At 70.2% G+C, this 56,570-nt stretch carries 50 protein-coding genes (1 of these 50 running past the window's edge); 22 read left to right on the top strand and 28 right to left on the bottom strand.

Annotation, left to right across the window (positions count from 1 at the left end):
- On the bottom strand, nt 1-113 hold part of the coding region annotated (locus K206_RS0111720; RefSeq protein WP_043366344.1) for an alpha/beta fold hydrolase (this coding region is incomplete at its 3' end). Its footprint begins 295 nt before the window's first position; 113 of 408 annotated nt are visible.
- A 250-nt stretch (nt 114-363) separates the two neighbouring features.
- On the opposite strand from K206_RS0111720, the gene K206_RS0111715 reads away from it, so the two are divergent.
- Nucleotides 364-831 (top strand): DUF411 domain-containing protein, encoded by a 468-nt coding sequence (locus K206_RS0111715; protein ID WP_020202604.1) that lies wholly within the window; start codon nt 364-366, stop codon nt 829-831.
- Between the two features lie 155 nt (nt 832-986).
- Here K206_RS0111715 and K206_RS38060 read toward each other — a convergent pair whose 3' ends face one another.
- Together K206_RS38060 and K206_RS0111705 are read right to left on the bottom strand one after the other, a co-directional pair.
- Nucleotides 987-1,625 carry a CoA transferase subunit B gene (locus K206_RS38060; RefSeq protein ID WP_043366320.1) on the bottom strand — a complete coding sequence of 213 codons (639 nt, stop codon included), beginning with the start codon at nt 1,623-1,625 and terminating at the stop codon, nt 987-989.
- 11 nt (nt 1,626-1,636) lie between these two features.
- A complete protein-coding gene (locus K206_RS0111705) occupies nt 1,637-2,350 on the bottom strand; it encodes a CoA transferase subunit A (protein ID WP_020202602.1) in 714 nt (237 codons plus the stop codon).
- A gap of 178 nt (nt 2,351-2,528) precedes the next feature.
- Between K206_RS0111705 and K206_RS0111700 the strand changes: the two genes are divergently transcribed.
- Nucleotides 2,529-3,074, top strand: a complete 546-nt coding sequence (locus tag K206_RS0111700) for a PAS and helix-turn-helix domain-containing protein (protein WP_020202601.1) — start codon at nt 2,529-2,531, stop codon at nt 3,072-3,074.
- A gap of 22 nt (nt 3,075-3,096) precedes the next feature.
- Here K206_RS0111700 and K206_RS0111695 read toward each other — a convergent pair whose 3' ends face one another.
- From K206_RS0111695 to K206_RS0111665, 7 genes are all read right to left on the bottom strand, one after another.
- Nucleotides 3,097-3,495, bottom strand: coding sequence for a thioesterase family protein (locus K206_RS0111695; protein WP_029043515.1), 399 nt, complete (start codon nt 3,493-3,495; stop codon nt 3,097-3,099).
- Nucleotides 3,496-3,576: 81 nt separating this feature from the next.
- Nucleotides 3,577-4,353, bottom strand: a complete 777-nt coding sequence (locus K206_RS0111690; protein WP_029043514.1) for a hypothetical protein — start codon at nt 4,351-4,353, stop codon at nt 3,577-3,579.
- A gap of 290 nt (nt 4,354-4,643) precedes the next feature.
- Nucleotides 4,644-5,342: a DUF2968 domain-containing protein gene (locus tag K206_RS0111685; RefSeq protein ID WP_020202599.1), complete on the bottom strand. Its 699-nt coding sequence runs from the start codon at nt 5,340-5,342 to the stop codon at nt 4,644-4,646.
- Nucleotides 5,343-5,615: 273 nt separating this feature from the next.
- On the bottom strand, nt 5,616-6,644 hold the full coding sequence (locus tag K206_RS0111680; protein ID WP_029043513.1) for a DctP family TRAP transporter solute-binding subunit: 1,029 nt from the start codon (nt 6,642-6,644) through the stop codon (nt 5,616-5,618).
- A gap of 121 nt (nt 6,645-6,765) precedes the next feature.
- Nucleotides 6,766-8,070: a TRAP transporter large permease gene (locus K206_RS0111675; protein WP_020202597.1), complete on the bottom strand. Its 1,305-nt coding sequence runs from the start codon at nt 8,068-8,070 to the stop codon at nt 6,766-6,768.
- A complete protein-coding gene (locus tag K206_RS0111670) occupies nt 8,067-8,690 on the bottom strand; it encodes a TRAP transporter small permease (RefSeq protein ID WP_020202596.1) in 624 nt (207 codons plus the stop codon). The genes K206_RS0111675 and K206_RS0111670 overlap by 4 nt, the downstream gene beginning before the upstream one ends.
- Nucleotides 8,691-8,992: 302 nt before the next feature.
- Nucleotides 8,993-9,778, bottom strand: a complete 786-nt coding sequence (locus K206_RS0111665) for an SDR family oxidoreductase (protein WP_029043511.1) — start codon at nt 9,776-9,778, stop codon at nt 8,993-8,995.
- Nucleotides 9,779-10,170: 392 nt separating this feature from the next.
- On the opposite strand from K206_RS0111665, the gene K206_RS0111660 reads away from it, so the two are divergent.
- Nucleotides 10,171-11,850: an electron transfer flavoprotein-ubiquinone oxidoreductase gene (locus K206_RS0111660; protein WP_020202594.1), complete on the top strand. Its 1,680-nt coding sequence runs from the start codon at nt 10,171-10,173 to the stop codon at nt 11,848-11,850.
- Nucleotides 11,851-11,914: 64 nt separating this feature from the next.
- Here the strand turns inward: K206_RS0111660 and K206_RS0111655 are convergent, their stop codons facing one another.
- Together K206_RS0111655 and K206_RS0111650 are read right to left on the bottom strand one after the other, a co-directional pair.
- Nucleotides 11,915-12,901: a tripartite tricarboxylate transporter substrate binding protein gene (locus K206_RS0111655; RefSeq protein ID WP_020202593.1), complete on the bottom strand. Its 987-nt coding sequence runs from the start codon at nt 12,899-12,901 to the stop codon at nt 11,915-11,917.
- 61 nt (nt 12,902-12,962) lie between these two features.
- A complete protein-coding gene (locus K206_RS0111650; RefSeq protein ID WP_020202592.1) occupies nt 12,963-14,006 on the bottom strand; it encodes a cyclase family protein in 1,044 nt (347 codons plus the stop codon).
- Between the two features lie 157 nt (nt 14,007-14,163).
- On the opposite strand from K206_RS0111650, the gene K206_RS38055 reads away from it, so the two are divergent.
- Complete coding sequence (locus K206_RS38055; protein ID WP_156173896.1) at nt 14,164-15,660, top strand: class I adenylate-forming enzyme family protein; 1,497 nt, start codon at nt 14,164-14,166, stop codon at nt 15,658-15,660.
- Between the two features lie 84 nt (nt 15,661-15,744).
- Complete coding sequence (locus tag K206_RS38050) at nt 15,745-16,494, top strand: IclR family transcriptional regulator (protein ID WP_020202590.1); 750 nt, start codon at nt 15,745-15,747, stop codon at nt 16,492-16,494.
- A 77-nt stretch (nt 16,495-16,571) separates the two neighbouring features.
- Here K206_RS38050 and K206_RS38045 read toward each other — a convergent pair whose 3' ends face one another.
- Entirely contained in the window at nt 16,572-17,834 is a 1,263-nt protein-coding gene (locus K206_RS38045; RefSeq protein WP_020202589.1) for an MFS transporter, read from the bottom strand.
- Nucleotides 17,835-17,995: 161 nt separating this feature from the next.
- On the opposite strand from K206_RS38045, the gene K206_RS0111630 reads away from it, so the two are divergent.
- Nucleotides 17,996-19,135 (top strand): acyl-CoA dehydrogenase family protein, encoded by a 1,140-nt coding sequence (locus tag K206_RS0111630; RefSeq protein ID WP_020202588.1) that lies wholly within the window; start codon nt 17,996-17,998, stop codon nt 19,133-19,135.
- A gap of 46 nt (nt 19,136-19,181) precedes the next feature.
- Here the strand turns inward: K206_RS0111630 and K206_RS0111625 are convergent, their stop codons facing one another.
- The 3 genes from K206_RS0111625 to K206_RS0111615 form a co-directional block, all read right to left on the bottom strand.
- Complete coding sequence (locus K206_RS0111625) at nt 19,182-20,273, bottom strand: lipase secretion chaperone (protein ID WP_231401596.1); 1,092 nt, start codon at nt 20,271-20,273, stop codon at nt 19,182-19,184.
- Complete coding sequence (locus K206_RS0111620; RefSeq protein ID WP_155888039.1) at nt 20,260-21,372, bottom strand: triacylglycerol lipase; 1,113 nt, start codon at nt 21,370-21,372, stop codon at nt 20,260-20,262. Before K206_RS0111620 ends, K206_RS0111625 begins: the two co-directional genes overlap by 14 nt.
- 143 nt (nt 21,373-21,515) lie before the next feature.
- A complete protein-coding gene (locus K206_RS0111615; RefSeq protein ID WP_029043510.1) occupies nt 21,516-22,439 on the bottom strand; it encodes a flagellar brake protein in 924 nt (307 codons plus the stop codon).
- Nucleotides 22,440-22,745: 306 nt separating this feature from the next.
- On the opposite strand from K206_RS0111615, the gene K206_RS0111610 reads away from it, so the two are divergent.
- Together K206_RS0111610 and K206_RS0111605 are read left to right on the top strand one after the other, a co-directional pair.
- Nucleotides 22,746-23,450, top strand: coding sequence for a FadR/GntR family transcriptional regulator (locus K206_RS0111610; RefSeq protein WP_020202584.1), 705 nt, complete (start codon nt 22,746-22,748; stop codon nt 23,448-23,450).
- A gap of 85 nt (nt 23,451-23,535) precedes the next feature.
- On the top strand, nt 23,536-24,645 hold the full coding sequence (locus tag K206_RS0111605) for an NAD(P)/FAD-dependent oxidoreductase (protein ID WP_020202583.1): 1,110 nt from the start codon (nt 23,536-23,538) through the stop codon (nt 24,643-24,645).
- Between the two features lie 12 nt (nt 24,646-24,657).
- Here the strand turns inward: K206_RS0111605 and K206_RS0111600 are convergent, their stop codons facing one another.
- The 4 genes from K206_RS0111600 to K206_RS0111585 all read right to left on the bottom strand — a co-directional run bounded on the left by K206_RS0111600 (nt 24,658) and on the right by K206_RS0111585 (nt 29,677).
- Nucleotides 24,658-25,890 carry an MFS transporter gene (locus tag K206_RS0111600; protein ID WP_020202582.1) on the bottom strand — a complete coding sequence of 411 codons (1,233 nt, stop codon included), beginning with the start codon at nt 25,888-25,890 and terminating at the stop codon, nt 24,658-24,660.
- 1 nt (nt 25,891) lies between these two features.
- Nucleotides 25,892-27,010: a chorismate synthase gene (gene aroC / locus K206_RS0111595; RefSeq protein WP_020202581.1), complete on the bottom strand. Its 1,119-nt coding sequence runs from the start codon at nt 27,008-27,010 to the stop codon at nt 25,892-25,894.
- 121 nt (nt 27,011-27,131) lie between these two features.
- Nucleotides 27,132-29,030 carry an MFS transporter gene (locus K206_RS0111590; protein ID WP_020202580.1) on the bottom strand — a complete coding sequence of 633 codons (1,899 nt, stop codon included), beginning with the start codon at nt 29,028-29,030 and terminating at the stop codon, nt 27,132-27,134.
- Nucleotides 29,031-29,230: 200 nt separating this feature from the next.
- A complete protein-coding gene (locus K206_RS0111585) occupies nt 29,231-29,677 on the bottom strand; it encodes a CBS domain-containing protein (protein ID WP_020202579.1) in 447 nt (148 codons plus the stop codon).
- 271 nt (nt 29,678-29,948) lie between these two features.
- Here K206_RS0111585 and K206_RS0111580 point away from each other — a divergent pair, with 271 nt between their 5' ends.
- The 3 genes from K206_RS0111580 (at nt 29,949) to K206_RS0111570 (ending at nt 32,709) form a co-directional block, all read left to right on the top strand.
- Nucleotides 29,949-31,259 (top strand): O-acetylhomoserine aminocarboxypropyltransferase, encoded by a 1,311-nt coding sequence (locus tag K206_RS0111580; protein WP_020202578.1) that lies wholly within the window; start codon nt 29,949-29,951, stop codon nt 31,257-31,259.
- Nucleotides 31,259-32,083, top strand: coding sequence for an alpha/beta fold hydrolase (locus tag K206_RS0111575; RefSeq protein WP_020202577.1), 825 nt, complete (start codon nt 31,259-31,261; stop codon nt 32,081-32,083). The genes K206_RS0111580 and K206_RS0111575 overlap by 1 nt, the downstream gene beginning before the upstream one ends.
- A gap of 308 nt (nt 32,084-32,391) precedes the next feature.
- Nucleotides 32,392-32,709, top strand: coding sequence for an Mpo1-like protein (locus K206_RS0111570; protein ID WP_020202576.1), 318 nt, complete (start codon nt 32,392-32,394; stop codon nt 32,707-32,709).
- Between the two features lie 13 nt (nt 32,710-32,722).
- On the opposite strand, the gene K206_RS0111565 is transcribed toward K206_RS0111570, so the two are convergent.
- Nucleotides 32,723-34,087: a YihY family inner membrane protein gene (locus K206_RS0111565; RefSeq protein WP_020202575.1), complete on the bottom strand. Its 1,365-nt coding sequence runs from the start codon at nt 34,085-34,087 to the stop codon at nt 32,723-32,725.
- Nucleotides 34,088-34,325: 238 nt separating this feature from the next.
- On the opposite strand from K206_RS0111565, the gene wrbA reads away from it, so the two are divergent.
- Genes wrbA through K206_RS0111550 form a run of 3 tightly spaced genes read left to right on the top strand, consistent with a single transcriptional unit; the run spans nt 34,326 to nt 36,808 of the window.
- Nucleotides 34,326-34,931, top strand: a complete 606-nt coding sequence (wrbA, locus tag K206_RS0111560; protein ID WP_020202574.1) for an NAD(P)H:quinone oxidoreductase — start codon at nt 34,326-34,328, stop codon at nt 34,929-34,931.
- Nucleotides 34,928-35,350 (top strand): DUF2069 domain-containing protein, encoded by a 423-nt coding sequence (locus K206_RS0111555; RefSeq protein ID WP_020202573.1) that lies wholly within the window; start codon nt 34,928-34,930, stop codon nt 35,348-35,350. Before wrbA ends, K206_RS0111555 begins: the two co-directional genes overlap by 4 nt.
- 36 nt (nt 35,351-35,386) lie before the next feature.
- Nucleotides 35,387-36,808, top strand: coding sequence for an FAD-binding oxidoreductase (locus K206_RS0111550; RefSeq protein WP_020202572.1), 1,422 nt, complete (start codon nt 35,387-35,389; stop codon nt 36,806-36,808).
- On the opposite strand, the gene K206_RS38040 is transcribed toward K206_RS0111550, so the two are convergent.
- The 4 genes from K206_RS38040 to K206_RS0111530 all read right to left on the bottom strand — a co-directional run bounded on the left by K206_RS38040 (nt 36,805) and on the right by K206_RS0111530 (nt 41,390).
- Nucleotides 36,805-37,719: a TetR/AcrR family transcriptional regulator gene (locus K206_RS38040; protein WP_020202571.1), complete on the bottom strand. Its 915-nt coding sequence runs from the start codon at nt 37,717-37,719 to the stop codon at nt 36,805-36,807. The genes K206_RS0111550 and K206_RS38040 overlap by 4 nt on opposite strands.
- A 66-nt stretch (nt 37,720-37,785) precedes the next feature.
- Nucleotides 37,786-38,847, bottom strand: coding sequence for a phosphotriesterase (locus tag K206_RS0111540; RefSeq protein WP_020202570.1), 1,062 nt, complete (start codon nt 38,845-38,847; stop codon nt 37,786-37,788).
- An 85-nt stretch (nt 38,848-38,932) separates the two neighbouring features.
- A complete protein-coding gene (locus K206_RS0111535; RefSeq protein WP_020202569.1) occupies nt 38,933-40,240 on the bottom strand; it encodes an MFS transporter in 1,308 nt (435 codons plus the stop codon).
- Nucleotides 40,241-40,295: 55 nt separating this feature from the next.
- Complete coding sequence (locus K206_RS0111530) at nt 40,296-41,390, bottom strand: porin (RefSeq protein ID WP_231401595.1); 1,095 nt, start codon at nt 41,388-41,390, stop codon at nt 40,296-40,298.
- A 443-nt stretch (nt 41,391-41,833) separates the two neighbouring features.
- On the opposite strand from K206_RS0111530, the gene K206_RS0111525 reads away from it, so the two are divergent.
- The 4 genes from K206_RS0111525 to K206_RS0111510 all read left to right on the top strand — a co-directional run bounded on the left by K206_RS0111525 (nt 41,834) and on the right by K206_RS0111510 (nt 46,945).
- The gene (locus K206_RS0111525; protein ID WP_020423751.1) at nt 41,834-42,790 is read left to right on the top strand and encodes a tripartite tricarboxylate transporter substrate binding protein; all 957 of its coding nucleotides are present in this window, start codon (nt 41,834-41,836) and stop codon (nt 42,788-42,790) included.
- Between the two features lie 61 nt (nt 42,791-42,851).
- The gene (locus tag K206_RS0111520; protein ID WP_020202566.1) at nt 42,852-44,378 is read left to right on the top strand and encodes an amidase; all 1,527 of its coding nucleotides are present in this window, start codon (nt 42,852-42,854) and stop codon (nt 44,376-44,378) included.
- Nucleotides 44,379-44,539: 161 nt separating this feature from the next.
- Complete coding sequence (locus tag K206_RS0111515) at nt 44,540-45,862, top strand: aspartate aminotransferase family protein (protein ID WP_020202565.1); 1,323 nt, start codon at nt 44,540-44,542, stop codon at nt 45,860-45,862.
- A gap of 147 nt (nt 45,863-46,009) precedes the next feature.
- The gene (locus K206_RS0111510) at nt 46,010-46,945 is read left to right on the top strand and encodes a 3-keto-5-aminohexanoate cleavage protein (RefSeq protein ID WP_020202564.1); all 936 of its coding nucleotides are present in this window, start codon (nt 46,010-46,012) and stop codon (nt 46,943-46,945) included.
- 18 nt (nt 46,946-46,963) lie between these two features.
- Here the strand turns inward: K206_RS0111510 and K206_RS0111505 are convergent, their stop codons facing one another.
- Nucleotides 46,964-47,506 carry a gamma carbonic anhydrase family protein gene (locus tag K206_RS0111505; RefSeq protein WP_029043507.1) on the bottom strand — a complete coding sequence of 181 codons (543 nt, stop codon included), beginning with the start codon at nt 47,504-47,506 and terminating at the stop codon, nt 46,964-46,966.
- A 62-nt stretch (nt 47,507-47,568) separates the two neighbouring features.
- Nucleotides 47,569-50,838, bottom strand: coding sequence for a transporter substrate-binding domain-containing protein (locus K206_RS0111500; RefSeq protein WP_155888038.1), 3,270 nt, complete (start codon nt 50,836-50,838; stop codon nt 47,569-47,571).
- A gap of 606 nt (nt 50,839-51,444) precedes the next feature.
- Between K206_RS0111500 and K206_RS0111495 the strand changes: the two genes are divergently transcribed.
- Nucleotides 51,445-51,783: a YqjD family protein gene (locus K206_RS0111495; protein WP_020202561.1), complete on the top strand. Its 339-nt coding sequence runs from the start codon at nt 51,445-51,447 to the stop codon at nt 51,781-51,783.
- 4 nt (nt 51,784-51,787) lie between these two features.
- Here the strand turns inward: K206_RS0111495 and K206_RS0111490 are convergent, their stop codons facing one another.
- Nucleotides 51,788-53,035: a DUF4010 domain-containing protein gene (locus K206_RS0111490; RefSeq protein WP_020202560.1), complete on the bottom strand. Its 1,248-nt coding sequence runs from the start codon at nt 53,033-53,035 to the stop codon at nt 51,788-51,790.
- Between the two features lie 386 nt (nt 53,036-53,421).
- Here K206_RS0111490 and K206_RS0111485 point away from each other — a divergent pair, with 386 nt between their 5' ends.
- From K206_RS0111485 to K206_RS0111475, 3 genes are read left to right on the top strand one after another with little or no spacing between them, the layout of a single operon-like run.
- A complete protein-coding gene (locus tag K206_RS0111485; RefSeq protein WP_020202559.1) occupies nt 53,422-53,913 on the top strand; it encodes a phasin family protein in 492 nt (163 codons plus the stop codon).
- Nucleotides 53,903-54,649, top strand: coding sequence for an acetoacetyl-CoA reductase (gene phbB / locus K206_RS0111480; RefSeq protein WP_020202558.1), 747 nt, complete (start codon nt 53,903-53,905; stop codon nt 54,647-54,649). Before K206_RS0111485 ends, phbB begins: the two co-directional genes overlap by 11 nt.
- The gene (locus K206_RS0111475) at nt 54,646-56,529 is read left to right on the top strand and encodes an alpha/beta hydrolase (protein WP_020202557.1); all 1,884 of its coding nucleotides are present in this window, start codon (nt 54,646-54,648) and stop codon (nt 56,527-56,529) included. The genes phbB and K206_RS0111475 overlap by 4 nt, the downstream gene beginning before the upstream one ends.
- Nucleotides 56,530-56,570 lie beyond the last annotated feature (41 nt).

Below are 56,570 nucleotides of genomic sequence, written 5' to 3'. Positions count from 1 at the left end.
ACGCACATCAGGACACGGGGATTGGCGGGGTCGCCCCACTCGTGATACGCCATGCGGTGGAGCCCCGCCGGGCTGATGCACTGGACGAAGCCGAGGCGCGGACTGACTGACATCTGAACTCCCTGGCAAAGCGTTATCGAAGCGGCGCCGCCGGCTGGGCGGCACGCGGCTGGGCAAAGCTGGATTGTACGCCGCAGCAGTTACAATGCCACAGCATCCGGCCGCCATCGCCACACGCGCGCCATATGCGCGCCATACGCGCGCCGCGCACCCGCCACGCACGCGCCGCCAGGCGCGCGATCGCGCAAACCCGCGCGGGCACAGGCGGCCGCGCCACGAAGACCCGAACGCAAGGAACCGGTCATGCAAAGACGCATCTTCATCCAGACCCTGGCGGCCGGCGCCGCCGCCGCGCTCGCGCTCGGGCGCGCCCAGGCCGCGCCGGCGGCGGCCATCGAAGTCTTCAAGACGCCGACCTGCGGCTGCTGCGAAGGCTGGGTCGAGCACCTGCGCGCCAACGGCTTCGCCGTGACGGTGCGCAATGTGGACGATACGGGGCCGTACCGGGCGCGTGCCGGCATTCCGGAGCGCTTCGGCTCCTGCCACACCGGCATGATCGCGGGCTACGGCATCGAGGGACACGTGCCGGCCGCCGACATCAGGCGGCTGGTTGCCACCAGGCCCGCCGCCGCGGGGCTGGCGGTGCCGGGCATGACGGTCGGCTCGCCGGGCATGGAGCAGGGTTCGCGCAAGGACCCGTTCGACGTCTTCCTGATCCGCCGGGACGGCGCGGCCTCGGTCTTCGCCAGCTACAACAAGCGCGGCGCATGAAGCGGAAATGGCCGCGATGCGGCCATTTCGGGTAGCGGGCGATCCTGGAACGGCGACGGCTGCCGATCTCCCCCGGCCCTCTCCCGCGTCGAAGAGGAGAGACGACCGGCGGCATTGCCGCCGCCCGCAGTCCGGGCGTTCAGGCGGTCAGGCGGTCACAGCAGCGGCGCGCCGGTCTTGCTCTGGACCTCTTCGCGGCTCACGCCGGGCGCGGTCTCGACCAGCTTGAGGCCGGCCTCGGTCACGTCGAGCACGCCGAGGTCGGTGATGATGCGGTTGACCACGCCCACGCCGGTCAGCGGCAGGTTGCAGGCCTTGAGGATCTTGATGTCCTCGCTGCCGTCCTTCTTCTTGGCGGTGTGTTCCATCAGCACCACCACGCGGCCGACGCCGGCGACGAGGTCCATCGCGCCGCCCATGCCCTTGACCATCTTGCCGGGGATCATCCAGTTGGCCAGGTCGCCGCGCTCGCTGACCTGCATCGCGCCCAGGATGGCCAGGTTGATGTGGCCGCCGCGGATCATCGCGAACGAGTCCGCCGACGAGAAGATCGACGAGCCCGGCAGCGTGGTCACGGTCTGCTTGCCGGCGTTGATCATGTCGGGGTCGATTTCGTCCTCGGTCGGGAACGGGCCGATGCCGAGCAGGCCGTTCTCGGATTGCAGCCACACTTCCATGCCCGCCGGGACGTGGTTGGCCACCAGGGTCGGCAGGCCGATGCCCAGGTTGACGTAGAAGCCGTCCTGCAGCTCGGTCGCGGCGCGCGCCGCCATTTCCTCACGTGTCCATGCCATGATGTCGCTCCTTAGCTGGCCTGATTTTCTGAAACCCGCACGGTGCGCTGCTCGATGCGTTTCTCGGGAGTGGCGTTCACCACGATGCGCTGCACGAAGATGCCCGGCGTATGGATCTCGTCCGGGTCCAGCGTGCCGGTATCGACCAGGTGCTCGACCTCCACCACCGTGATCTTGCCCGCCATCGCGCACACCGGGTTGAAGTTGCGCGCGGTGCGGCGGAACACCAGGTTGCCCGCGCGGTCGGCCTTGTAGGCCTTGACCAGCGCCACGTCGGCGGTCAGCGCGCGTTCCATCACGTACTGGTGGCCGTCGAACTCGCGGATTTCCTTGCCCTCGGCGACGATGGTGCCCACGCCGGTCTTGGTGAAGAAAGCCGGGATGCCCGAGCCGCCGGCGCGCAGCTTCTCGGCCAGCGTGCCCTGCGGCGTGAATTCCAGCTCCAGCTCGCCGGCCAGGTACTGGCGCTCGAACTCCTTGTTCTCGCCCACGTAGGACGAGATCATCTTGCTGATCTGGCGCGTGGCCAGCAGCAGGCCGAGGCCGAAGCCGTCGACGCCGGCATTGTTGGAGATGCAGGTAAGCTGCTTGGCGCCGCTGTCGCGCAGCGCCGCGATCAGTGCCTCGGGAATGCCGCACAGACCGAATCCGCCGACCGCGATCGTCTGGCCGTCGCGGACGACGCCCGCGAGCGCCTCCGCGGCGCTGGCGTAGACCTTGTTCATCTTTATCTCCTTGCCTCGGTGATTTTCCTGTCGCTGTACGCGCCGTGCGGTGTGCCGCCGGCGAGCCACGCAGTGAAATTGTAACGGTACAATCGGGCGGACATCGCCCCGCTGCCGAACGTCCGACAGCATACGCATGTGCGGTATGCCGCGCCAATACGTAAAACTACATAAGCCAATGCCCGCCATCGACTACCAGACCGCCTTCCAGCTTGCTCCGGTCGGCCTCGTGCTGTCGCGCGAGCGCATGATCGAGGACTGCAACGACGAGGTGTGCCGCATCTTCGGCACCACGCGGCAGGCGCTGCTCGGCGAATCGTTCCAGGTACTCTACCCCACCGCCGACGAGTTCGAGCGCACCGGCGCGCGCATCGTGCCGATCATGAATGCCAGGGGGACCTATTCGGACGAGCGCATCATGAAGCGCGCCGGCGGCGAACTGTTCTGGTGCCATGTCACGGGACGCTCGCTGGACCGCTCGCAGCCGCTCGGCGCGGGCATCTGGACCTTCGAGGATTTGTCGCAGAAGCGCCCGGTCACGGCCGAGCTGACCGCGCGCGAGCGCGACATCGCCGCGCAGCTGGTGGAAGGCAGGACCAGCAAGCAGATCGGCAAGCTGCTGTCGATCAGCCCGCGCACGGTGGACATCTACCGCGCGCGGCTGATGAAGAAATACGGCGCCCACACCGCGGTGGACCTGGTGCAGCGCCTGGTCAATCACTGAGCGGCGCGGCCGCCGCCGGCGTCTACCCGATCAGCGCGCGGATCGCGTCCGGCACCGGCACCGATTTCTCCGCCTCGTAGTCGCACCACACCACCTTGGCGCCACCCTCGGCGTAGACCACCTCGGGCTGGTCGGTGCGGCGGATCTCCAGGCGGGTCTCGAAGCTGGTGCGGCCCAGCCCGCCGGCGGACATGCGGCATTCGATGTCGCCGGGATAGCGCAACTGCCGGATGAAGGTCATGTGCGCGTTGATGATGACCGGGCCGTGGCCGGCGGCGTCCTTGCCGCCGTGCCCGAGCGACTCGAACCAGGCGATGCGCGCCTGCTCCAGGTAGCGGAAATAGACCGTGTTGTTGACATGGCCCATCGCGTCCATGTCGCCCCACCGGATGGGCATGCGCAGAGTGAATACGGGTTTCATGGGCGCTAGCCTATCATTCGCCGCGCGCTCGTTCCATCCACCCGCCCGCCGCTTCCCGCCTCTCTCCGCCGCTCTCCGGCCTCAGCCGTCGCTCAGGCGCGTATGCGTGGGCAGTTCGAACGGCGTGTCGGGCGGCAGGTAGGCCGCCGCGCTGGGACGCGGCCAGCCGTCGAAGGCGCCGTCCTCGGGCGCTTCGTCGCCGGCGTCCTCGGCCACATTCCCGGCCGGCCGGAAGTCGCCGCGGCTGGCGATCAGCCGCGGCGGCGCCAGCCGCACCGGGCGGGCAGCGGCCACGGCAGGTTTTTCGACGCCAGCCGCCGCGGGCCGCGGCGAGGCGTCGGCAAACGCGGGAACCGCCGGAGACGCCGCCGCGACCGCGGCGGGCATGCTCTGCGGCACCGCGGCCGGCTCGCTCCGGGCCGCCTCGGCAGGATGGACCGCCGGGGCGGCCGGCGGCGCGGCTTGCTCGGCCACGGCCGTCACCGGCATGGCCGGCGCGCGCGCCACGGTGGCCGCCGGCGGCCCGTTGCCGCGCAGGGCGATGCTGGCGAGCCAGAGCGCCAGCATCGCCACACCGCCGCCCAGCAGCCCGGTCACGAGGCTGCGCTGCCGCGCCCGGCGCAGCGAGCGCGCCTGGCCGGGGCCGATGGTGGCGAGATGGCGCTTGACCGCGGCGGCGCGCATCGCGTCGAGCGATTCGCGCACGTCGAAGCTCGTGCCCCACGGCGGCGGCACGGCCGCGTCGGCCGGCAGCGGCGGCAGGCCCGTGGCGACATCGACCGGACCGGCACCGCCGCCGCCACGGCGGCGGGAACCGGAATTGGGATTGGGATTGGGACTGGAAACGGATCTGGACACGGCTCACCCCCGAGGCGCAATGGACGCGGCGGCGCCGGCCCGTCCGGGCGCCATCGGTCAGCGCAGGATCATAGGCGCGCGGCGGCGGCCTGCGACTCGGACGGAACGGATTCTGGCGTGGGAAAAATCGGCAAATGCCGCCGGCACGCGCGGCCGGGGCAAACGGAACACGGTGCCGGGCAGGATCGGGCGGGAAAGGCACTCGCGGCACTCGCGGCGCCAGCGGCGCCGGTGCATGCGGGGACGGCCCGGATCATGCCGGAGCCGCCGATGGCCAGCCGCTCAGCCGCTCAGCGGCGCGGACGGCTGCCCTGCGCGGGCGTGGCGAGGCCGGAATCGGCCAGCGAGGACTCCATGCGGCGGATCTGCTGCTGCAGCTGGTCCAGGCGGATGCGCGAGGCGCGGCTTTCGACCTCGGCGCTCTGCACCTCGGCATGCGCGGACTGCTGTTCCTCGGCGATGCGCTGGCGCTGGGCCTGCATCACGCGCAGGTCTTCGTTGAGCGCGTTGGCGCGCGCCTCGGTGTCCTGCAGCGCCTTGTCATACGCGCGTTTCTGCGACGCCAGCACCTGGCGCCGGATGTCGTCGCCGGCCCAGACGGCGCTCTGCCGCGTGACCTGGCGGTAAGCCTGCTCGGCCGGGACGATCGACTCGAAGCGGAACACGCGCCACAGGTTCTTCTGGTAGAACAGCGCCACGTAGCAGACCACCTGGTCGTCGGCCAGCATCAGCGTGGTGCCGTAGTCGCCGTTGTAGCTCGTGCGCAGCTCGCGCACGGTCCGGTCGCGCAGGCGCTGCTGCAGTTCGGCCACCAGCCCCAGCGAGGCGGGCGACGCCTGCGGGCTGCCGGCCGGGGCCGCGCTCAGCGGCGCCGGCGCTGCCGCCACCGGCACCGGATCGGCGGCAGCCAGCGCGCCAACGGCGCACAGCGACGACGTCAGGCCGATCAGGCAGGCAAGCAAAGGGGCGCGGCGGGAATTGTTCAGCATAGCGTTCCGGCAGGGACAGAGCGAGGATTCGGGTTATCGGCAAGCCACGACGGCATGGCCACGGCGGCGTCTCAAGTCTGCGGGGCGCCGCCGCGGCCGCAATGATGCGCCACGCGCACACGGCCAACGGCGGATTGTAACAAGCATGCCCTGGCATGCCTATTAACGGTCGCGTTTTGTCACCCTTGATAGCAGTTGCGGTATCAATCATGCAACAAAAGGAGAGTAAACCGCGCCGCCGCGGCGGCGCGTCCCCCTCCGGCGCCCGTCGATTCAGCGCTTGGCGATCGACGCCTCGGCCTTGGTCACGAGATCGGCGCCGATCTGCTTCTTCCACTTGTCGTAGACCTTGGCGGTGGCCTTGCGGAAGGCGTCGTGCTCGGCCGGCGTCAGTTGCGTCACCTTCACGCCGTGGGCCTCCATCTCCTTCCAGGCCGGCGCGCCGGCCTCGACCAGCCCCTTGCGGGCCAGCGCGGTTTCCTGCTTGCCGGCGTCGATGGCGGCCTGGCGCACGATCTCGCGGTCGGCCGGGGTCCAGCTTTCCCAGATCTGCTTGTTGACCACGAAGATCAGCGGATCGGCGACGTAGCCCCAGGCGGTGACGAACTTCTGGCCCACGGTGTACAGCTTGGCGGCGGCGAACACCGACTGCGGGTTCTCCTGGCCGTCCACCGCGCCCGAGGCCATCGCCGGCTGCGCGTCGGCCCAGCTCATCTGCGTGGGGTTGGCGCCCAGCGCGTTGAAGGTCTCGATGTACAGCGGCGAGCCCACCACGCGCAGCTTCAGGCCCTTGAGGTCTTCCGGCTTGCGGATCTCGTGCTTGGAATTGGAGACCTCGCGGAAACCGTTCTCGCCCCACGCCAGCGGCACCACGCCGGACTTGTCCAGCGTGGCGAAGATCGACTTGCCGACCTCGCCCTGGGTGAGCGCGTCCAGCGCCTTGTAGTCGGGCATCAGGAACGGCAGCGAGAACAGGTTCAGCTCCTTGACCTGCGGCGACCAGTTGATGGTCGAGCCCACCGCCATGTCGATCACGCCCTGGCGGATCGCCGAGAACTCGCGGGTCTGGTCGCCGGCCACCAGCGAGGTGCCCGGATACAGCTTGATGTTGATGCGGCCACTGGTGCGCTGCTTCACCAGGTCGGCCCAGATCTCGCCGCCCTTGCCCCACGGGAACGCGGGGCCGAGCACCAGCGACATCTTGTATTCGGACTTGTAGCTCTGCGCCTGGGCGCCGGCCGGCGCGAGGGCGGCGGCGGCGATGGTGGCAGCCAGCGACAGCATCAGGGCACGACGTTTCATCGGTTCTCTCCTCTCGGGATGTGTTGTGTGTTGTTCTGTTGCCGGCGGCACAGGGACAGCATCGCCCTCTCCCGCCGGCTTCCTGCCCGGGCCGGTCCAGCCCGGTTCAGCCTGGTTCGGATCAGTAGCCGAGCCGGTCCGGCAGCCACGTCGCCAGCGGCGGGTAGGCCAGCACCATCAGCATGGCGACGAACATCGCCAGCAGCATCCAGACCACCCACGGCACGGTCTCTTCCATGCGCACGCGCGCGATCCGGCACGACACCATCAGGTTCACCGCCAGCGGCGGCGTGAACTGCCCCAGCGCCACCTTGAGCGTGAGCACCACGCCGAACCACACCGGGTTCCAGTGGAACGCGTTGGCGATCGGCAGCAGCAGCGGCACGAAGATCAGGAAGATCGAGATGCCGTCGAGGAACATGCCCACCGTCATCAGCAGCGCCACGATCAACGCCAGCACGCCGTACTCGCCCAGGCCCGAATGCGCGATCGCGTTGGCCAGCGGGTCGATCACGCCGAGCGTGGACAGCGCGTAGGCGAAGATGCCGGCCAGCGCCACCACCAGCAGGATCACCGCGGAAGTCTCCGCCGCTTCCTGGAAGATCACGAACAGGTCGCGCATGCCGATGCTGCGGTAGATCACCATGCCGACGAACAGGCCGTACACCACCGCCACCACGGCGGCCTCGGTCGGCGTGAACCAGCCCGCGCGCATGCCGCCCAGGATCAGGAACGGCGCCACCAGCCCCCAGGCCGCCTCGCGCAGGCTCTTCCAGAACGGCGGGCGCGGCAGCGCGGCCTCGATGGCGCCCATGTTGTGCTTGCGCGCCAGCCACACCGCCGGCACGATCAGCGCCACGCCGGCCAGGATGCCGGGAATCATGCCGGCGGCGAACAGCGCCGGCACCGACGCGCCGGGCACCAGCACGCTGTAGATGATGAACGCCACCGAAGGCGGGATCAGGATGTCCGTGGCCGCCGCCGCGCCGACCACCGCGGCGCTGTACGCGCCCGGATAGCCCGCGCGCGACATCGCCGCGATCATCACGCCGCCCACCGCGGCCGCGTTGGCCGGGCCGGAGCCGGAGATGCCGCCCAGGAACATCGCCACCAGGATGGCCACCAGCGGCAGCATGCCGGGCCCGCGCCCGACGATGGCGATGGCGAACGTGACCAGCCGCTGCGCCACGCCGGAGCGGTCGAAGATCGAGCCGACCAGCACGAACATCGGGATCGCCAGCAGCGGGTACTTGGCCAGGCCGGCGTAGAAGTTCTGCGGCACGGCCAGCAGGCCGAACATCTGCGTGTCGAGGTTGGACAGGCCGATCGCCACCAGGCCGCCCAGGCCCAGCGACACGCCGATCGGCACGCCGAGCATCATCAGCCCGAGGAACACCACGAACAGGGTAATGGCGACCAGCGTCATGGCGCGGCCTCCGTCTTCGCCGCGCCCGTGCGCCCGGCATGCAGCGCCTTGAGCGCGCGCAGGTTGCGCGCCACCAGCCCGAAGGCGCGCAGCGCGATGCCCGCCGACAGCACCGGCAGCCACACCGAATACCACCAGCTCGGGATGCCGATGCCGGGCGAGGTCTCGCCGAACGTGTATTCGTCCCACGCCACGCGCGCGCCCAGCACCGCCAGCGCGATGAACATCGCCGCCACCATCAGCGCCGAGAACACCGCCAGGCGCCGCTGCCGGGCCTCGCTGCCGCGCTCGAAGAAGAACTCGATGCGGATGTTGCGGTCGCGCGCCACCGCCGCGCTGCCGGCCACCAGCGCCAGCACGATCATCAGGAAGACCGAGAATTCCTCGGTCCAGGCGAACGATTCGTCGGTGAAATAACGGACCACGACGTTGGCGAAGGTGATGCACACCAGCAGCACCATCACGATCACGCCAACCCAGTCCTCGATGCGCGGCGACACCCTGAAACCGCCGTCCGCGCTGTCCACGTTCTCCACAAGCTGGCTGGCGCCAGCCTCGCCGGGCACGGCCGCGGCGTGTTGCGGGCCGGCATCGCGCCGCCCCTCCTGGTCTGCTTGCATCTCCCCGGCCTCCGGTCCGGTCCGCCCGGCACGCCGGCCGCTCGCGGATTTTCTTTGAATTATGTAAAGACTTAATCTCAAGACATGGCGGATTATGCCAAGTCTGCGCACGGCGGGGAAATTTTTACGCCTGCCCTACGCCTGCCTGCGGTGCCGGGCGGGCAGCCAGACCCCGCGCGCTTCACGCCCAAGGGGACCGGATCAGCCCTGGGCCGGAGGAAACGCGCGCCCCGCCCGCGCTTGTGGCGCGGCGCGGGGCCGGCATCGCCGGTTGCGGGCGGACCGATGCCGCCCGCGCCCGCTCACACCATGCCGTCGTCGGCGGTGATCACCGCGCCGTTGATGAACTGCGACTGGTCGGACGCCAGCAGCAGCAGCAGGCCGTCGAGATCCTCGGGCTTGCCCACGCGCTTGCGCGGCAGCATCTGGATCAGCTTCTGGCCGGCATCGGTATCCCAGTGATGGTGGTTGATGTCGGTGTCGATGTAGCCCGGGCAGATCGCGTTGACGTTGATGCCGTGGCGCGCCCATTCGAGCGCCATCGCCTTGGTCATGTGCACCACCGCGGCCTTGCTCATGCAGTACACGCCGATCTGCGACAGCACCTTGAGCCCCGCCACCGAGGCGATGTTGACGATGCGCGACTGCGGCAGCGGATTGCCGTTCTTCTCCGAGCCCTTGGCGCGCGCGATCATGCGCTTGGCCACTTCCTGCGCCACGAAAAACGCGCCGCGCGTGTTGGTGTCGAAGACGAAATCGAAATCCTCGGGCGCCACCTCGGTCAGCTTCTGCGTGGTGGACACGCCCGAGTTGTTGACCAGGATATCGATCGCGCCGGCCTCGGTCTCGGCATGCGCCACCGCGGCGCGGATGCTGGCGGGATCGGTCACGTCGAGCCGCACCACGTGGGCGCTGCCGCCGTCGGCCTCGATCGCGGCGCGCAGCTCCTTGAGCCGCTCGGTGCGCCGCGACGCCAGTATCACCTTGGCGCCAGCGGCCGCCAGGACGTGGGCAAAGCGCGTGCCCAGGCCGCTCGACGCGCCCGTCACCAGCGCGACCTTGCCTTCCAGATTGATCGACAAACCCATAATGCCCTCTGTATTCGGAGCCCCGTCCGCCGTCTGCCATGGTCCGCGCCGGCGGGCGCTCCTAGCGAAAACTGCCCGGCCAAAACGGAAGGCAGCATATCAAAAAAAAGAACGGTCGTTCCAAAAAATGTCTTGCCTGACCATGGCGAGTCCCGGACAATGCCGGAGATTCTAAGAACTCGGGCCACAAAGGGAAAGAGGAAAAACACGCAGGCCGCCGCCATCTCGTGCGCGCGCCGCCGCGTCCGTCCGCTTTCCCTGTCGCCTTCCTGCCGCTTTGCCGCCGCTTCGTGCGCGGCTTGCCCGGCCCGACCCGAGGCATTCCCCGAATCACAGAACCACGCATTTCCCACAATTGCGCGCAAGTTGCCAAGAATAGAGGGTTAGAGACAATGAATCAGCAGCAGCTCCTGGAGCAGTTCGGTCCCCGCGAGGCCATGGAATACGACGTTGTCATCGTCGGCGGCGGCCCCGCCGGCCTGGCAACCGCCATCCGCCTGAAGCAGCTCGCCCAGGAGAAAGGCAACGACGTCAACGTCTGCGTGCTGGAAAAAGGCTCCGAGCCCGGCGCGCATATCCTGTCCGGCGCCATCATGGACCCGCGCGCGCTCGACGAACTGTTCCCCGACTGGAAGGCGCTGGGCGCGCCGCTGAACCAGCCCGTGACCGAGGACAAGTTCCTGTTCCTCGACGAAACCGGCGCCAAGGGCGCCCCGCTGTTGCCGGAATGCTTCCTCAACCACGGCTGCTACATTCTCAGCCTGTCGAACTTCGTGCGCTGGCTCGGCCAGCAGGCCGAGGCGCTCGGCGTCGAGATCTTCCCCGGCTTCCCGGCCGCCGAGGTGCTCTATAACGAGGACGGCTCGGTCAAGGGCGTGGCCACCGGCAACATGGGCATCGACAAGGAAGGCGAGCCCACCGACAACTTCCAGCTCGGCATGGAGCTGCACGCCAAGTACACCATCTTCGCAGAGGGATCGCGCGGGCACCTGGGCAAGCAGTTGATCGCCAGGTACAAGCTCGACGACGGCAAGGATCCGCAAAGCTACGGTATCGGCCTCAAGGAACTGTGGGAAATCGACCCGGCCAAGCATCAGCCCGGCCTGGTCGTCCATGCGGCCGGCTGGCCGCTGGACCCCGATACCTACGGTGGCGCCTTCCTTTACCACATGGAAGACAACAAAGTAGCCATCGGCTACGTAGTGGGCCTGGATTACGCCAACCCTTGGCTGTCGCCGTTCGAGGAGTTCCAGCGCTTCAAGACGCATCCGGAAATCCGCAAGTATTTCGAAGGCGGCAAGCGCATCGGCTACGGCGCGCGCGCGATCACCGCCGGCGGCCTGCTGTCGCTGCCCAAGACCGTGTTCCCGGGCGGCGCGCTGGTCGGCTGCGACGCCGGCTATCTGAATTGCTCGCGCATCAAGGGCAGCCACGCCGCCATCAAGACCGGCATGCTGGCCGCCGAAGCGGCCTACGACGCGCTGCAAGCGGGACGCCAAGGCGATGAACTGACCGCTTACCCGGTCGCATTCGAAAACAGCTGGCTGCACAAGGAACTGCTGCAATCGAAGAACTTCAAGCAGTGGTTCAAGAAAGGCCGTACCGTTGCCACACTGATGACCGGCATCGAGCAATGGCTGCTGCCCAAGCTTGGCATCCGCAACCCGCCGTGGACCATCCACCGCACCAAGCCGGACCACGTCTACCTCAAGCCGGCCGCCGAGTGCCAGCAGATCGCCTATCCCAAGCCGGACGGCAAGCTGACCTTCGACCGCCTGTCCTCGGTGTTCATCAGCAACACCAACCACGAGGAAAATCAGCCGGCCCACCTGACGCTCAAGGACGCCAGCGTGCCGGTCAGCGTCAACTGGGACAAGTACGCCGGCCCCGAAAGCCGCTACTGCCCGGCCGGCGTGTACGAGTTCGTCAAGAACGACGACGGCAAGGAACGCCTGCAGATCAACGCGCAGAACTGCGTGCACTGCAAGACCTGCGACATCAAGGACCCCACGCAGAACATCGTGTGGGTGACGCCGGAAGGCGGCGGCGGCCCCAACTACGTGGGCATGTAAGCGTCCGGCGCGATGCGCGCAGCGGGCATCCGGGTCGCTCCCGGATGCCCGCTTTGTTTTTGCGCTACTCGATCTTCGCGCCCGACGCCTTCACCACGCCCTGCCAGCGCGCGTACTCGGAGCGGATGAACGCGCCATAGGCTTGCGCCGTGCCGCCGAGCACGTCGACGCCCTGCTCCGCCAGCACCTTGCGCACCGGCGCGCTGGCCAGCACCGCGTTGATCGCCTGGTTGAGCCTGGCGATCACCGGCGCGGGCGTCCCGGCCGGGGCGACGATGCCCTGCCACGCGGTCGAGGAAAAATCGGTGGACAGCGCCTCGGCCACCGTGGGCACGTCCGGCAGCGTGGCCGCGCGGGCGCGCGAAGTCACCGCCAGCGCCTTGAGCCGGCCGTCGCGGATGTAGGGCAAGGCGGTGTTCAGCGTGGTCGTCATGAACTGCGTCTGCCCCGCGAGCAGGTCGACCAGCGCCGGCGCCGTGCCCTTGTAGGGCACGTGGATGGCCTTCAGCTGCCACATCGACGTGAGCTGCGCCGACGACAGGTGCTCGATGGCGCCCGTGCCCGACGAGCCGTAGTTGAAATGGTCCGGCTGGCTCTTGATCAGCTGCATCAGCTCCTTGAGCGAATTCACCCGCACCTTGGGATTCACCATCAGCACCAGCGGCATCTCGGCGGTCAGCGCCACCGGCGCGAGGTCGCGCACCGGGTCGTACCCCACGCGCGCGTAGACCCACGGCGCAATGGTGATCGACGAGGTGTTGTAGAGCACCGTGTAGCCGTCCGGCACGGCCTTGGCGACCGTTTCGGCGGCAATGTTGGCGCCGGCGCCGGGCCGGTTCTCCACCACGATCGCCTGGCCGAGCTTGTCGCCGAGCGCCTGCCCGATGACGCGCGCGACGATGTCGGTCGGGCCGCCGGGCGCGAAGCCCACGATCATGCGGATCGGCTTGTTGGGATAGTCGCCCGGCTGGGCGCCCGCGAGGCCGGGCCATAGCGACGCCGCCGCGCAGGCGAGCGCCGCCAGCCCCGCGCGCAAGGCTTGCTGGTTCATTGTTGTCTCCGTCGTTGTTATGGGAATGCGTGTCTGCGGGATGCGCGGGATGCGCGCCGCGCTACACGGTCGCCACCGGCGTCACCGGCGAGCCCACCGCGCCCGGCAGGTACAGCGGCGGCGCGGTCAGCAGGAACGCCGAGCGCCCGCGCGCCTGCAGCCAGTCCGCCAGATCGGCCAGCCACCACAGCTCGGCCAGCGGCACGCCCAGCTTGAACAGGCAATGCTGGTGCAGCGGCAGCGCGGGCCGCTGCCCGAGCGTGCTCTCCTGCGCGGGCAGTCCCTCCACCGCGTAGTTGTCCGCGCAGATCGCGGCCACGCCGCTGTCCGTGATCCATTGCAGCAGCGCGTCGTCGCGCCCGTCGAGCACGCTCGCGGTGCGGTCGAGCACCTCGATGTCCGGCTCGCGGTTCATGCCGACCAGCACCTCGGTGAAGCCGGTGCGCAGCACCAGCATGTCGCCGGGCGTGACCGTGATGCGGTCGGCGTCCAGCACGCGCATCAGGTCCTGGTAGCCCACGTAGCGGCGCTCCAGGCCGAAGTGCTTCTTGAGATCGACCAGCACCGCCCTGCCCTGGATCGCCTTGCGCGCCATGTTGGCCACGCCGAGCGCGTGCGCGCCGTACGGGCCGTCGACGTCCACGTCGCCGTCGGGACGGTAGTCGCGCGGGCCCACCACGTGCTCGTTGGCGCGATAGCCGTTGTAGTAGACCTTCTCCTTCACGCCGTTGCCCATCGCGTCGAAGAACGCGCCGACGTGGGCGAACGAGTCCCACTGCGTGGAGTACTGCAGCGCGAGCGTGACCTGGTCGTCGCTGAGCACGTCGGTGTTGCGCCCGTCGAGGCGCGCCAGCGGAAAGTTCAGGCACGGGCAGCCGTCCTGCAGCGTCGGCGACAGCCGCGGCGGATGGCGGCGCGGGTTCAGCACCGCGCCGCCGGGAAAATCGAGCGGCAGGCTCAGGCAGAACGACAGCCCCTCCGTGACCTCGCCGATGCCGGCCTTGAGCTTTGCCGGCGTCAGCAGGTTCAGCCGCCCCAGTTGGTCGTCCTCGCCGAAATCCCCCCATGTCGAGCCCTCGGGCCGACGTTTCCATCGCGTTGCCATTCCACTGTCCCCTATGTCGTTTTCGTGTGGCCGGCGTGCGGGCGGCGACATGCCGCCCGTGCCAAAACCGCTTCCGAATTCTAATCCCACACCTTACAATGTCAACCTGCTGATTAATTATTCAACCTGTTGAATTTATAAAGACATGGAGACGAATGTGATTTCACGCCTGATGCGCCTCGCCGACGAGCGGCCCGACACCCCGTTCCTGCTGTTCGAAGACCAGCAGTGGAGCTTTGGCGCCGTGGCCGGCGTCGCGCGGCGCGGCGCCACCTGGCTCGACCAGCTCGGCGTGCAGCCGGGCGACCGCGTGGTGCTGGCGATCGGCAACCGGCCGCTGTTCCTGTTCGCGTGGTTCGCGCTGCTCGCGCGCGGCGCCGTGGCGGTGCCGGTCAGCCACGACATGTTCGGCGAGCCGCTGCGCTACGTGGTGCGGCAGAGCGAATCCCGCTTCCTGCTGTGCGAGGCCGGCGAGCGCGCGCGCTTCGAGGAAGACACCCGCGACTGCGCCGTCGGCGTGCTCGCCTTCGCCGACGAGGCCGCGTTCCTCGCCGCCACCGATGCCTGCGCGCCGGCGCCCGTCGCCGGCATGGCGGCCGCCGCGCCCGCCGCCATCCTCTATACCTCCGGCACCACCGGCCAGCCCAAGGGCGTGGTGATCCCGAACCGCTCGTACCTCGCCGCCGGCGAAAAGGTCACGCAGGCGATCGGCATCACGCAGGACGACCGCATCCTCACCTTCCTGCCGCTGCACCACGCCAACCCGCAGATGTACTCGGTCATGTCCGCGCTGACGGTGGGCTGCAGCATCGCCATCGTGGCGAAATTCTCGGCATCGCGGTTTCTGCAGCAGGCCGCGCGGTACCAGGCCACCGGCTTCACCTACGTCGGCACCGTGCTCAGCATCCTGGCCAAGGAGTGGAGCGAGCCGGTGCGCAGCAGCCTGCGCTGGTGCGTGGGCGGCGGCGCGCCGCGCGCGGTGTGGGAACGCCTCGACGGCCTGCTACCGGTGACGGTGCACGAGCTGTACGGCATGACCGAGACCGGCGGGCTCGTCACCATCAACGCGGGCGGGCGCTATCGCTTCGGCTCCGTGGGCGCCGCCCGCGACGACTTCGACGTGGCGGTGCTCGGCGACGACGACCGCGTGCTGCCGCCGGGGCGCACCGGCGAGATCGCGGTACGCCCGCGCGAGCCGTTCGTGATGACCACCGGCTATTTCCGCAAGCCCGAGGAAACGCTCGCCGCGCTCGGCAACCTGTGGTTCCACACCGGCGACCTCGGCCGCTTCGACGACGACGGCTTCCTCTATTTCGAAGGCCGCAAGAAGGAGCTGATCCGCCGCGGCGGCGAGATGATCTCGCCGGTGGAGATCGAGCTCGCCGCGCTCAGGTTCGCCCACGTCGCCGACTGCGCGGCGGTGGGCGTGGCCGACGAGATCCTCGAGGAAGAGGTCAAGCTCGTGGTGGTGCGCCGCGACGGCTTCGATGCCGCCGAGCTGCTGTCGCACCTGCGCGGCGCGCTGCCGCGCCACATGGTGCCGCGCTATCTCGACTTCGTCGCCGAGATCCCCAAGACGCCGACGCAGAAGGTGCAGCGCTTCCGCCTGCCGAAGAACTCCGCGGCGACCATCGACCTCAAGGCCGCGGGTTGAGGTCAAGGCAGCGGGCCGGCAACGGGCCGGCAACGGGCTAACAAGCGCTATCATTCCGCCATCCCATTTCCGCCATATACGCCCATGACCGTACCCGCAGCCGGCCGCACCCTCGACATCATCGAAATCTTCGCGCGCGAGCGCCGCCCGATGTCGGTGTCGACGATCGCCAAGGCTACCGACATGCCGCTTTCGAGCTGCCACGGCCTGGTCAAGACGCTCGAGTCGCGCGGCTACCTGATGGAGAGCAAGACCCAGGGCGGGTACTACATGACCCGCCTGCTCGGCCACCTGGTGCGCGCGATCGAGGAATTCGACCCGCTGCCGGGCTGGATCGTGCCGGGCCTGGCGGAGATGCGCGACCAGTGCCTGGAGACGGTGGTGCTGGCCAAGCTGACCGGCGACAACGCCTCCTACGTCGAAGTGCTGGAGAGCGAGCAGAGCATCCGCTTCATCGTGCGCGTGGGCGACACGCGCCCGCTCTATGCCAGCGCGGTCGGCAAGGCGCTGCTCGGCGCCATGCCCGACGACGAGCGCGACGCGATGATCGACGGCATCGCCTTCACCCGGCGCGGCAAGAAATCGATCACCTCGCGCGCGGCGCTGCTCAAGGATCTCGAAACCAGCCGCGCGCGCGGCTGGTACATGACCGCCGGCGAATACTTCGACGACGTGAGCGCCGTCGCCGACGCCATGCGCATCGGCAAGGAATACTACGCGGTGGCCATCGCCGGCCCGTCGGCGCGCATCGAGGCGGCGCTGGACAAGCACGTCAAGCTGATCACGGCATTCACCCGGAACTGGCGCGCGTCGTTCGATACCCGGGGCGGCTGAGGCGCCCCCGCGCCTGCCTCCGAGGGAGAAGCAGGCTGGCGGCATCGCGCCGCCATTGCCCGAACCTTATCTGATCATCACTCGGCGGACGCCGGCGCCGCCTCGCGGCTGCCGCCCAGATCCGTCCCCCGCGTCTCGGGCAGCAGCGTCGCCGCGATCAGCACCAGCACGTAGGCCCCGCCCGCGAACGCGCCGATCGCCGCCGCCAGGCCGATGCGCTCGCTCAGATGCCCCACCAGCGTCGGGAACAGCGCGCCCACGGCACGGCCGAAGCTGTAGGCGAAGCCCTGCCCGCTGGCCCGCACCGAGGCCGGGAACAGCTCGGTCAGGAACGAGCCGAGCCCGCTGTAGATGCCCGACGCGGCAAACCCCAGCGGAAAGCCCAGCACCAGCATCTGGCCGTTGGTGATGTCGTACTGGCTGTAGAACCAGATCGACAGCCCGGACAGCACCGTGAACACGTAGAGGTTGGCGCGCCGGCCCCACCAGTCGGTCAGGTAGGCGCCGACGATGTAGCCGGCGAACGAGCCCACGATCACCACCATCAGGTAGCCGCCCGTGTCGAGCACGGACAGGTGGTACTTGGTCCGCAGGAACGTCGGCAGCCAGATCGTGATCGCGTAGTAGCCGCCCTGCACGCCGGTGCACAGCAGCGAGGTCAGCAGCGTGGTGCGCAGCAGCGCCGGCGAGAAGATGCGGTGGAACGGCACCGACTCCCCGCGCGCCGCGGCCAGCGCGCGCGCGTTGGCCGATACGCGCGGCTCCGGCACGTGCTTGCGGATGTAGAACACCAGCAGCGCCGGCAGGATGCCGATCCAGAACAGGATGCGCCACGCCAGCGCCTCCGGCACCAGCGAGTAGACCACCGTATAGGCGATGGCCGAGATGCCCCAGCCCACCGCCCACGCGCTCTGCACCGTGCCCACCGCCTTGCCGCGGTGCTCGCCGCGCACGATCTCGCCCATCAGCACCGAGCCCACCGCCCACTCGCCGCCGAAGCCCAGGCCCTGCAGCGCGCGCAGCACGAACGCCTGCTCGAAGTTCTGCGCGAAGCCGAGCAGCAAGGTGCACACGGAAAACCACAGGATCGTCCACTGCATCACGCGCACGCGGCCGTAGCGGTCCGCCAGGATGCCGGCGACCCAGCCGCCCAGCGCCGACACCAGCAGCGTGACGGTGCCCAGCATGCCGGCCTGGGTGCGGTCGATGTGCCAGAGCGACATGAACGTGCCGAGCACGAACGTAAACATCATGAAATCCACGCCGTCCAGCGCCCATCCGCCGAACGCCGCCACAAAGGTGCGCCGTTCGTCCTTGCCGAGTTCTCGGTACCACTTCATCGTTGTCTCCGGTCTTTCTTGTGAATTCTTCTGTCTTCTGGATTGCGCGCGGTGCCACGCCGGGCGCTTGCGCCAATTCTACGACCGGCCTGTATAATGTCAACCAGACGAATATAGTTTCAATATACTGAATACACAGAGAAAAAGTACAGGAGGCAACGATGCAGGAAAACCGCAACAAGCTGTGGCAGGACATGGTCGAGCCGGCCTTCGTCGACGCGCTGCGCGCGCTGGTCGCGGCGCATGTCGAACCGAATGCCGCCGCCATCGACGCGCAGGACGTCTACCCCGTGGCGGAGATCCGCGCGCTGGCGCGCGCGGGCTACAACAGCATCTGCCTGCCGGCCGAGTTCGGCGGGCGCGGCAGCTACCGGCACGCGCTGGCGGTGTTCGAAGAGGTGTCCTACGCCAGCGCGGCGGTCGGCATCAGCCTGATCACGATCCTGCAGGCGCAGACCATCCTGCACCTGTTCGGCAACGAAGCGCTCCGCCGGCGCTACCTGCCGCGCTTCGCCGAGGGGCTGATCTCGGCCTACGCGCTGACGGAGGCCAACCACGGCAGCGACATCCGCTCGCTCGACACCAAGGCGCGCCGCGTCGGCGACGAATGGCTGCTCACCGGCGAGAAATCGTTCATCACCTCGGGGTCCGCCGCCGAGTTCTTCATCATCCTGGCGCAGACCGAGACCGGCGTGTCGGCGTTCGCGCTGCCGGGCGACACCCGCGGGCTGTCCACCTACGTCGGCGCGAATTCGGCCACCTTCGGCCTGCGCAACGGCCCGCACGTCAACCTCGTGCTCGACGGCTGCCGCCTGCCGCTCGACCATCTCATCGGCACCGAAGGCAAGGGCGTGCGTGCGGCCGTGACCACGCTCAACTATTCGCGCACGATGGCCGCCGGCATCAGCCTCGGCATCGCCCGCGCCGCGTTCGACAAATCGCTCGCGCACGCGCGCCAGCGCAAGGTGTTCGACAGCACCGTGTTCGACAAGCAGGGCATCCAGTGGTATTTCGCCGACATGCTCACCCGCATCGACGCGGCGCGGCTGCTGACCTACCGCGCCGCGCAGGCGCTCGACACCGGCGCGGACGTGCCGCGCCTGTCGAGCGAGGCCAAGCTGATGGCCGCCGCGCTGGCCACCGAGGTGGCCGGCACCGCGATCCAGATCTGCGGCGCCTACGGCGTGATGGAAAACTCGCCCTACGGCCGCTACCTGCGCGACGCCAAGGCGTACGAGATCGCCGGCGGCGCGTCGGAGATCCTGCGCAACACGATCGGCAAGGCCCTGCTGGAATACTGACGCGGGACGGCGCGCGCATGCGCGGCGGCGCGTTGCCGCCGCCGCGTCACGGCGCGGCCGGCTGGTCCTGGCCCGCGCGGTCGTACACCTTGCCGGATACCGTGTCGTGCACGTAGGCGCGCAGGGCCTCGCCGGGATCGGCGAACGACTGCGCCCGCAGCCGTTCCAGCTGCTGCTGCCGGTCGGCGTCCGCGAGGCCGGGGAACTGCTCGACCTGCGCGCGCTGGCGGGCATAGTCGCGGTAGCGCTCCTGCCACGACTGGTCGGCCTGCGCCTGCTGCTGGTAGCGCTGCGCGACCTCTGCGCCGTGGGACTGCGCCAGCGCCGCGGCGATGTCCTGCGCGCTGCGCCCCTCGGCCTGCAGCCTGCCGATGGTCTCGCCGATCTGCTGCGGGCGGGCGCTGTCGGCGCGCACCGCGCGGGCGTCATCGGGCAGCCGGCTGTCGAGCGCGGCCAGCCGCTGCCGGCGCTGCGCCGCGTCGAGGCCGGGCTGCGCGGCCACCTCCAGCCGCTCGAGCATGGCCGCGTCGTAGGCCTCCTCCGCGTCGAACCAGATTGCCGCCACGTCGGGCAGATGACGCTGGCGCGCGGCGCGGCGCGCGTCCCACAGCCGGCGCAACCGGGCCACCTGGACCGCCGACAGCGCGTCGGCATCGTCGCCCGGCTGTCCCTGGCCCGCGTCCGCCGCGCCGGCATGGACCTCGGCGAGATAACCGCGATAGCGCTGCCACAGCTGCCATGCCTGCGTCGCGGCCGGCTCGGGCACGCGTGCGCGGATGTCGGCGCGCACGAGCGCATCGAGCGCGCCGGCGTCGCCGGCATCGTGGGCGGCGGACAGGAAGTAGTCGAAATAGCCGCGCAGGGCGCGGCTTGCGTGCAGGTTGCCGCGCGCGTCCGCCGCCAGGCCCGCGGGCACGTCCACGCCAGCCAGCGACGGCAGCAGCGCCGGCACGCCGGCCGCCGCGCCGGATGCGGACATGGCATCGGGCGGCCCGCCCGGCGCTACGCCGGCGGCCACCGGCGCGGCGGCCGGCACTGGCGCCGGCGGCATCGTCATCCAGTAGATGGCGCCGCCCAGCGCGCAGCCGGGCAGCGCCATCCACCACCAGCCCGGCCAGCGCCGCTCAAAGGCGCGCATTGCGCAGGCGGTTGGCGTGGTTGAGGATGACCACGCGCGGGTCGGCGTCCTGGTAGAGGCCGGCAAGCTGGTTCACCTCGTCCAGGTGATTCCAGTAGTAGCCGGTCGCCAGCACCTGGCCCCACTTGCTGCTGCAGACCGACACCATGCCGTCGTTGGGGCCGGCGCCCTTCAGACTCATCAGGCCGGCGGCGCCGGCCATCAGCGCCGTGGTGGGGTCGAGCAGGTTGGAGCGCAGCAGGCTGACCGGGCCGCCGCGCCCGGTCCACGAATACGCGGCCTGCGCGTGGCTGACAAGGTTGCCGGCGGCATCGCGCGCCTGGCGCATCTCGACCGGCACGCCGGGCGTGGCGCAGTCCGGGCCCAGCGCCGAGGGCGTGCCCGGCTTGAGCGTGGCATTCAGGCGCGCGTTCTGCGCGGCCACCCCGGCGGTGGTCAGGTTTTTGAGCGCGGCCAGCGCGTTCTGGTCCAGCTTCACGCCATTGCTCACGCCCTGGAACCAGCCGATCGCGTCGGCCACGCCCTGGATCACGCCGACCAGCAGCGGGCCGGCCAGCGGGATGCGGTTGATACCGTTGACGACGTCGAGCACCAGGTCCGCCAGCTCGCTGCCGCGGTGCGGGCTGCCGATGGTGGTCACCGAAGCCACGTCCTGCGGCGACATCGCGGCCAGCATGCGCGAGGTCGGCCCGCCCTGGCTGTGCCCGATCAGGTTGACCTTGTCCGCGCCGCTGTCGAGCTTGACGCCGCGCACGTAGGCCTGCAGCGCCAGCGCGCGCTCCTCGTCGCTGTTGAAGGCCGGCACGGTGGCCACGTACACCCGCGCGCCGTTGGCCCGCAGAAGCTGGGGAATGCCGTACCAGTAGTCCAGCACGCCGCCCATGCGGGCCGCGCCGGTCAGGCCGTGGACCAGCACGATGGGGTAGCGGGTCCGGGCGTAATTGGCGTTGGCGTCGGCCGCCGCCGTTCCGGGCCACGCCGCCGCCACGGCGGCCAGCAGCACGCCGGCCCTGCACGCGGCGCGCATCCTTGCCCGCGTCCACGCCGGCGCGGCCGGCATGGCAGTCTCTGTTGCGCCGCAGCGCTTGCCTTGATCCATCTTGTCTCCTCGACGACAGGGTTGTTCCCTTGTTTTTCCCCTTCTTTGTTCTTGTCGGGTAGGAGAGTAAAGACGGCGGCCCGGCCCAGGCAAGCCGGCGCGCTAGCAGGATTCCTCCAAACGGGGCGGCGCGAGGCGCCGCGTCAGCCCGGCACCGGCATGCTGGCGCTGGTCAGCAGCTGCTCGTAGATATAGCACTGCAACAGCGTCAGCTCGCGCTCGCCCAGCAGGTCGAACGCCACGCCGAACACCGGAAAGCCGGAGGCGGCGGAAATCGGCGTCGCGCTGCGCGCCACGCCGTCGACCATGATCTCGCTGTCCAGCGCCGCGGTGCGCAGGTGAAAGCACAGCCGCACCGGCGTGCCCGGCGCGGGCACCGCGTCCGCGGTCTCGATCTGCGCGCCGCCGGTGCTCAGGTCCGTCAGCATCACCAGGCGCGACGGCTGGCGCCCGCGCGGCGGCTGGGCGCCCTCGCCAGCCTCGCCGCCGGCGGCGTGGGCGGCAGCCCCCTCGCCCGCGCCGGCCGGGTCCACCAGGTACGCGGCCAGCCGGGTCGGCACCCGGGTCGCCTTGCGCACCGGCAACTGCTGCATCTGCGCCGGCGCGGACAGCACCAGGTAGCGGAACGGGCTGCGGCACACCGCGGTCACGGTGCATTCGAAGCTGAGGATGGCGTGGCCGGAAAAGCCGCGCAGCAGCACGGTCTCGCCCGCCTGCAACTGGAGTTCCTTGCCGCCGAGCTGGGGCCAGGTCACGAACATGCCCTGGTCGACGAAGCCGATCAGCCGGCTGGCCGCCGCGCGCCCGACGTGGCCCTGGTTCTTGATCTGCAGCAGCGTGCCGACCTGCAGGCCGAACGGCCCGGGGCTGGCCTGGCGCTCGTTCTCGGCGGCGTCGCCCGGCTCGCTGTCGGGGCGGCACACGACGCCGTGGCGGAACACCAGCGCGACGTCGCGGTCCTCGGGGATCACGCTGCCGCTGCCGAGCACGAGGTTTCCGCTTTCGTCCAGCAAGGACCAGGGCAAGGGCTGGCCAACCGGGAGATCGTCAGGAGTAAGTGCAATCATGGGAAGCAGCGGTGGATGCCCGACGGCGGGCATGGTGGATCGAACGGCGGCCGGACCTGATGCAGGTCCGCGGGCCGCCACCTGGCGGGGCACCCGGCACGCAATGTCGCCGCCCGGACCCGCCGGACGCGCCGGCCACGAGGTCCCGGGTGGATGGCGCGTCTCATCAGACTTGCTATCGGCCTCCCGCGAAAAACCTTGAGCGCCGCGTTGCGGGATGGCCATCGCACGCCTTCCCACGCCTTGACGCCGCCCGCCTTTCCCCTGAAAATGCCGCAAAGCTGTCTGACAGACTTACAGATCACGATGACCATTCTCAGCCGCCCGGACTCGCTCGCCACCCGCATCGCCGACGCCCTGCGCGCCGACATCGCCGCCGGCCGCTTTGCCGCGGGCGCCCGCCTGCCGGCCGAAGCGGCGCTCGGCGAGACCTTCGGCGTGAGCCGGCCGATCGTGCGCGAGGCCATCGCGCAGCTCAAGGCGGACGGCGTGCTGGTGACGCGCAAGGGCTCCGGCGCCTATGTCTCGGAGACGCCGGGCGGCCAGGTATGGCGCATGCCGAGCGTGCCGCAGGGCGGGCCGACGCTGGCGCAACTGTTCGAGCTGCGCATGGTGGTGGAATGCGCCTGCGCCGAGATGGCCGCGCTGCGCCGCGGCGAGGACGACCTGCTGGCCATCCGCGCGGCGCTGGCCGCCATGCGCGAGCACGCGCAGGACTTTCCCGGCGCCGCCGCGGCTGACGTGGCCTTCCACCACGCCATCGCCCAGGCCGCGCACAACCCGTGCTTCACCGGCCTGACCGATTTCGTCGGCCAGCACCTGCTGGCGGCGCGGCAGACCGCGTGGGAAAACGCGGCGCGCTTTCGCGGCGGCTCGCGCGGCGCCGACGGCGAGCACGCAGCGCTGGTCGAGGCCATCGCCGCCGGCAATGCCGGCGCGGCGCGCCTTGCCGCGCGCCGCCACCTCGCGGCCGCGGCAAGGCGCATGGGGCTGGAACTGAAGCTGCCCTGAAGCGGCGCAGATGCCGCCGCCGCGCGGCACCGCTCACGAACGAACGTCACGAACGGACAAACGGACAAACGGAACGAGGAAGACGATGGAAAAAGTGGATTGCGTGGTGATCGGCGCCGGCGTGGTGGGCCTGGCGGTGGCGCGGGCGCTGGCCCTGCAGGGCCGCGAAGTGATCGTGCTGGAGGCCGAGAACGCCTTCGGCACCATCACCAGCGCGCGCAACAGCGAAGTCATCCACGCCGGCATCTACTACCCGGCCGGCTCGCTCAAGGCCGAGATGTGCGTGCGCGGCCGGGCCATGCTGTACGACTACTGCGCCAGCCATCACGTCAGCCACCAGCGCTGCGGCAAGCTGATCGTGGCCACCTCGCCGGCCCAGGTCGCCACGCTGGAAGGCATCCGCGCCAAGGCCGCCGCCAACGGCGTGCACGACCTGCGGCTGATCGGCCAGGCCGAGGCGCAGGCGCTCGAGCCCAACCTGCGGTGCCTCGCCGCCCTGCTCTCGCCGTCCACCGGCATCGTCGACAGCCACGGCCTGATGCTGGCGCTGCTGGGCGACGCGGAAAACGCCGGCGCCATGCTGGCGGTGCAGTCGCCGGTGGCCGGCGGTGCGGTCACGCCGGACGGCATCCGCCTCGACGTCGGCGGCGCGGATGGCGGCGCGGACGGCACCACGCTGCTGGCGCGCACCGTCATCAACTCGGCCGGGCTCACCGCGCCGGCGCTGGCGCGCCGCATCGAGGGCGTGCCCGCCGCGCACATTCCGCCGCAGTTCTACGCCAAGGGCTGCTATTTCACGCTGGCCGGGCGCGCGCCGTTCTCGCGGCTGATCTACCCGGTGCCCGAAGCGGCCGGCCTCGGCGTGCACCTGACCATCGACCTGGGCGGCCAGGCGCGCTTCGGTCCCAATGTGCGCTGGATCGACGAGATCGAGTACGGCGTCGACCCGTCCGACGCCGACAGCTTCTACGACGAGGTGCGCCGCTACTGGCCCGCGCTGGCCGACGGCGCGCTGCAGCCCGGCTACGCCGGCATCCGCCCCAAGATCAGCGGCCCGCGCGAGGCCGCCGCCGACTTCCGCATCGACGGCCCGGCCACCCACGGCGTGCCGGGGCTGGTCAACCTGTTCGGCATCGAGTCGCCGGGGCTGACCTCCTCGCTGGCGCTGGCCGAGCGCGTGGCCAGCCTGGTGTGAGCGCCTGAGCGCCTAGCCGTCGGCGCGAGCCTGCGCGGCTTCGGCGCGGAACGTCATCAGCGCGCACGCGGCGCCGGCCGCCGCCGCCAGCGCGGCCAGCCCGAAGGTATGGGCCGGCCCCAGCGCCTTCCAGGTCCAGCCCATCGCCAGCCCGCCCAGCGTGCCGCCCAGGCCGTAGGAAATGCCGGTGTAGAGCGCCTGGCCGCGCCCTTGCAGCGGCCCGGCGAACCAGCGCTGCAGCCGCTTGAGGCTGGCGCTGTGGTGCGCGCCGAAGGTGGCCGCGTGCAGCACCTGCACCAGCGCCATCAGCCACGCCAGCTGCGCCAGGTAGCCGGTCAGGCCGAAGCGCAGCGCCGCCAGCACGAAGGTGCCGGCCAGGATGGCGCGCAGCGGCACGGCGTCGAACAGCCGGCCCTGGTAGAAGAAGAACACGATCTCCGCCACCACGCCGATGGTCCACATCACGCCGATGGCGAACTTGCTGTAGCCGAGCTGCTCCAGGTAGAGCGAATAGAACACGTACAGCGCGGCGTGCGCGAACATCATCAGGAAGGCCGAGGCCATGAACCAGCGCACGTCGGCGCGCCGCAGCAGCGGCAGCGCCGGCGGCGGTTTCACGCGCGGGCCTTCCTCGGGCGCGTCGCGCAGGCCGAACACCACCACCAGGAACAGCGCCAGCATGGCGCTGGCCAGCCACGGAAAAGCCTCCATGCCGAGCCGCCCGAACAGCGCGCCGCCCAGCAGCACGGCGGCGATGAAGCCGGCCGAGCCGAACATGCGGATGCGCCCGTAGCGGTGATCGAAGGCGCCGTAGCGGCGCAGCGTGGAAATGGTGAGCGCGTCGCCCAGCGGCGACATCGCGCTGGTGATCAGGTTCAGCCCGATCATCATCGCCATCATGCCGCCGTAGCTGGTGATGCCCGGCACCGCCAGGAAGGCCAGCAAGGCGCTCACGCCGGCCAGGCGCAGCAGGCGCACCCGGGTATGCATCACGTCCGACAGCCAGCCCCAGAAATACGGGCCGACGATGCGGCTGACCTGGAAGCACGCCATCAGCACGCCGATCTGCACCGGGTTGAAGCCGCGCCCGGCGAAGAACAGGCTCACATAGGGCGAGATGACGCCGACATAACCGTAGTAGCCGAGATAGAACAGGCCGAAGCGCGTCTCGGACAGGCGCCCGGCCGGCCCGGCGCCGGCCGCTTGCGTGGCCGTCTCGCCGGCCCGCGGCTGGACCCGCGCCAACTCAGCGCGGCTGGCCGGACTGCGGCGCCCGCGCGGGGATGCGCGGCGTGTCGACCTTGACGTCGCCGCACTGGGCGCGCTGGCGCAGCGCGTGGTCGATCAGCACCAGCGCCAGCATGGCCTCGGCGATCGGCGTGGCGCGGATGCCCACGCACGGGTCGTGGCGGCCGAAGGTCTCCACGGTGGCCGTCTGGCCGGTCTTGTCGATCGATTCGCGCGGCGTGCGGATGCTGGAAGTGGGCTTGATCGCCAGCGAGACGGTCACGTCCTGGCCGGTCGAGATGCCGCCCAGCACGCCGCCCGCATTGTTGGTGCGAAAGCCCTCCGGCGTCAGCTCGTCGCCATGCACGCTGCCGCGCTGGCCGACGCTGTCGAAGCCGGCGCCGATCTCCACGCCCTTGACCGCGTTGATGCCCATCATGGCGTGCGCGATGTCGGCGTCGAGCCGGTCGAACAGCGGCTCGCCCAGGCCCACCGGCACGCCGCTGGCCACCACCTCGATGCGCGCGCCGACCGAGTCGCCGTCGCGGCGCAGCGCGTCCATGTAGGTTTCCAGCTCCGGCACGATCTCCGCGTTGGCGGCGAAGAACGGGTTCTGCGGCACCTCGGCCCAGTCCATGAACGGCACCTGGATCTCGCCCAGCTGCGACATGTAGCCCCGGATCTCGGTGCCGTACTGCTCGCGCAGCCACTTCTTGGCCACCGCGCCGGCCGCCACCACCGGCGCGGTCAGGCGCGCCGACGAGCGGCCGCCGCCGCGGTAATCGCGGATGCCGTACTTCTGCCAGTAGGTGTAGTCGGCGTGGCCCGGGCGGAAGGTCTCGACGATGTTGCCGTAGTCCTTGCTGCGCTGGTCGGTGTTGCGGATCAGCAGGCAGATCGGCGTGCCGGTGGTCTTGCCTTCGAACACGCCGGACAGGATCTCGACCTGGTCGGCCTCCTGACGCTGGGTGACGTGGCGCGAGGTGCCGGGCCGGCGGCGGTCCAGGTCGCCCTGGATGTCGGCCTCGCTCAGGGCCATGCCCGGCGGGCAGCCGTCCACCACCGCGCCGATGGCCGGGCCGTGCGATTCGCCGAACGTGGTGACTGTGAAGAGCAGGCCGAGGGTATTGCCGGACATGATGGAGAACCGCGACAGCGCGTGGAAATTGGGGAACGGGCTACATTGTAAGGCTTTTGCCGCCCGCCCGGCCCCGCGCCGGCGTGCGGCGAAACCGCCGCATGCCGGCCGCGGGGACGCCTCAGCGCCACTCGCCGCGCAGGCCCTGCACCACCTGCTGCAGGCTCTCCGGCGTGGCCAGCTCCGGCGCGATCGGGTCGCCCACCACCAGCTCCAGCCGGTTCAGGATGCCGCGCCGGAACGGCCGCGACATGGCCGCGCCGCCCTGGCGCGAGAAGAAGCTGCCCCACAGCCCGCGCAGCGCCATCGGCACCACCGGCACCGGCGTGCGGCGGATGATCTGCTGCACGCCCTGCTTGAACGGATTGATCTCGCCGTTGGCGGTGATCTTGCCCTCGGGGAAGATGCAGACCAGGTCGCCCTCGGCAAGCGCGCGCGCCACCTCGTCATAGGCGCGCTCGAGCATCTGCGGGTCTTCGTGCGCGGGCGCGATCGGGATCGCCTTGGCCTGGCGGAAGAACCACGACAGCAGCGGCACCTTGAAGATGCGGTGATCCATGACGAAGCGCACCGGACGCGGGCTGCCCGCCATCAGCACCACCGCGTCGGCGAAGCTGACGTGGTTGCAGACCAGCACCGCCGGGCCCTCGGCCGGGATGCGCTCGGCGTTCACGCGCCGCAGCCGGTACACGGTGTGCACCAGGATCCAGGCGATGAAGCGCAGCAGGAATTCGGGCACCAGGCTGTAGATGTAGATCGCCACCACCGCGTTGAGCACGCCCACCGCCAGGAACAGCTCGGGGATGGTGAAGCCGGCCTGGGTCATGACCATCGCCATCAGCGACGAAGCGATCATGAAAAAGCTGTTGAGAATGTTGTTGGCGGCGATGATGCGGGCCCGGTGCGTGGGCGCGCAGCGGCTCTGGATCAGCGCGTACAGCGGCACGCTGTAGAAGCCGCCGAACATGGCCAGCAGGAACAGGTCGGCCAGCACGCGCCAGTGGCGCGGCTCGGCGAGGAAGCCGGCCAGCCCCGACAGTTCGGCGTGATGCTCGCCGTGGCTGCCGAAGAACAGGTCGAGCGCGAACACCGTCATGCCGATCGAGCCGAACGGCACCAGCCCGATCTCCACGTGCCGCCCCGACAACCGCTCGCACAGCAGCGAGCCGGTGCCGATGCCGAGCGAGAACACCGCCAGCAGCAGCGTCACCACGTTCTGGTCGCCGCCGAGCACGTCCTTGGCGAAGCTGAAGAACGAGGTCAGGAAGGTCGCGCCGAGGAACCACAGCCAGGAAATGCCGAGCAGGCTCAGGAACACCGTACGGTTGGTGCGCGCCAGCGCCAGGTTGCGCCAGGTCTCGGTAAACGGGTTCCAGTTGATGCGCAGGTCCGGCTGCGGCGCCGGCGAGTCCGGCACGCGCGCCGACACCACGCGCCCGGCCAGCGCCAGCAGCACGCAGGCCGCGCCCACGTAGAGCGGCCCCGTCATGCGCCCGCCGTGCGCGATGCCGGCCAGCTCGCCGCCCAGCAGCGTGCCGAGCAGGATGGCGACGAAGGTGCCCATCTCCACCAGCCCGTTGCCGCCGACCAGCTCGGTTTCATCGAGATGCTGCGGCAGGTAGGCGAACTTGACCGGGCCGAACAGCGTCGAGTGCAGGCCCATCAGGAACGTGCCGAGGTAGAGCAAGGCCGCGCTGTGCAGGGCGAAGCCGGCCAGGCCCAGCAGCATGATGCCGATCTCCAGCGTCTTGACCATGCGGATCAGCCGGGACTTCTCGATCTTGTCGGCGATCTGCCCGCTGGTGGCCGAGAACAGCACGAACGGCGCGATGAAGATGGCCGAGATCAGGAACGCCGCGCTGCGGGCGTCGACGCCCTCGAACAGGGCCGTGTGGTAGGTGACGAGGGAGGTAAAGGCAACCTTGAACAGGTTGTCGTTCATGGCCCCGAGGAACTGGGTCCAGAAGAACGGGGCGAAACGGCGCGAGCGGAGCAGTCGGAATTGGTTTTGTTGGCTCATGTAGACAGGAAAGAGATGACCCCGGCAAGCCGGATGCCCGTGGCGGGCCCCCGGCGCGACATTGCTGGCAACGTGGCTGCCGCCGCAGGCGCGCCCGCGGCGCGCGCACCCGATGCACACCCGATGCATACCCGCGGCGCTTGATTCCGTTCACATCGCCGCGGCGCCGCCCGTCCGGCACCCGCGGCGCGCCGCCGGCCTCAGTCGGTCTTTTCTTCCGGCCAGTCGCGGATGTAGGCCTTGAGCATGCGGTTCTCGAAGCTCTGCTCCTCCACCACCGCCTTGGCCACGTCGTAGAAGGAAATCACGCCCATCAGGGTGCGGTTGTCCATCACCGGCAGGTAGCGCGTGTGGCGTTCCAGCATCATGCGGCGCACTTCGTTGACGTCGGTTTCCATCGTGCAGGTCAGCGGCGCGTCGTCCATCACCTTGCGCAGGCTGAAGGTGCCCACCGAGCCGTTGTTGGCGGCCAGCGTGTTGATGATCTCGCGGAAGGTCAGCATGCCGACCAGCTCGCCGTACTCCATCACCACCAGCGAGCCGATGTCGTGCTCGGCCATCGTCCTGACCGCCAGCTGCAGCGAGGTGTCGGGCGTCACGGTAAAGAGCGTGTTGCCCTTGATCTGCAGGATGTCGCTGACTTTCATGGTGGTCTCCGCTTGCTGAATCTGCTTGTATGTATCTGCTGATGTACTGCCGCTGTGATGGCGCCGCGCCGCCGGCCGCGCCGGGCCGGTTCCGCCCTGGCGCGGCGCGGGCACGGGCCGGCACCGCCGGATGGGCCGATCCTAGCCGAAACCGCCCGCCCAAGTAAAGCGCGGCGGCCCCGCGAGCCGCCCCGGCGCGCGCTTTGCCGTGCCCCGGCGCCGTCGCCGGATGCTACGATGCGCACCGGAGACAACTCTTGCCCTGGAAGCCATGTCCGGTACCCGATTCGACACCCTGGCGCTGCATGCCGGCGCCGCCCCCGACCCCGCCACCGGCGCGCGGGCCACGCCCATCCACCTGACCACGTCCTTCGTCTTCCGCGACAGCGAGCACGCCGCCTCGCTGTTCAACATGGAACGCGCCGGCCACGTCTACTCGCGCATCTCCAACCCCACCGTGGCGGTGTTCGAGGAGCGCGTCGCCGCGCTGGAGAACGGCGCCGGCGCGATCGGCGTGGCCTCCGGCCAGGCCGCGCTGCACCTCGCCGTGGCCACGCTGATGGGCGCCGGCTCGCACATCGTGGCGTCCAGCGCGCTGTACGGCGGCTCGCACAACCTGCTGCACTACACGCTGCGCCGCTTCGGCATCGAGACCACCTTCGTGCAGGCGCGCGACATCGACGCCTGGCGCGCCGCCATCCGGCCCGAGACCCGGCTGCTGTTCGGCGAATCGCTCGGCAACCCCGGCCTGGACGTGCTCGACATCCCCACGCTGGCCCAGCTCGGCCGCGACCACGGCATCCCGCTGCTGGTCGACTCCACCTTCACCACGCCCTACCTGCTCAGGCCGTTCGACCACGGCGCCGGCCTGCTCTACCACTCGGCCACCAAGTTCCTGGGCGGGCACGGCACCACCATCGGCGGCGTGCTGGCCGAGGGCGGCACCTTCGATTTCGAGGCCTCCGGCCGCTTCCCCGAGCTGTCGGAGCCGTATGCCGGCTTCCACAACATGGTGTTTACCGAGGAAAGCACGGTGGCGCCGTTCCTGCTGCGCGCGCGCCGCGAAGGCCTGCGCGATTTCGGCGCCTGCCTCAACCCGATGGCCGCCTGGCAACTGCTGCAAGGCATCGAGACCCTGCCGCTGCGCATGGCCCGGCACGTGGACAACGCGCGCCGCGTGGTGCAGTTCCTGGTCTCGCACCCGATGGTGGAGTCGGTGGCCTACCCCGAGCTCGAATCCCACCCCGACTACGAACTCGCCAAGCGCCTGCTGCCGCGCGGCGCCGGCGCCGTGTTCAGCTTCAACCTCAAGGGCGACCGCGCCGCCGGCCAGCGCTTCATCGAAAGCCTGGCGCTGTTCTCTCACCTGGCCAACGTCGGCGACGCGCGCTCGCTGGTGATCCACCCCGCCTCCACCACGCACTTCCGCATGGACGCGGCGGCGCTGCAGGCCGCCGGCATCGGCGAAGGCACCATCCGCCTGTCGGTCGGCCTGGAAGACGCGGACGACCTGATCGACGATCTCAAGCGCGGCCTCAAGGCCGCCGAGCGCGCCATGAGCGGCAAGGGAGGGCAAGCCTGATGGAACTGACGATCGCGGGCCGCAAGGCCTACGCCTACACCGGCGGCAAACCCTTCAACCCGGCCCTGCCGTGCGCCGTGTTCGTGCACGGCGCGCAGAACGACCACAGCGTGTGGGCCCTGCAGACGCGCTGGTTCGCCAACCACGGCTTCGGCGTGCTGGCGGTGGACCTGCCCGGCCACAACCGCAGCGAAGGCGCGCCGCTCAAGACCATCGAGGCGATGGCCGACTGGGTGGCTGAACTGCTGCGCGCCGCCGGCGTCGCCGCGCCGGCGCTGGTGTTCGGCCACAGCATGGGATCGCTGATCGCGCTGGAAACCGCCGCGCGCCACCCCGATGCGGTGCGCGCCATCGCGCTGCTGGCCACGGCCTACCCGATGAAGGTCTCCGACGCCCTGCTCGAAGCCTCGCTCAAGCAGGTGGACCAGGCCATCGCGATGGTCAATGCGTGGTCGCACTCCAGCCTCGCCAACAAGCCGTCCTCGCCGGGACCCGGCTCGTGGATGCAGGGCGGCAGCCAGCGCCTGATGGAGCGCGTGGCGCAGCGCAACCCGCAGGGCCACGTCTTCCACAACGACTTCTCGGCCTGCAACGCCTACGCCAACGGCGAAGCCGCCGCCGCCGCGGTGCGCTGCCCGGCGCTGTTCATCAGCGGCAGCAAGGACATGATGACCTCGCCCAAGGCCGCGCTGGCACTGGCGGCGAAAATGGCCTCGGCCAGCACCGTCTCCGTGCCCTGCGGCCACGCGCTGATGGGCGAAAAACCCGACGAAGTGCTCGACGCGCTGGCCGCGTTCGCGCGCAAGGCGGTGGCGGCGGGCTGAGCGAGGCTTCGGCCCAAAGGCACGCCGACCCTCTCCCCCGACCCCTCTCCCGCAAGCGGGAGAGGGGAGCAACCCCCCGGCGACTGGCGAAGCCCGCGAATGGGCCCACACCGCGCGAGCTAGCCCAAGCATGGTGTCCTCCCTCTCCCCTCACGGGGAGAGGGCCGGGGAGAGGGGCGGTTTAGCTAGGAGCCACATCAAGCAGGGCCAACGGTGTTGTCCGGCATGGCAGCCCCGTGAAGACCCCTCTGGACACCCGCCCCATGCCGGCTAGACTGAAACATGCCGCACCCCCACAGGAGTACGACATGCCCCAGGCACGCACCCGCGAATTCCGGAATTTCGCCGCCTTCTACCCGTTCTACCTGAACGAGCACCGCAACCTCACCTGCCGCCGGCTCCATTTCGCCGGCTCCACGGTGGCGCTGCTGTGCCTGCTGGCGCTGCTCATCAGCGGCAACTGGTGGTGGCTGGCGGCGGCCGCGGTGTCGGGCTACGCCTTCGCCTGGGTCGGCCATTTCGGGTTCGAGAAGAACCGCCCGGCCACGTTCCGCCACCCGTTCTACAGCCTGATGGGCGACTGGGTCATGTACGCCGACATCTGGCGCGGCAGGATTCCGTTCTAGCCGCGCGCGCGGCTCAGATCTGGCCGTGCCAGCCCGGCGGCACCACTTCCAGCGCGCGGCGCGCGCCCTCGGCCGGACGGCCGGGCGCCGCCGCTTCCTCTTCCGCCAAGACCTGGGCCTGCGCCTGCCGCTGCGCGAACACCGCTTCCAGCGGCTGGTCCAGGCGCGGGTTGTCCAGCACCTGCCGCAGCGCGTCGGCGCCCTGCAACTGCTGCGCCAGCGCGGTGCGCGGCAGGCGCGGCAGGTTCAGCACCAGGCGGTCGTGCAGCGTGCGCAGCGTCACGTGGGCGGGGTCGCACAGCAGCGCCCAGTGGGCCTGGCCGCGGTCCTGCGCCAGCTTGCCGATCAGGTGCATCGCCTTGAGCCGACCGAGCAGGCCGGACAGGTAGTCCGCTTCCACCCGCAGCTTGCGCCCGAGGTCGAGCTCGCCGATGCTGCGCGGCACTTCGTCGCGCGCGCGGTAGAGCAGGTAGAGCACGCCGAGCGCGTCGAAAAACTCGCTGCCGGCGAACGTGCGGCGGCGCCAGTAGCCCTGGCGGATCACCGGCAGGTTGGCGGCGATGGTGGCGCCCAGCAGCGTCACCAGCCAGCTCAGGTAGATCCACAGCAGGAAGATCGGCAGCGCGGCGAAGGTGCCGTAGACCGCGGTGTAGGTCGGGATGTGCGTGACGAAGTAGCCGAAGCCGCGCTTGGCGAACTCGAACGCCAGCGCCGCCACCAGCCCGGCGGTGATGGCGTCGCGCCACTCCACGCTGGCATTGGGCACGGCGATGTAGAGGAAGGCGAAGGCCAGCGCCGACAGCACCACCGGCGTCAGGCTCACCAGCAGGCCCAGCCCCAGCGGCATGGTGCCCGCGTAGCCGGCCGAGACCGAGATCAGGTAGGAGCTGATCGACAGGCTGGCGCCGATCAGCACCGGCCCCAGCGTCAGCACCGCCCAGAACACCAGCACGCGCTGCGCCAGCGGGCGGCGCTGCTTGACGCGCCAGATCGCGTTGAGCGCGTCCTCCACCGTCAGCATGGTCAGCACCGAAGTCACCATCAGGCCGCCCAGGCCGGCCGCGGTCAGGCCCCTGGCGTTCTTGGAAAACTGCCCGAGATAGCTGGTGATGGAATCGCTGACGTTGCCGGGAATCAGGTTCTGGAACAGGAAGGTCTCGATGGAGCTGCGGAACTCGCGGAACACCGGGAACGCGGCCAGCAGCGCGAACGCCACGGTCAGCACCGGCACCACCGCCAGCACGGTGGTGAAGGTCAGGCTGGCCGACACCTGCGGCAGGCGGTCCTCGGCCGCGCGGCGCAGCGCGTAGCGGGTCAGCGCGCGCAGCTTCTGCAGGTTCCATTCCCTGCGCAGGCGGACGATGCGGGCGGCGAACATGCGGGGGCGGGCTCCTGGCGTGATGCGGTGATGATGGGTGGTGATGACGGGCGGCAATGATCGGCAGCAATCGATAGCAATCGACAGCAATCGGCGCCGGCGACGCCGCCATGACGGCTCCGGCGGGCCGCGCCGGGGCCACAACTATAATACGCGCATTGCCCGGCGCGCCGCGCCCGGCGCCAACCAGCCTGCCCTTGCTGCCTGCCGCCCGGCGCGGCCAGCCGCGGCCCCGTCCATGACCGACATCCTCGTCCTCTACTACAGCCGCCACGGCAGCACCCGCAAGCTCGCGGAACTGATCGCCCACGGCATCGACAGCGTGCCCGGCGCCCATGCCCGCCTGCGCACGGTGCCGCCGGTATCCACCGTCAGCGAGGCTACCGCGCCGGACATCCCCGCCGACGGCCCGCCCTATGCCGAGCTGCGCGACCTGGAGGAATGCCAGGGCCTGGCGCTGGGCAGCCCGACCCGCTTCGGCAACATGGCCGCGCCGATGAAATACTTCCTCGACGGCACCGTGGCGCAGTGGCTGGCGGGCGCGCTCAGCGGCAAGCCGGCCTGCGTGTTCACCGCCACCGGCAGCCTGCACGGCGGCCAGGAAACCACGCTGCTGTCGATGATGCTGCCGCTGCTGCACCACGGCATGCTGCTGGTCGGCCTGCCCTACTCGGAAAGCGCGCTGATGACCACCGCCGGCGGCGGCACGCCCTACGGCCCCAGCCACCACGCGCGCGTGGACAACAGCGCGCCGGTGTCCGAGGACGAAGCCGCGCTGGCGCGCGCGATGGGCCGCCGCCTGGCCGAGACCGCGCTGCGGCTGGCCGCCGGGAGCCGCGCATGAGCGCCGCGCCGGCCGGCGCCGGCGACGCCGCGGCCACCGACGGCGCGCTGCACAGCGCCGCGCTGTACCGCCTGAGCGCCGGCAGCCTGCTCGCGCTGATCGTGCTGTGCATCGCCTGGGAATGGTTCCTCGCGCCGCTGCGCCCGGGCGGCTCGTGGCTGGTCCTCAAGTTCCTGCCGCTGCTGCTGCCGCTGCGCGGCGTGCTGACGCGCAACCGCTACACCATGCAGTGGTCGTCGATGCTGATCCTGCTGTTCTTCACCGAAGGCATCGTGCGCGCCACCAGCGACCGCCCGCCCTCCTCCGCGCTGGCGTGGCTCGAGGTGGCGCTGACGCTGCTGTTCTTCTTCGCCACCATCCTCTACCTGCGCCCGTACAAGCGCCGCGCCCGGGCGCTGCAGCCGGCCCGCCGCAAGTAGCCGCCCGCCACACCAGAAGCCGCACCGGACCTCACCATGACCGCCACGCAGTTCGAATCCTTCCTCGCCCTCTGCCGCGCCGCGCTGGGCAGCCAGCACGTGCTGACCGACGACGCCGACAAGGCGCCCTACCTGACCGACTGGCGCAAGCGCTACACCGGCGAGGCCATCGCCGTGCTGCGCCCCGGCACCACCGAGGAAGTCGCCGCCGCCGTGCATGCCTGCCACGCGCACCAGATCGCGATGGTGCCGCAGGGCGGCAACACCGGGCTGTGCGGCGGCGCCACGCCGATGGCCGGCACCGGGTCCGTGGTGATCTCGCTGCAGCGGCTCAACCGCGTGCGGCAGGTCGACCCGCTCAACAACACCGTCACCGTGGAAGCCGGCGTGATCCTGCAGCAGCTGCAGGACACCGCGCGCGAGCACGGCCGCCTGTTCCCGCTGAGCCTGGCGGCCGAAGGCAGCTGCACCATCGGCGGCAACCTCGGCACCAACGCGGGCGGCACCGGCGTGCTGCGCTACGGCAACACGCGCGAGCTGTGCCTGGGGCTGGAAGTAGTCACGCCGTCCGGCGAGGTCTGGGACGGCCTGCGCGGCCTGCGCAAGGACAATACCGGCTACGACCTGCGCGACCTGTTCATCGGCGCCGAAGGCACGCTCGGCATCATCACCGCCGCCGTCATGAAGCTCTACCCGCTGCCGCGCGCGCGCGTGACCGCGCTGGCCGCGGTGGCCAGCCCGCGCGCCGCGCTGGCGCTGCTGGCCATCGCCCAGCAGCGCGCCGGGGCGCTGCTGACCGGCTTCGAGCTGATGTCGCAGATGTGCCTGTCGCTCGTCACCACGCACTACCCGCAACTGCGCTATCCGTTCGACCGCCCGCATCCGCAGGTGGTGCTGCTGGAACTGTCCGACAACGAAAGCGAGGAACACGCGCGCGCCATCTTCGAGGCCATGATGGAAACCGCGTTCGAGACCGGCGTGGTGGAAGACGCGGTGGTGGCCGAGTCGGTGCAGCAGTCGCGCGACTTCTGGAACCTGCGCGAGCACATCCCGCTGGCGCAGGTGGAGGAAGGCAAGAACATCAAGCACGACATCGCCGTGCCGGTCTCGCGCGTCGCCGATTTCATCGACACCACCGACGCGCGCATCCAGCAGGCCTTCCCCGGCGCGCGCATGGTCACCTTCGGCCATCTCGGCGACGGCAACCTGCACTACAACGTGTCGCCGCCGGCCGGCGAGAACCACGACGCCTTCCTCGACAACAGCCCGGCCATCAACGCCATCGTGCACGACAGCGTGCACGCGCACCGCGGCTCGATCTCGGCCGAGCACGGCCTGGGCCAGCTCAAGCGCGAGGAAAACCGCCGCTACAAGAGCGAGGTAGAGCTGGCCATGATGCGCGCCATCAAGCAGGCGCTGGATCCGCGCGGGCTGATGAATCCCGGCAAGGTAATCTAACGCGCCAGGCTGCTTTCGATGCCGCGGATGACCACGTCCACGTACAGGCCGAAGCTGGAATCCATGGGCGCGTCGGTGCCGTTCTGCCACCGCACGATGAACGCCTTGTTGGCCATCTCCGGCAGGTAGCGGGCCAGCGTGGGATAGTCCAGCGCTCGAATCGAGCGGGTCCGCTCCTGCAACTGCCGCGCCCAGGCGTCCGTGTCGTCCTTCGGCACCGAGGCGTATTCCAGCGTCGGAAAGCCCACCATCGTGGAGATGACCACGTTGTACATCTCCAGCATGCGGTCGTCGGGACAGCCCGCCGCCCTCAGGACCGAGAGAATGCGATCGATCAGCGTGGGGCTCAGGCTGGCATTCGCCACCAGTTGGGCGCCCACCAGCTGGGCGATGTTCGGGTGCCGGCGCATGACATCGCGGCAGCGCACGAACAGCTCCCTGAGCCAGTCCTGCCACGCCAGCTCGCCCGGTTCCGGCGCCACGTCGACCATGGTGGCCTCGACCACGGACGCCAGCAGGTCGTCGCGCGTGGCCACGTGCCAGTACAGGGCGGCGGGATAGACGCCCAGTGACCTGGCGACGTCGCGCAGGCTGAACGCCATGACGCCGTTGCGGTCGATCTGTTCGAGGGCGGCCGCGACAATCTTTTCCCTGGTCAGCCCCGGCCCCGAAGCCTTGCCGCGGGTCGCGCGCGCGCCCTCTTTCCTGACGGCGGGCCGCGCGTCCGGCGCCGCGCGCTTGCGAACGCCCGCGCCCTTGTCCGCGCGCTTGTCCGCGTCCCCGGCCACGCTTTTGGTGGCGCTCTTGGTGGCGCCTTTGGCCGTGCCCTTGGTTACGCTCTTGGCCGCGCTCTTGCCCGTATCCTTGTCGCCGGCCTTTGCCCGGGCATTCCTGGTGCCTGTCGCCATCATGTCTCTTACTTGGTGTTCAGTAAGATCATTGTACGCCAAGCGGCACTTCGGCCCGCCGCGCCGGGATCAGCCGATCGTCAGCAGGCGCCTGGGATTGTCGACCAGAATCGCGTCGACATCCGCCTGGCTGAATCCGCGATGGAGCATGCGCGGCGCGATATTGGCGAACATGTGCTGATAGCCATGCCCGCCGTACCGGCCCAGCCGCGTGCGCGTGCAGATGTCCTGGCTCATCAGGACCTGGTCGCGGTACCCGCGCGCCACGAGCAGCTTCACCATCCTGAGCCGGGCGCCGTCGTTCGGCATGTCGATCTCGCTGGACATCGGGTAGTAGCTCTGCTCCCAGCCGAACAGATCGAACTCGATGACGCATCCGCTGTCGGCCAGGCGCAGCAAGCGGTCGTCGTCGAAGATCGTGCGGTCCACGTGGCTGATGATCACGCGCCCGACGCCGTGCCCGGCCGCCGCGATGAACGACACGATCTCCGCCGGCTGGTCCGGATGCCGGCCCGGATGCACGTTGATGGCGGCGCCGGTCTCGGACTGCGCGATCAGCGCGCCGCGCATCACGCGCTTCTCGACATCGGTCCACGGCGACTGGCAGCCGATCTCGCCGATGATGCCGGCGCGGATGTCCGTGCCCCACGCGCCCCGCGTCAACTGGCCGACCATCTCGGCGGCAAAGCTGTCTGCGCTCCTGCCGTGATTCGCCGGGTCCTGGTAGGCCTGCACGTAGTGGCCGCAGCCCATCACGATGTAGGCGCCGGTGCGCTGCGCTATCTGGACCAGCCCCAGCGGGTCGGGCTTCAGCCCGCCATTGGTCAGGTCGACGATGGCCCGCCCGCCGGCGGCCATCATGTCGCGGACCTCCTCGGCGGCCACGTCGATCTGGTCCAGCTGGTAGTTCTTCAGATAGGACTTCTGGCCATTGCTGATGCCCCAGCAATTGCACAGCGTGATCTCCGCCTCCTGCTGCGCCGGCCCGCCGGCCAGCAGCGACGGCGGCGGCGTCAGGTCGATGAGCAGGTGCTCGTGCATCAGCGTCGGGCCGAGCGCCGCCGGCTCGATCGGGCCGAGCACCGTCTGGATCTTTCCTTGTCCCGGCGTCTGGCCGGGGTTCGCATTCATGACAGTTTCAGGCATGGGTGTGCATTTTTCGTGTGGGCCGCGCGAGCCGCCGCGCGGCCCGTGGCTGCGGAACAGGATGCCGGATTCATTCCAGGCGCGCGTGGGCCGCGTCCCGGATCGTCAGGACGGCGGGCAGCGACACCAGCGCGACGGCAGCAAGGAACGCGCCCGCCGCGGTCGATGCCCCGGTGCCCTGGATGATCCAGGTCACGGTCAGCGGCGCAAAACCGCCGAACAGCCCGGCGCAGGCCCCGGCAATGGAGATGCCCGTGGTGCGGATATAGGTCGGGAAGGCTTCGGTAAGGTACGCGGGCCCCGCGCCGGCCAGCAGCGAGTAAAGCGCCACCAGCAGACACTGCACCGCCAGGAACACCGGAACCGATCCGGGATGGGACAGGATCGCGCCATAGAGCGGATACGACAGCACGAGAAACCCCACGCAGCCGGCCAGCAGGACGGGCTTGCGGCCGATGCGGTCGGAGACGTGGCCGAAGGCCGGCGCGAGGACCGCCGTCAGCGCCAGCGCGATGGTCACCGACCACAGGGTCTCGCTGCGCGTGAGGCCGCCGTAGGTCTGGCCGAAAGTGGGCATGTAGACCGTCACCATGTAAGAGGCCACGCCCCAGATCGCCACGAACACGATGGCGTGGCCGATGCGCCGCGCGAACGCCGCGCGCGGCAGCCGGCCCGACGGCGAGGCGGACTGATAGACCGGCGGCTCCGCGATGTTCCGGCGCATATACCCGCCGACCGGGCCGAGAATGGCGCCCAGCAGGAACGGAATCCGCCAGCCCCAGCTTTCGAGGTCCGCGGCGCTGAGCGAGGACGCCAGGATCGCCGTCACGCCCGAGCCGAGCAGCAGCCCGATCGCAATGCTGGATTGCTGGAACGCGCCGACGAAACCCCGCCGGCCCTCGCCCGCCCACTCGGTGATGAACGCGGTCGCGCTGCCCCATTCGCCGCCGGCGGCGAACCCCTGGACCAGCCGGGCCAGCACCAGCAGCACCGGCGCCAGCACGCCGGCCGAGGCGTAGGTCGGCAGGATCCCGATGGCGACCGTGCTCCCCGCCATCAGGAAGATGGTCAGCGTGAGCACGGTCTTGCGGCCCCGCCTGTCCGCGAGATGGCCCAGGACGATGCTGCCGACCGGCCGCGCCACGAAGCCCACCCCGAGCGTCGCGAAGGCGATCAGCAGCGAGCCCACCCCGCTTGCCGACGGAAAGAAGCTCCTGGCGATGATGGCCGCCAGGAAACCATAGACGCCGAAGTCATACCACTCCAGGATGTTTCCCGCGACACCGGCGGCAACCGCCTTGCGCCGCGTCGCCGCGGCGCCTTGCTGCGGCGCCGCGCCGGACTGCGCCGCAGGCGGTCCGTTTTTTGAGTCCGTCATTGAGTTCATGGCCAAGCCTTAGCTATTGATTCAGTATCGGAAGAGGGTCGCGGGATCAGAACTTGTGGCGAATGCCCACGCGCAGCCCGAGTTGGCGGTCGTTGCCGGACGCCGAGTTCGTGGTGAGGATCGCGTGGGCCCGCGCGCTGGCGTCCTGGAAGTTCGCCATGAAATACACGTCGGTGCGCTTCGAGAACAGATAATCCACCGCGCCGTTGAACGTGTTCCAGCGGTAGTCGCCCAGCTTGGAGTACGTATAGCCGGAAGCGAGGATCAGGTTCGGCGTCAGCCAGTACGCCACGGTGAGCGAGGCGTTGTGCAGCGTTTCCACCGGGCCGCCCCTGGGCTCCAGCCGGGTGTTCGTGTACAGCCCGCTGACCGCCACCTTCTCGAACTTGTACGCCGCGCCGGCGCCGACGCTGCGGTAGTCGTCCAGAACCGTGGTCGCCTGGGCGGCATTCGCGGGCGCGCCGAACAGATTGGGCACGCCCATCGCGCTGGCCGACTTGGTGGCGTACTGCTTGATCCCCGTGGCGGCCACCACCGCGTTGAACTGGCCGGCCTCGTAGGCCGCGCTGAGGCTGTAGGCGCGCCCGCCGTTGGTGTTGCTGGTGCCGTCCTCGGCGAAGCTGTACTGCCCGTTCAGCGTGAAGCCGGCGATGCTGGGGCTGCTGTAGACCACCGTGTTGTTCAGCCACGCGCCGGAAATGCGGTCCAGGTCGCCCGGCGTGAACGAATAGATGCCGGTGTAGTAGCCCGGGTGATAGCGGATCAGGCTCACCATCTGGTCGAAGCGCCGGCCCATCGTCAGCGTGCCGAAGCGCCGGGACGCCAGTCCGACATACGCCTGGCGCCCGAACAGCAAGCCGCCCTGCCGGCTCGCGCCGGTATCCGACATGAAGCCGCCTTCGAGGTTGAAGATGGCGGACAGGTCGCTCGAAATGCTCTCGCTGCCGCGGAAGCCGAAACGGTTCCCCTGGCTGATGCTGTCGTCCATCTTCACCTGGTTATGGCCGCCCACGTTGCTGAGATAAGTCACCCCGGCGTCGATCGAGCCGTAGATCGTCACGCCTGACGTCTGGGCTTGCGCCCCGCCCGCCAGTCCGCACAGGGCTGCGCCGGCCGCCCATGCCTTGCTCCAAGTATTCAAGTTCTGCTCCCCTTCTCTCGTGTGTGTCCGTCTTCGTCCAACTCGCCCGTGCCCCGCGCCGCGCCACGGCGGAAAAACGAGGCATGGCGTCGGCTACGCAATGTGCGTGCCATCCCTGTACGACGTTCTATTCCCGCCGATACCAAGGACAGTTTATTTATTGTCTGATGTACAACGAATAGGTGATTACGCGTATCAGGCAGCGCGCGGAGAGCGCGGGACATGGCTGGCAAGGGCCGCCACGGAGGAGCCAGGATGAGGCGCGGCGCCTCGATTCCGTGCACCGGCGGCGCCGGCAGGCACAACATCAGTGCCCCCGGACCTAAAATTCATTGTACGATGAACAATGTATTGAAAAACGACGAACAATGGTCCAATATCGGCAGCACCGGCCGCCTGGACGACAGCGGCCGCCCCCACCCGAGACCGAATTGGAGTCCTTCATGCGTTACCTCTTCCCCGCGATCGCCGTCGCCGGCATCTGCGCGTTCCAGCCGTCTTTTGCGCAGCCTTATCCGGCGCGGCCCGTCACGGTGGTCGTGCCGGTTCCGGCCGGCGGCACGGGGGACACGATTGCCCGGCTCATCGCCGCGCAACTGCAGGAGCGGCTGCACCAGCCGTTCGTGGTGGACAACCGCCCCGGCGCGAACACCACCATCGGCGCCACCTTCGCGGCCAGGGCCAGGGCCGACGGCTATACGCTGCTCGTCACGGGCGCGCCCACCTTCACGATCAATCCCCTGATCTATCCGAACGCGCGCTACAGCGCCGCCAGCTTCGACTACCTGGGCATCGTCGCGGCGATGCCGATGGTCATGCTGACCTACCCCGGCTCACCGCTGAAGACCGTTGCCGACGTCGTCGCCGCGGCGCGCAAGGAGCCCGGCGGCCTGAGCTACGGCTCGTTCGGCAGCGGCTCCATGCCGAACATCATTGCCGAGAGCTTCGCGCTGAAGACCGGCATCACGCTGCTGCACGTCCCGTTCCAGGGCAGCGCGCCTTCGCTGACCGCGCTGATGGGCAAGCAGACCGCGCTGGCGGTCGACAGCGTCGTGGCGGCCGCGCCGTTCATCCAGTCCGGCGCGCTGGTGCCGATCGCCGTGGCGTCGCGGCAGCACGCCGCGCTGCTGCCGCAGGTGCCGACGTTCATCGAGCAGGGCGTGCCTGACTTCGTCTTCGACAACTGGGTCGGCGTGGTTGCGCCCAAGGGCCTGCCGGCCGACGTGTCGGCACGGCTCGAAGCCGAGCTGAAAGCCGTGGTGCAGGCCCCGGAGGTGCAGAAGAAGCTGGGCGCGCTGGGCTTCTCCGCGAGCTGGCAGGACGGCGCGGCCTTCCAGCGCCGCGCCAGCGCCGAAATGGCGCAGAACGCCACGGTGGTCGAAAAGGCGAAGCTGAAGTGACGCGCCGCCCGCCATTCCCCGCCAACCAGGACGCGGTCCGGACCGCCGCAGAGGAGACCCCATGACCGCCGAGCTTGCCGAACTCACCGCGCCCGAACTGCGCTCGATGATCCTCGCGCGGCGGATATCGCCCGTGGAAGTGCTGCGGTCGTGCATCCGCCGCATCGAGGCCGTCAACCCTTACGTGAACGCCGTCACGGCGACGTGCTTCGAGCGCGCCGGAACGCAGGCGCGCGCCGCCGAGCGCGCGCTCGGCGCGGGCAAGCCCGTGGGCCTGCTTCACGGGCTGCCCATGGGCGTCAAGGACCTGGAGGAAACGCAAGGCCTGCTGACCACCTACGGCTCCCCGCTATACCGCGGCAACCTGCCGCCGCGCGACAACGTGCTGGTCAGCCGCCTGCGCGCCGCCGGCGCCATCCTGGTCGGCAAGACCAACGTGCCCGAGTTCGGCGCCGGCGCGAACACGCGCAATCCGGTGTGGGGCGCCACGGGAAACCCCTTCGATCCGCGCCTGAACGCGGGTGGCTCGTCGGGCGGCTCGGCCGCCGCGCTGGCCTGCGACATGCTGCCGGTCTGCACCGGCTCCGATACCGGAGGATCGCTGCGGATACCGGCCGCGAAATGCGGCGTGGTGGGCATGCGCCCTTCCCCGGGCCTGGTGCCGAGCGAGCGGCGGCTGCTGGGCTGGTCGGCGCTTTCCGTCGTCGGGCCGATGGGCCGGACCGTGGCCGAGGCCGCGCTCCAGCTCGCGGCGACGGTCGGCCTGTGCGACGCCGATCCGCTCAGCCAGGACGCGCAGCCGCACGGCTTGCTGAACCTGCGGGCCGCGGACCTCGCCACGCTGCGGGTCGGCTTCACCGAGGATTTCGGCGCGTGCGAGGTCGATGACGGCATCCGCGCCACGTTCCGCGAGCGCATCGCCAGGATTGCCGGCCTGTTCGCGTCGTGCGAGCCCGTCGGCTTCGCCGGCGAACCGCTCGGCGAGGTGCACCGCTGCTTCGACATCATGCGCTCGCAGGCATTCGTCGCCGCCATGCGCGGGGCATATGAAAACGACCCCGCCTCGATCGGCCCGAACGCCCGCGCCAACTACGAGCTCGGCGCCGCCTTCTCCCTGGCGGACGCGGCATGGGCGCATGCCGAGCAGACCCGCATCTTCCGCGCGTTCCAGCGGCTGTATTCGCGCTTCGACGTGATACTGGCCCCCACCACGCCGGTGTCGCCGTTCCCGTGGACGCGCCCCCATGCCGAGGCGATCAACGGCAAGCCGCTGCCCAATTACTACCGGTGGCTCGACCTGACCTACATCGTCACGCTCGCCACCAACCCGGCCCTGTCGCTGCCGTGCGGGCTCGACCGGCAAGGGCTGCCATTCGGGCTCCAGGTGATCGCGCCGTTCCGGCGCGACTTGCGCCTCCTGGAAATCGCCTCGGCGCTGGAGTCCGCGTTCAGCGCGGACACCGTGCTGCGCCGGCCGCGCCCGGACCTCGCCGCGTTGAAGACCAGCGCGGCCGCGCTACGGTCCATCGTCACCCATCCGCCACTCACGGACGCCGCGCCGGCAGGCGCGCCGGTTTCCGTGGTCTGAGGCGGCGCGCCGTGGTCCGGGCGAGCGCGCCGCCGCCCGGCCACGGACGAAGCCCGGAACGTCTTGCATCGATTAATTGTACGATGTACAGTAATTACCTAGTACACATTTCAACAACTCCCGGAAGCCGCCTCCCGCGGTTTCCCACGCAGCGCCTCATCATGGATCCACACCTCTTCACGGTTGACACCGACCCGGTCGCCACTGCGGTAGCCCAGGCCGCGGACCGCTATGCCACACGCAACGCCGCCAGCCAGAAGCAGTTCGACCTGGCCTCGCGCTACATGCCGGGCGGCAACACCCGCTCGGTCCTGTTCTACGCGCCGTTCCCGCTGGCCATGACGCGCGGCGAAGGGTGCCGCCTGTGGGACGCCGATGGCCACGTCTACGTGGATTTCATCGCGGAATTCACGGCAGGCATCTACGGCCACTCCAATCCCGTGATCCGCCGCGCCATCGACGGCGCGCTGGATGCCGGGATCAACCTGAGCGGGCACAACGTGCTGGAGGCAAGGCTGGCCAGCCTGATCTGCGAGCGCTTCCCGTCGGTCGACGTGGTCCGTTTCACCAACTCGGGCACCGAGGCCAACCTCATGGCCATCTCGGCGGCCAAGATCCACACCGGGCGGTCGAAGATCATCGTGTTCGATGGCGGCTACCACGGCGGCGTTCTCACGTTCGCCAGGGGGAATACGCCGGTCAACGTGTCGCACGATTTCCTGATCGCCTCGTACAACGATCTCGACAGCGTCCGCGCGCTGTTCGCGGCGAACCCGCGGGAGATCGCCGCGGTGGTGGTCGAGCCCATGCAGGGCGCCTCCGGATGCATCGAGGCCAAGGTGGACTTCCTGCGCGGCCTGCGGGAGCTGGCGCGCCAGCAGGGCGCGCTGCTGGTGTTCGACGAGGTCATGACCTCGCGCCTCGCGCCGGGCGGCCTGCAGGAAAAGCTGGGCATCCACGCCGACCTGACCACGCTGGGCAAGTACATCGGCGGCGGCATGTCCTTCGGCGCGTTCGGCGGCCGCGCGGACATCATGTCCCAGTTCGACCCGCGGCGCGTGGGCGCGACCCCGCATGCCGGCACCTTCAACAACAACGTGCTGACCATGGCCGCGGGCGCCGCCGGCCTGTCCCAGATCTATACGGCGGACGCCGCGCTGCGTCTGAACGCGCTCGGCGACGCCCTGCGCGACCGGCTGAACCGGATCTGCGAGGAGAATGCCGCGGCCCTCCGGTTCATCGGCCTGGGCTCGCTGATGAACCTCCAGCCAGGCACGCACGAAATCCGCTCGACCGCCGACATCCTGCCCGCCGGCAACGCCGTCAAGGACCTCTTCTTCTTCCACATGATCGAGAACGGCGTGTACCTGGCCCGCCGCGGCTTCGTCGTGCTCAGCGTGCCCATCGGCCAGGAGGAAATCGACCGTTTCGTCGCGGCGTTCACGGGCTTCGTGCACAAGTACGGGCACCTCTTCCCCGCCTGAGGCCGGGCGCGCCATCCGCCACGGGCGCGCCGCGCCCGTGGCGCCGCGCCGGTTTCGCCAGCGCCCGGCTGCCGGGCCGGCGAGACCGGCCGCCATCGAGACCAGCCTTAGCTGGCGCAGTGGCATTCATCACATCGGAGACAAGCAATGATCGCATCGAACAAAGTCGTGGTCCTGGTGGCCCCCACCGGAGGCATGGCCTTCAAGTCCCAGAATCCGCACCTGCCCACGCAGCCCGGCGAAATCGCGCGGGATGTTTATGACTGCTACAACGCCGGCGCCAGCGTGGCCGCCATCCACGCCCGCCTGCCCGACGACCAGGCCACGTGCAACGCGGACATCTACCGCAGCATCAACGAACAGATCCGCGCCCGGTGCGGCATCGTCATCAACAACTCGACCGGCGGCGGGGTCCACGGCGACATGATCCGGCCGCTCGCGGACGGCATGTGGGACACCGTGTGGGAGGAGCGGCTCAAGGGCATGGACGCCGGCGCGGAGATGTGCACGCTGGATGCATGCACCTTCGTCGGCAGCTTCGGCGGCAGGGAAATCCTGTTCAATACCTCGCCCTCGCGCTGCAGGACCCTGGCGGAGGAAATGAAGCGGCGCGGCATCAAGCCCGAGTGGGAAGTGTTCAGCCCCGCCCACATCGTCCAGGACGCGGCCACGCTGATCCAGATGGGGCTGGACGAGCCGCCCTATGTCTTCAACCTGGTGATGAACGCGCACCGCGGGTTCCAGAACGCCATGCCGTACGACCCCAAGACACTGCAATTCATGGTCGACCTGCTGCCCCGGCAAAGCGTCTTCTGCGTCAGCGGCATCGGGCCGTCCCAGCTCCAGGCCGGCATCAACTCGCTGCTGCTCGGCGGCCAGGTGATCCGCGTCGGCCTGGAAGACAACCTGTACTACCGGCAAGGCGAGCTGGCCAGCAACGTCGCGCTGGTCGAGCGCACCGTGCGCATCCTGCGGGAAATGGACTACGAGATCGCCACGCCCGAGGAAGCGCGCCAGATCCTCGGCCTGCCGCGCGGCGACACGCCGGCGCGGCCCGCGCACCCGGCCGGCGGCCCGGCCTGAGCAAGGCGCCGCGGGCGCTCAGCCTCCGGCCCGCTCCGCGAGGTACTGGTCCTTGAGCCTGACGTAGTTGCCGGCCGCGTAGCGGAAGAAACCGCGCTCCTTCTCGGTGAGCGGGCGCGCCTGCCGCGCCGGGCTGCCAACGTAGAGATGGCCGCCTTCGAGCACCTTGCCGGGCGGCACCAGGCTGCCGGCGCCGAGGATCGCTTCGTCGCCGATCACCGCGCCGTCCATGACGGTGGCGCCCATGCCGATCAGGATGCGGCTGCCGATCGTGCAGCCGTGCAGCATCGCCTTGTGGCCGATGGTCACGTCGTCGCCGATGGTCAGCGGAAAGCCGTCCGGATTGAACGGGCCGGCATGCGTGATGTGCAGCACGCTGCCGTCCTGCACGCTGGTGCGGGCGCCGATGCGGATGCGATGCATGTCGCCGCGGATGGTCACCATCGGCCAGACGGAACTGTCGGCGCCGATCTCGATGTCGCCGATCAGCACGGCGCTGGCATCGACGAACACACGATCGCCGAGACGGGGGGCTTTGCCCTGGAAACTGCGGAGGCTCACTTGGAAATCCTGGAAACGCGAAAAAACGGCCAGACGGCCGCGAAGGAAGACAACGCTGAAGTCTACGCGGACACGGCGGCCAGCGCCTGCCCGACGGTCTCCAGCGTCAGCGGCTTGATCAGCACGCGGTCCATGCCGGCCGCCAGGCAGCGCTCCACCTCGGCCGGCTCGGCGCTGGCGGTGACCGCCAGGATCAGGCAGCGGTGGCGCCCGGCGCGGCCCTCCTCCTCGCGGATCCGGCGGGCCAGTTCCAGGCCATCCATGCGCGGCATCTGGCAATCGGTCAGCACCACGTCGAACGCGCCGGCCTGCCACAGTTCCAGCGCCTCCAGCCCGTCCGCGGCCAGCGTGACGCGGTGGCCCAGGTGCCGGAGCTGCTGGCGGAAGGTGATGCGGTTGGCCGGATGGTCGTCCACCGCCAGCACGTCCAGGTTGCGCGCCGCGGCCGCCGGCGCCGCGCGCGGCGGCTCCGCCGCGGCGGGCGCCGCGCTCAGCGGCAGGTCCAGGTCGACGCGGAAGGACGAGCCGCGGCCCGGCTCGCTGCGCAGGCTGATGCTGCCGCCCAGCAGCTTGACCAGGCGCAGGCTGATGCTCAGCCCCAGCCCGCTGCCGAAGGCCTGCCCGGCCTGCGCCGCCTCGACCTGGGAGAACGGCTGGAACAGCTTGGCCTGGTCCCGCGCCGAAATGCCGATGCCGGTGTCGACGACCTCCAGCAGCAGGCGCAGGCGCTCGCCCGCGCGGCGCCCCGTGGCGCGCAGCGTGACGCCGCCGCGCTCGGTGAACTTGATGGCGTTGCTCAGCAGGTTGAACAGCACCTGCTTGAAGTGCAGCGGGTCCATCATCACCCACTGGTCGACGTCGCCCTCGCATTGCAGGTCCAGCGACAGGTGCTTCTGCCGCGCCATGCCGAGCACCAGCGTGACGATACCCTCGATCTGCGCCTTGAGCGCCACCGGCTCGGGCGAGGAATCGAGCTTGCCGGTCTCGATGCGGGTCAGGTCCAGCACGTTGCCGAGCAGCAGCAGCAAGCCCCGCGCCGCCTCCTGCGCGACCGCCAGCGAATCGGTGTCGACCGTGCCTTGCGCGGCCTTCTGCAGCACCAGCTCCTGCAGGCCGATGATGGCGTTCATCGGTGTGCGGATCTCGTGGCTCATGGTGGACAGGAAGATGCTCTTGGCCTGGTTGGCCGACTCCGCCTTCTCGCGCGCCACCTGCAGCTGCCCGATCAGGCTCTGGCGCTCGGTCAGGTCGACCCAGCCGCCGATCATGCCCCCCACCTCGCCGTCCACGTCGCGGTACGGCACCGTCCAGTGCTGGATGTAGCGCGCCTGGCCATTGATGTCGAGCAGGTGCTCCTCCACCGCCGGCATGCCCTGCGCCATGCGCTGGCGCTGCTCGCGCAGCAGCCGCTGCGCCAGTTCGGCCGGAAACCAGTGCAGGTCGAGGATGGTCTTGCCCAGGCTGTGCTCCGCGCTGGCGCCGAACAGCCGCAGCAGCGCCGGGTTGCAGGCGCTCAGGCCGCCGTCGCGGTCGAGCAGGTAGACCGGGTTGGGAATGGCGCTGACCAGCGTGTTCTTGAGCGCGAGCTGGTTGGTCAGGCGCTTCTCCGCGCGCCGCGTCTTGCGCACCTGGCGCGCCAGGTAGAAGGCCCACACCAGCGACAGCGCCACCGGCAGCGCGAAGATGCCGCCGAGCTGGACGATGCGGCCGCGGTGGTCGCGCCAGAAGCTGGCGCCCACCGCGGGAAAGCGCGGCTCCCACTGGCGCACGATGTCGGCCACCTCGTCCGGGCCGATCGACATCTGCGCCTTCTCCAGGATGTTCTGCAGCTCCGGCTCGCTCTGGAGCACGCCGATGCTGACCGGCACGGTGCGGTCCTCCAGGATGCCGCTGACCACCAGCCGGCCGTTGAAATTGTGCGCGACCAGGAAACGCCCGGAAAACAGGTTGGAGATGCTGGCGTCGCTGCTGCCCTCGTCGACGCTGCGCATGGCCTCCAGCAGGTTGTCGTAGACCTGCAGGTCGATCGCCGGATAGTCGCGCCTGAGGGTCTCGTTGAGGTAGTAGCCGGGGCTGGTCGCCAGCCGCTTGCCGGCCAGGCTGGCCAGATCGCTCACGCCCTCGCGGTCCTGGCGGGTCACCAGGATCACCGAGCTGCGCAGGTACGGCGACAGGATCTCCAGCTTGCCGCCGCTCGGGTTGTCCGGCGGCAGCACCGGCGTGATCATCGCCTCGCCGGCCTCCATGCGCCGGCTCAGCTCGGCGAAGTTGTCCGCGCTGGTGTAGGTGAACTTCAGGCCGCTGCGCTTGGCGATCAGTTCGAGGTAGTCGTGGCCGATGCCCGTCACGCGGCCGCGCGCGTCGAGCTGCGCCAGCGAGCCCAGGTAGCGGTTGGCGATCACCGGCACCTCCGCGTGCGCGGCCAGCCAGCGGTTCTCGGCCGGCGTCAGCGCCAGGCGCTGCTCGTCGAGGCGGAAGCGCCGCCCGGCGCTCCAGCTACGCAGGATCTCGTCGCCGAACTGCACGTTGATCTGCACCAGCGCGCGGTCGATCAGCGCGCGCAGCCGGTCTTCGCCCGAGCGCACCAGGAAGCCGAAGCCGTGGCTGTCGATCGGCGCGAAGTTCTCGATGCGCAGGTTCAGCAGGTAATTCATGTTGATCAGGTAATGCGTGGACAGCGCATCGCCGATCATGCCGTCCACGTGGCCCAGGCTCAGCGCTTCCAGCGCGCGCTGCGGCGAGGTGAACAGCAGGATGCGGCTCTTCGGGTAGCGCGCGGCCACTTGCCGCTCGGCCAGGTAGCCGGCCACCAGCGCCAGCGTGGCGCCCTCGCGCTGGTCGTCGAAGCGGCGGCTGTCGGGGGAGATCAGCACCGGCTGGTCGGCCAGGTAGATATGGGAGACGCGCAGGTCGTAGTCGGCGGCCTCGGCGGCGCTGCCGCGCCCGAGCAAATCGATCTCGCCGCGCCGCAGCGCCTCCAGCGCCGCCTGCCGCGAGGTGAAGGCGCGCACGCGCGGCAACGGCTCGAACATCAGCGCGAGATAGTCCGCCGTGACGCCCTCCACGCGCTCGCCATTGAGCATCTCCAGCGGCGGATAGTCCGGCGCCACCACGCCCACCGTCAGCGGCGCGCGCTGCGCCAGCCACGCGCGGTCGTCCTGGCTCAGCCACGGCTTCGGCGCCGAGGCCAGGCGGCCGAACACCTCGATGTGCGGCGCGGGTGCCGGCGCCGGCGCCGGCATCGCGGCCACCGCGCCGCCCCCCCGCGCAGCGCACACCAGGAACAGGACGAGAAGGCGGAACAACGCTGCGGCCCGGGGCGATTTGCGCATGGCGCTCCAATGCGGCGATCGATCGGAGCCCCTCGCGCGGCCCCGGAGGCGCAGGCATCGGGCCACCGGTCGCGGCGCCGGCCGGATCGACACGGCAGGCGCGGGGAACGCGCGGCCCCCGGGGGGCCGCAGGTGGAAATACTATAGCCGAAGCGGCGCGCGCGGCGCATTCCCGCGCCAGGATCCGACCGCCGGGAAAGGGCGGCACGGCGGCGGCGAACGCGGCGCGCGGCGCCGCCGGCAAAAAACGGGGGCGGCGATTCTATCAGCGCTGCCGCGGCAACGGCAACACCGCCGCGCGCGTGTTGCCGAATCCCGACGCGCGCGCGCAAGGCGCCCGCTGGCGGCGCGCGCCCGCGCGCCGGCGCCGGCGCCTTGCCCGGCGCCGCCGGGCGGGCCGCCAGGCGGTATCCGGCCACGGCGGCCACGGCGCCGCCTGCCGCGCGCTTGACTCTGGTCAAGCGGCATACCGGCGCGCTGCCTGTAGTGTGTGGCGCGTGCCGCCGGGTGGCGTGCGCCCATCCCGTGATTGCCGTGATTGCCGTGATCGCCGCAATCGTTATCCGGACCCCGTCCCGACCTCTTCCAGCCTGCCGGCAGAACACCATGACCGACGACATCCGCTCCGAGCTGTCCGCACACCGCGCCACGCTGACGCGCGACATCGAGACCCTGCTGGCCGACCTGCATGCGCTGCTGCGCGAGGCGACCACCGAAGCCGGCGCGCAGGCCGGCCACACCCGCGGGCAGTTCCGCGCGCGGCTCGACGCGCTGCAACTGCGCCTGCGCGAGCTGGAGGCACAGGCGCGCGGGCAGATCCAGCCCGGCGCGCAGGCCGGCGACGCGTTCGTGCATGAGCACCCGTGGCGCGTGCTCGGCGCGGCCGCGGCGTTTGCCGCCGCCTGCGGCACGCTGTGCGCGCTGGCGCTCGACCGGCGCGGCTGAGCCTTCAGCGCCAGGCGCTCAGCACGAGCGCGACGCCCCAGGTCGACGCCGCGGCCAGCACCAGCCCCGCCCCGACACGCCAGGCAAACGCGGGCCCGCCGGCGGCGGCGGCGGCCATCTTGGTCAGCGTGTTGGCGGAAAACGCCGCCAGCACCGGCCACACCGCGTCCCCGGCCGACACGCGCCCGGCCGCCACCTGCGCCGCGACCGAGACCGTCGCCGCGTGCGCGTCGGCAAACCCGCCCACCACCGCGACGCCGAGCAGCACCCCGGTCCCCGGCCACGCGCGCACGGCGGCGCTGACCAGCATCAGCAGCGCCATCAGCGCTACGAAGCCCGCCGCCACGCGCCAGTCCATGCGCTGGCCGGCGGCCGGCGCGCCCTCGCGCGCCGGCTCCTGCCCGGCCTCGCGCCATAGCCAGAAGCCGGCGCACGCCGCCATCACGGCCAGCCCGGCCGCCAGCGGTATCGCCAGCACCCGCAGCGCGGCCGCGCTGGTGGCGGCCAGCAGCAGCAGCATCTGCACGAAGGTGGCCACGCTGGAGAGCAGCGCGGCCGCGACCGCCGCGTCGCGCATGGCGGGCGACTTGCGCGTCAGCGCGGCCATCGAGGCCACCGTCGCCACGCTCGAGACGAAGCCGCCGAACAGGCCGGTGAGCGGCAGCCCGGCCCGCTCGCCGAACACGCGCGTGGCGATGTGCCCGGCCGCGCCCATCATCATGACCAGCACCGCCACCAGCCACAGCGTGCGCGGGTTCCAGGCATCGAGCGGCCCCATGTAGCGGTCCGGCAGCAGCGGCCAGATCACCAGCGCGGCGACCGCCAGCGTCAGCGCGTCGTTGACCTCCTGCCGGGTCAGCGCGCTGCGCACCAGGCGGTGCAGGGTCGCCTTGCCATGCAGCAGGCTCACCAGCACCGCGGCGATGCCGGCGGCAATGGCCGGATGCGTGATGGCAAGCGCACCGAGCAGCACCGTGCACAGCAGCGCGAACTCGGTGGTCAGGCCGGGGTCCCCGGCCGCGGTATGCCGGTAGCCCACGGCGGCCAGGCCCGCCGCGCCGAGCAGCACCGCCGGCAGCAGCCCCGCCTGCGGCAGGAAGGCGCCCAGCGCGCCGCACAGGCTGGCGATGGCGAAGGTGCGCAGGCCGGCGGCGGCCTCGGCGCCGTCCGCCGCCTGGCTGCGCTCGCGCTCGAGCCCGAACCCCAGCCCGATGCCGAGCGCAACGCAAAAAGAGACGACGGTCTGGTCCATGCCGGGTTCCTCTGGCCGGGGGGCGGGCGCAATGCCAGCGCGATTGTCGGATAGCCGACAGTGTGGGCCGTGCGCGCACATTTTGCCTGACGCACCTCAAACTAAATCGCCGCCGCCGGGCGCCGCGGCCATGCGCGCGCGCGCCGCGGCCGCCGCCGCGCGGAAGCTTGACGCGAATCAACCGGCGCGCCCGCCGCTCTCCTAGAATCAACTGACGGGACAGCGCCCGCCCGGCATGCATGGCGGGCATCGCGCCCGTCCCTTCCGACGGGGACAAGTCCCGGACGATGCCGCCGCGCTCCGCCACGCTCCGTCCGGCGCCTGCCCCGCCTCCCGTCAGGCATTGCAGCGACCCGCACGGCGCGCGCAGACCAAGGAGATTCATCATGGCAGAACCGACCAGCATCCCGACCGACTTCCTGACCTTCCCCTGCGAGGCGGGTCTGCGGGCCCTGACCCTGCTGCAGGAAAGCCGCGAACGCCTGCTCGAAGCCCAGCTCGAGGCGGTGCGCAAGGACATCAAGACCTCGCGCGAGATGGGCGAGCAGCTCGTCCACGCGGGTGACTTCGGCGCGCTGGCCGCGCTGCCGGCGGCGCTGTTCCGCGGCCAGGCCGAGCACTACGCCACGCTGATGCAGGCGTGGATGCGGCTCGCCATCCACGACCAGAACGCCGTGCTCGAGCAGTTGCGCGAAACCGGCGAGTCCTGGCAGCGCTGCCAGACCTCGCTATGGCAGCAGGCCGCCAACCCCGCCGCGCTGGCCGCGCCGGTCAAGGACCTGTTCGAGAAACTGAGCCTGCCCACCTCCTGGATGCCGCTGGCCGAGCCCGCCGCCGCCACGACAGGCAAGTCGAGGAGCGTCGCTCATGCCGGCTAACCGCACCGCGCTCGTCACCGGCGGCATGGGCGGGCTCGGCGAAGCCATCGCCATCCGCCTGCACGACGCCGGCCACCGGGTCGCCGTCACCCACTCGCTGGGCAACGACCACGTGCAGGCCTGGCTGGCGCACCAGCGCGAGGCCGGGCGCGAGTTCGGCGCGTTCGCCGTGGACGTGGCCGATTTCGACGCCTGCCAGCGCTGCGCCGCCGAAGTGCTGGCGCAGACCGGCCCGGTCGACATCCTGGTCAACAACGCCGGCATCACGCGCGACATGACCTTCCGCCGCATGACCAAGGCCGACTGGGACATCGTGCTGCGCACCGACCTGGACTCGATCTTCAACATGACCAAGCCGCTGTGCGAAGGCATGGCCGGCCGCGGCTGGGGCCGCATCATCAACATCGCCTCGGTCAACGGCTCCAAGGGCGCCTTCGGCCAGACCAACTACGCCACGGCCAAGGCCGGCATCCACGGCTTCAGCAAGTCGCTGGCGCTGGAGCTGGCCACCAAGGGCGTCACCGTGAACACGGTCTCGCCCGGCTACCTGGCCACGCACATGGTCACCGGCATCCCCGCCGACATCCTCCAGACCCGCATCCTGCCGCAGATCCCGCTGGGCCGGCTGGGGCGGCCCGACGAAGTGGGCGCGCTGATCGCCTTCCTGTGCTCGGACGACGCGGCTTTCATCACCGGCGCCAACATCGCCATCAACGGCGGGCAGCACATGCAATGAACGCGCCAACCACAAACAAGGAACTCGCCGTCACCGATGCCGGATGCGGCTGCGAGCCGGCCCCGGCCGGCCCGCACGAACTGCTGGACGAACAGGTCCACTCCATGCTGGCCGCGGCCACGCAGGGCCTGTCGCTGGCGTCGTTCTGGCAGGCCGGCATGGACTGGGCCCTGCACGCCGCGATCTCGCCCGGCAAGATCAGCGCCGCCGCCGGGCAATGGCTCGCCAGCACCGTCGCCGCCAGTGCCGGCGCATGGCCCGACATCCCGCACGGCGCCGGTGCCACGCCGGCGGCGACGTCCGCCGCACCCGCAACGCCGGCTACGTCCACTACACCCGCAATGCCCGCCGCGCCCGCCGCGCCCGCCACGCCCGCGGCTCCCGTCGACCAGCGCTTCTCCGACCCGGCCTGGTCGCAATGGCCCTACCGCTGCTGGCGCGACGCGTTCTGCAACGGCGAGGCGCTGTGGGAGTCGCTGACCCACGGCCAGAGCGGCGTCTCGCCGCACCATGAGCGGCTGGTGTCGTTCTGCGCCCGGCAGATGCTCGACACCTGCTCGCCCGGCAACGCCTGGTGGCTCAACCCGGTGGTGATGCGGGCCGCCGCCACCAGCGCCGGCGGCAATTTCGCCGACGGCGCGCGCAACTGGCTCGAAGACCTGCAGGACGTGGTGGCCGACTTCACCCACGAGCCCGCGCTGCGCCGCCCGCCCGCCTTCAAGGTGGGCCACGACGTGGCCATCACGCCGGGCAAGGTGGTGTTCCGCAATGCGCTGATCGAGCTGATCCAGTACGCGCCGGCCGGCGCCGAGGTGTGGCGCGAGCCGGTGCTGATCGTGCCGTCCTGGATCATGAAGTACTACATCCTGGACCTGCAGCCGCACGACTCGATGGTGCGCTACCTGGTCGAGCAGGGCCATACCGTCTTCATGATCTCGTGGAAGAACCCCGGCGCCGAGGCGCGCGAGACCGGGCTCGACGACTACCTGGAGCTGGGCATCCGCGCCGCCCTGCGCGTGGTGCAGGAGCGCTGCCCCGGCACGCGCGTCCACGCCGCCGGCTACTGCCTGGGCGGCACACTGCTGTCGATCTGCGCCGCGGCGCTGAGCCGGGACGAGGACGGCGACGGCGACCGCGACGAATCGCCGCTGCGCAGCCTGACCCTGTTCGCCAGCGAGACCGACTTCTCCGAGCCGGGCGAGCTGGGCCTGTTCATCGACAGCAGCGCGCTGGCCACGCTGGACGCCACCATGCGCCGGCAAGGCTACCTCGACGGCCCGCAGATGGCGGCCGCGTTCCAGATGCTGCAATCGCGCGACCTGATCTGGTCGCGCATGATGAGCGAGTACCTGCTGGGCAAGCGGCTGCGCGCCAACGACCTGGTGTCGTGGAACCGCGACCTCACCCGGCTGCCCTACCGCATGCATTCGGAGTGCCTGCACAAGCTGTTCCTCACCAACGACCTGGCCGAGGGCCGCTATTGCGTGGACGGCCGCCCGGTGGCGCTGTCCGACCTGGGCATGCCGGTCTTCGCGGTGGGCACCGAGCATGACCACGTCTCGCCGTGGCGCTCGGTCTACAAGCTGCACCTGCTGACCTCGGCCGCGCTGACCTTCCTGCTGACCTCGGGCGGCCACAATGCCGGCATCGTGTCCGAGCCGGGCCATGCCGGGCGGCGCTACCGCGTGGCCACGCGCGACATGCTGGCGCCCTACGCCAGCCCCGAGCACTTCCTCGCCAACGCGGTCCGCCACGAGGGCTCGTGGTGGCCCTGCTGGCAGGCGTGGCTGGCCTCGCACTCCAGCGGCCGCGTGGCCGCGCGCGATCCGGCCCCCGGCGCGCTCGCCGAGGCGCCGGGCAGCTACGTGCTGGAAGCCTAGGGCAGGACGGCAGGACCGGCGGCGGGCGCCCTCCGGCCCCG

The sequence above is a fragment of the Cupriavidus sp. WS genome, assembly GCF_000395345.1.
Lineage (GTDB): Bacteria > Pseudomonadota > Gammaproteobacteria > Burkholderiales > Burkholderiaceae > Cupriavidus > Cupriavidus basilensis_B.
This window is presented reverse-complemented; position numbering and strand designations above follow the sequence as displayed.

Bases quoted from the DNA above. Each gene is read 5' to 3' on its own strand.
- K206_RS0111715 (WP_020202604.1), top strand. From the start codon at position 364: ATGCAAAGACGCATCTTCATCCAGACCCTGGCGGCCGGCGCCGCCGCC.
- K206_RS38060 (WP_043366320.1), bottom strand. From the start codon at position 1,625: ATGGCATGGACACGTGAGGAAATGGCGGCGCGCGCCGCGACCGAGCTG.
- K206_RS0111705 (WP_020202602.1), bottom strand. From the start codon at position 2,350: ATGAACAAGGTCTACGCCAGCGCCGCGGAGGCGCTCGCGGGCGTCGTC.
- K206_RS0111700 (WP_020202601.1), top strand. From the start codon at position 2,529: ATGCCCGCCATCGACTACCAGACCGCCTTCCAGCTTGCTCCGGTCGGC.
- K206_RS0111695 (WP_029043515.1), bottom strand. From the start codon at position 3,495: ATGAAACCCGTATTCACTCTGCGCATGCCCATCCGGTGGGGCGACATG.
- K206_RS0111685 (WP_020202599.1), bottom strand. From the start codon at position 5,342: ATGCTGAACAATTCCCGCCGCGCCCCTTTGCTTGCCTGCCTGATCGGC.
- K206_RS0111680 (WP_029043513.1), bottom strand. From the start codon at position 6,644: ATGAAACGTCGTGCCCTGATGCTGTCGCTGGCTGCCACCATCGCCGCC.
- K206_RS0111675 (WP_020202597.1), bottom strand. From the start codon at position 8,070: ATGACGCTGGTCGCCATTACCCTGTTCGTGGTGTTCCTCGGGCTGATG.
- K206_RS0111670 (WP_020202596.1), bottom strand. From the start codon at position 8,690: ATGCAAGCAGACCAGGAGGGGCGGCGCGATGCCGGCCCGCAACACGCC.
- K206_RS0111665 (WP_029043511.1), bottom strand. From the start codon at position 9,778: ATGGGTTTGTCGATCAATCTGGAAGGCAAGGTCGCGCTGGTGACGGGC.
- K206_RS0111660 (WP_020202594.1), top strand. From the start codon at position 10,171: ATGAATCAGCAGCAGCTCCTGGAGCAGTTCGGTCCCCGCGAGGCCATG.
- K206_RS0111655 (WP_020202593.1), bottom strand. From the start codon at position 12,901: ATGAACCAGCAAGCCTTGCGCGCGGGGCTGGCGGCGCTCGCCTGCGCG.
- K206_RS0111650 (WP_020202592.1), bottom strand. From the start codon at position 14,006: ATGGCAACGCGATGGAAACGTCGGCCCGAGGGCTCGACATGGGGGGAT.
- K206_RS38050 (WP_020202590.1), top strand. From the start codon at position 15,745: ATGACCGTACCCGCAGCCGGCCGCACCCTCGACATCATCGAAATCTTC.
- K206_RS38045 (WP_020202589.1), bottom strand. From the start codon at position 17,834: ATGAAGTGGTACCGAGAACTCGGCAAGGACGAACGGCGCACCTTTGTG.
- K206_RS0111630 (WP_020202588.1), top strand. From the start codon at position 17,996: ATGCAGGAAAACCGCAACAAGCTGTGGCAGGACATGGTCGAGCCGGCC.
- K206_RS0111625 (WP_231401596.1), bottom strand. From the start codon at position 20,273: ATGCGCGCCTTTGAGCGGCGCTGGCCGGGCTGGTGGTGGATGGCGCTG.
- K206_RS0111620 (WP_155888039.1), bottom strand. From the start codon at position 21,372: ATGGATCAAGGCAAGCGCTGCGGCGCAACAGAGACTGCCATGCCGGCC.
- K206_RS0111615 (WP_029043510.1), bottom strand. From the start codon at position 22,439: ATGATTGCACTTACTCCTGACGATCTCCCGGTTGGCCAGCCCTTGCCC.
- K206_RS0111610 (WP_020202584.1), top strand. From the start codon at position 22,746: ATGACCATTCTCAGCCGCCCGGACTCGCTCGCCACCCGCATCGCCGAC.
- K206_RS0111605 (WP_020202583.1), top strand. From the start codon at position 23,536: ATGGAAAAAGTGGATTGCGTGGTGATCGGCGCCGGCGTGGTGGGCCTG.
- aroC (WP_020202581.1), bottom strand. From the start codon at position 27,010: ATGTCCGGCAATACCCTCGGCCTGCTCTTCACAGTCACCACGTTCGGC.
- K206_RS0111590 (WP_020202580.1), bottom strand. From the start codon at position 29,030: ATGAGCCAACAAAACCAATTCCGACTGCTCCGCTCGCGCCGTTTCGCC.
- K206_RS0111585 (WP_020202579.1), bottom strand. From the start codon at position 29,677: ATGAAAGTCAGCGACATCCTGCAGATCAAGGGCAACACGCTCTTTACC.
- K206_RS0111580 (WP_020202578.1), top strand. From the start codon at position 29,949: ATGTCCGGTACCCGATTCGACACCCTGGCGCTGCATGCCGGCGCCGCC.
- K206_RS0111575 (WP_020202577.1), top strand. From the start codon at position 31,259: ATGGAACTGACGATCGCGGGCCGCAAGGCCTACGCCTACACCGGCGGC.
- K206_RS0111570 (WP_020202576.1), top strand. From the start codon at position 32,392: ATGCCCCAGGCACGCACCCGCGAATTCCGGAATTTCGCCGCCTTCTAC.
- K206_RS0111565 (WP_020202575.1), bottom strand. From the start codon at position 34,087: ATGTTCGCCGCCCGCATCGTCCGCCTGCGCAGGGAATGGAACCTGCAG.
- wrbA (WP_020202574.1), top strand. From the start codon at position 34,326: ATGACCGACATCCTCGTCCTCTACTACAGCCGCCACGGCAGCACCCGC.
- K206_RS0111555 (WP_020202573.1), top strand. From the start codon at position 34,928: ATGAGCGCCGCGCCGGCCGGCGCCGGCGACGCCGCGGCCACCGACGGC.
- K206_RS0111550 (WP_020202572.1), top strand. From the start codon at position 35,387: ATGACCGCCACGCAGTTCGAATCCTTCCTCGCCCTCTGCCGCGCCGCG.
- K206_RS38040 (WP_020202571.1), bottom strand. From the start codon at position 37,719: ATGATGGCGACAGGCACCAGGAATGCCCGGGCAAAGGCCGGCGACAAG.
- K206_RS0111540 (WP_020202570.1), bottom strand. From the start codon at position 38,847: ATGAATGCGAACCCCGGCCAGACGCCGGGACAAGGAAAGATCCAGACG.
- K206_RS0111535 (WP_020202569.1), bottom strand. From the start codon at position 40,240: ATGACGGACTCAAAAAACGGACCGCCTGCGGCGCAGTCCGGCGCGGCG.
- K206_RS0111525 (WP_020423751.1), top strand. From the start codon at position 41,834: ATGCGTTACCTCTTCCCCGCGATCGCCGTCGCCGGCATCTGCGCGTTC.
- K206_RS0111520 (WP_020202566.1), top strand. From the start codon at position 42,852: ATGACCGCCGAGCTTGCCGAACTCACCGCGCCCGAACTGCGCTCGATG.
- K206_RS0111515 (WP_020202565.1), top strand. From the start codon at position 44,540: ATGGATCCACACCTCTTCACGGTTGACACCGACCCGGTCGCCACTGCG.
- K206_RS0111510 (WP_020202564.1), top strand. From the start codon at position 46,010: ATGATCGCATCGAACAAAGTCGTGGTCCTGGTGGCCCCCACCGGAGGC.
- K206_RS0111500 (WP_155888038.1), bottom strand. From the start codon at position 50,838: ATGCGCAAATCGCCCCGGGCCGCAGCGTTGTTCCGCCTTCTCGTCCTG.
- K206_RS0111495 (WP_020202561.1), top strand. From the start codon at position 51,445: ATGACCGACGACATCCGCTCCGAGCTGTCCGCACACCGCGCCACGCTG.
- K206_RS0111490 (WP_020202560.1), bottom strand. From the start codon at position 53,035: ATGGACCAGACCGTCGTCTCTTTTTGCGTTGCGCTCGGCATCGGGCTG.
- K206_RS0111485 (WP_020202559.1), top strand. From the start codon at position 53,422: ATGGCAGAACCGACCAGCATCCCGACCGACTTCCTGACCTTCCCCTGC.
- phbB (WP_020202558.1), top strand. From the start codon at position 53,903: ATGCCGGCTAACCGCACCGCGCTCGTCACCGGCGGCATGGGCGGGCTC.
- K206_RS0111475 (WP_020202557.1), top strand. From the start codon at position 54,646: ATGAACGCGCCAACCACAAACAAGGAACTCGCCGTCACCGATGCCGGA.